Below are 57,207 nucleotides of genomic sequence, written 5' to 3' on the forward strand. Positions count from 1 at the left end.
GCAGATGATAAACGTGAGGGTAATCCCGACCAGCCAACCTTGCCGGGCCAGCGGAAAGATTACGTCGCGAAACACCGCCCAAGGACCTGCCCCGAGGCTGACGGAGGCTTCGATCAAGCGCCGGTCAATGGCTGTCAGCGCGCCGAACAGCGTGAGCGTCGTCAGCATGGTTCCAAAGAGCGACAGCCCGAAAACGGAGGCCGTCATGGTGTAGAGGATGCCAAGCGAAACCGGCGCCCCCCAGAGACCTGACAGCGCCCAGCTCAGCACACCGTTGTCAGACAGAACCAGTTGCCATGAAAATGCGCGGATCGTGAAGCTGGTCCAGAAAGGGGCCAGCAAGACGAGCAGTGCCAGGTAACGCCAGCGTGCGGCGACGCAGAACGCGACGAAGAAGGCAAGCGGCCAGGCCACAAGCGCCGATACTCCCGTTGCCATGACCGCCAGCTGGAGGCTCCGCCAGAGTGCGTCAGCCTGATGCGCCTGCTCGAAGAATGCGAGGTAGTTGCCAAGGCCGGCCCCCTCTGGCGTGATCAGACTGAGCCGAACCATATTGGCAAAGGGCAGCAGGAAGAATGCCGCTGTCAGAATTACGGCGGGCAGCACAGTTGGCCAAGGGTTTCGCAATGGCGCAAGGGCCATAGTCTACCACTCCAACGCGATAACGCGCATAGGCGCGCCGTCGATGCATGTCATTTTGAGCGGAATGGCAGCCAGAAATGGATCGCGCCGGGTGATCTCTCCCAGGTCCCGGAGATCTTCAATAAAGGGCACGCCTTGCCCGAGGATCGCATGGTGGGTCACGAATTCGTGGTTGTAGACATGTCGCCCGGGCATTTCACGGGCTACGTGGTCTTGCGGAAAGTCGAGGCAAATGGCGTCCGGCTTTCGGGAGACCAGCCATTCCGCCGCCGGTACCTCGATATTGGGAGCGTGCGTGTGCCACCTCGTTGACCCATAACCCAGCCGGTTGGTCAGATCGCTTCGCAGGATGATGCGGCTGCCCGGGGGCGGATCCCCGGCGCGTTCCTTGATCAATTCAAGCGTAATCGGGGTTGACAGTGGCAGATCCGACAGGTCCACAATCCAGGCAGGTCCCAGAAACAGACCTAGCCCCTGCTGCGGCAGATCCTGGATCGTCGGTCCGTCGCGTTCCATATGGCGGGGAGCGTCACAATGCGTGTAACCGTGACCGGTCTGGATGAACTCGGTTTGGTCCTCAAAGGGGTGTTGGGTGATGCTGCGCCAAATCTCCAGCCGCCAGCGCCAGTGGTTCTGGTAGGGAGTGGAAACATCGTGAATTTCCGGCTTGTCCGAAGGCCAGTCCAGCATTGCCACCGGGCGCGATGGTGCCGTGGTCAAACCTTCCCCGCGCAAAGGCAGGGCGAAGAGAAAGACTTCATCTGGCAGGGTTTCCAGCCCTGTCAGGTTCTCCGTCACAACCAAGCCCATGGCATGGGCGCGCTGACGAAAGGCCTCATTTGGATTGAGGATGCCGCCGGTTCTGTCAGTCCGGCGTGCCGGGATCGGATCGCAGGAGACATCCACGCAGACATGGCGCGCGCCGCGCTCATGTAGCATCTCAGCGATCGCCGGGATCAGGGCAGGCGTATCGGTCCAGTATTCGCGCCGCCGTAACGGCGTCTGATCCGCATGGCCCGTGCGTAGGATGACAAGTCCGCGCAGCTCGCGCTTCCCGATCGCGTCAGTCAGGGCGCCGGCGTTGACCTGTCCGGAAGTGGCGGCTTTTGACAGGTCGATTACCGTCGCCACTCCCGCAAAGAGGTCAATCGGAAGATCGTCGAGCGTGGGTTGGTTCGCGATGTGCCAACCCGGCGCCGAGGCATAGGTAAAGCCCCGTCCACTCCATCGCAGGCCAAACTCCTGAAACTCGTCACCCTCTGAATAAGTCTGCGAGACCAAGGGAAAACTGTCCCACGCCCAATGCGGCTCCATAGTCTGCGAAAGGTCGATCAGGTCATACTGTCCCATATGTTGCTGGTACTTTCGTTCAAGTATTCTTGAACGCCTCCCACGCGTTGAGCCAATCGCCCCGGTTGGCGGGATCCTTGCGCGGCGAAAGGTTGGCCATGAATACCTCGTCGAATTTGTCGATGTCGCTCAGGTTCAACAGCGCTCGTTTGTCATTTGGCAATTTCAACGCAGCGTTCTTGTTGGGAACCATGCTGTAATATGTCTTGGCAACAGCCAGTTTTGCCTGGAAATCCGGTCCAGTGACATGTTGCACGAACTTGGCTGCATTGTCCTTGTTGGGCGTTGTCGCGGATACACAGACCGCCTGATCCCAAGTCACGCCACCCTGTTCCGGCACCAGTGCCTTGAAAGGCAGACCGTCGTCGAACATGCCCGCCTGCACCCATTCGCCGGCAATGGCCAGATCGTAAGAGCCACCAGCCATTGCCTGGATGACTTGGCTTGTGTTGCCAACCAGCCCGACCTGCGGGCGCAGTCTTGTGAGCGTGTCTGTCAATGCACCAAATGCTGCCGTGTCTAGATCGTAGGGCAGTGGGTTGCCGTTGTACTTGGACATGCAGCCCATGTTGGGCAGGAACCAGTCAAACAGCGCCACGCGACCTTTGACGGCAGGATCGAATAATATGTCGTAGGACGATACATCGGCCTCGGAGAACTTGTCGTGGTTGTAGGTGATCCCATAATAGCCGAAACGGTTCACGATGGCGTAGAGTTTGCCATCCTTCCACACCGGGGGCCATTCCGCGATCAGCTTGAAATAGTCATCCAGCGGGAAGGAATCCGGATCGAGTTCTGCGAGAATTCCATCCTCGATTGCCTTGGGGATATAGGCGCTCGTTGGAGTGATCACATCAAAGGTGCCAGGCTCTGACGATTGCATGAGCGCGATCATTTCTTCATCCGACCCGTCATGAATCTTGAGGTTGACGGCAATGCCCGTGCTTTCGGTGAAGGCGTCAAGCATGCCGGGTTCTTCATAGCCTCCGAAAGCCAATACATTCACAGTGCCCGCAGCCCTGGCTGGGGTCGCAACAAAGGGCGCTGCTAGCGATACTGCGCCAAATGCTCCCGCGCGTGTAAGAATGGAGCGCCTGGTGATCGAGCCAGTCATGCGAAACGGCTTTTCCTTAGGTTTGGTCATTGAAGTTCTCCCATTGGATAGGCTGCTCATGCAGCAGTCATTTTTCTTTAGGAGAGAGCGCAAAGCCTTTTTTGTCAACTGTCAACAAATTTTCCTTCGAAAGCCATGCGACGCTCAACCTGGGTTCGTTCGCGGCACAGTTTTTCATCAATTTAGGTCTGGATTGCGCTGTAGCGAGCCAAGTTGGCGCCATAGGTAAATGACAAACGTCCATGAAGCTGATGGGAAAACGCGCAGTTCAGGCGGTGTGAGCTGGCTTGGTTTTTTTGAAAGTGTTGGGGTCGTTTTTGAATTGGATTTCCCACTTGATTACGGGTTCGCAACAGTTCGCGCACCTTGGCAACGCGGACAAAGACTGTGCTCGACTGGGCCAATTGCGCAACTTGAGCTTGCTTCAGGCATCGAAGATGCCCACCACAGTTCCAACAATCGACTTTGGCCTTAAATAGCTAAGCCAGTACGAAGGCGCATGAAGCTCCCTTTAAAACGTCCTTTCCAAGTGGCTTTCAGTTCTGCAAGGCTTGGCGGCCGGAATACTAAAAATGGAAAACCGATCACTCCATTTTCCATTCGCGATGCTTTGTTTGCGAAGCACAACAAACACTTGGTGGCGCAAGAAACACCGCAATGTCAGGCGCGCCTTAACGGATTACTCTGTGTTCGCAAGCGCCCAAATGCACCCGCATTCAAACAACCTTCAAAGGTGTTCAACTTGATCCCGAAGAAAGGCAATATTCGAAACTATTTTGGTTGTGTGCTTTTCGGACGCCAGACCGAAGAGCAAATCCTTTGCATGGGGCAACAAAGCAAAAGGAAAACTTAAGTTCCAGCAAACTCTATTTTCCCGGACGGACGACTACGTTGTCTTAGTGTCAGCAAGCCCGCCACTCTATTCGATGAGAACGGCCTTGATAATTGCTTTTGCGCTGTCGCTTGACCAATCGGCATCACCGCGCAGGCGCGCAATTTCACGGCCTTCTGGATCGATCAAAACTGTAATAGGTAGGCCAAAAATCCCCATTTGGCTTGCCAGCGTCTGTTTGGGATCCTGGTGGCGGGGCAAATTCGAAATACCAGTTTCTTCGAAAAACTTTTTGATGCCCGCTGGTGAGTTGCGACCAGTCGCGATGGTTACGACTTCGAAGTCATCTCCGCCCAATTCAGCCTGAAGTTCGGACAATTGCGGCATTTCTTTGCGGCACGGCGCGCACCATGTGGCCCAGAAATTCAAGAGTATGTATTTGCCCTCGTAGGCTTCGAGAGACTGTTTGCCGCCATCATCCGCGAGGTCGAAATTAGCCTTGGAAACCGCTTCGGGTACTTCGTGAACCACCAGCTTTTTCATGTCGCCTGTGCGCAAAAGCGCGGCTTCCGCCAAATCTGCCCGTGCGCCGTTCGGAGCCATGATTGCGCCTGCGCCAAGGGCCGTATAAACGAGCGCTGCAACTATTCTTTTCATTTCCCCTCCGAAGGGTTCAAGACGATGACTGATACGCTCGGCTCCAAATCCACCAATGCCTCCAACCAGATGTGGGGCGGTCGTTTTTCTGCCGGTCCGGATGCGATCATGGAGGCGATCAACGCCTCGAGTGGCTTCGACAAACGTATGGCAGCACAAGACATAGCTGGGTCGCGCGCGCACGCCGCGATGCTGGGAGCAACCGGCATTCTGAAACCTAGCGACGTTGATGCCATTCGGGAAGGCCTCCTCACAGTCTTGTCAGAAATTGATGCGGGGACGTTTCAATTCTCTGCGGCTCTTGAAGACATACACATGAATGTTGAAGCGCGGCTAAAAGAGATCATCGGCGCGCCTGCCGGTCGTCTGCACACGGGTCGCAGCCGGAACGACCAAGTTGCCACGGACTTCAAACTCTGGGTGCGCGATCAATTGGATGCCACTGAAAGTGGTTTGTTGGTGCTTATCCGCGCTTTGCTGGATCAGGCCGATGCAGGCGCGGATTGGGTCATGCCGGGCTTCACCCATTTACAGACGGCCCAGCCCGTCACTTGGGGGCATCATATGATGGCCTATGTCGAGATGTTTGGCCGTGATCTGAGCCGGGTCAGAGATGCGCGTGTGCGTATGAACACATCGCCTTTGGGTGCTGCGGCTCTGGCAGGTACATCCTTCCCGATCGACCGTCACATGACGGCGCAGGCCCTTGGATTTGATGCGCCTGCTGCCAATTCGCTCGATGCCGTCAGTGACCGGGACTTCGCGCTAGAGTTTTTGGGCGCTGCAAGTATTTGCGCAATGCACCTTAGCCGGTTTGCAGAGGAGCTAGTGATCTGGTCGTCCGCACAGTTTCGATTTGTCACGTTGAGTGACCGGTTTTCCACCGGCTCGTCAATCATGCCACAGAAAAAGAACCCCGATGCTGCTGAATTGGTCCGGGCCAAAGTGGGGCGGATCTTTGGCGCGAATACGGCGCTGATGATGGTGATGAAAGGGCTGCCGCTGGCCTATTCCAAAGACATGCAGGAAGACAAGGAGCAGGTCTTTGATGCAGCCGACAATCTGATGCTGGCTCTGGCGGCGATGTCTGGGATGGTGGCAGATATGACTGCAAACCGCGACAGTCTGGCTGCGGCTGCGGGGTCCGGGTTTTCCACCGCTACCGATCTCGCAGATTGGCTGGTGCGTGTCTTAGGGCTGCCATTCCGGGATGCACATCACATCACGGGCAGTCTGGTTGCTTTGGCCGAAAGCAAGAATTGTGATCTGCCGGACCTTTCTTTGGATGACATGCAGTCCGTGCACGCAGCGATTACATCAGAGGTTTTTGATTTTTTGGGGGTGGAAAATTCCGTGCATAGTCGTACCTCTTATGGAGGAACAGCGCCTTCTCAGGTGCGCGCCCAAATCCTGCGATGGAAGGAATTGATCGGATGAAGCGGCTGGCAGCGATACTCCTTTGTACCTCTTTGTGCGCTTGCGGCGTGGATGGAGAGCCGGTGAGGCCAACCCTAAACGGCGGTGTGACGATAAATCAAAACGGCATTTATCCAAGCGCGTCCGTTGGTGTGGGCAAGGGGCCCCTGTCCATATGGTTGGGTCTTTGATCCGGTTTGTTATGTTGCTTGTGAGCGGGTGCCTTCTGGCCGCCTGTACGGGGACATCGCCAAAATCCATGCAGGTTTCGTCGCCAGATCAGCGTCAGACGTCACAACCTGAACCCGCCAGCGGCGTAAGCGTATCTGGATACGCAACCTTCGGCTACGTGAAGGGGAACTGAGATGAAACATTTGTCGCTTGTTTGGTTGGCTCTTGCGGTTTGGGGGGCCATTCACCCGATGAGTTACTTTCTTGGGTGGTTCAACGAGAATGGCTATGACCTGATGGCAATGGTCGATGCATGGCATGTCAATGCTGCAACCAGCGGTCTGGTTTGGGATCTCACAATCGCTGCGGTGGCGTTAACGATTTGGGTGCTTGCCGAATCAATTGGTAACCGCAGGTGGTGGGGACTTGTAGCCATTCCAGCAACTTTTTGCATTGGCGTGAGCTGCGGGCTTCCGCTGTATTTGTACCTTAGGTCTTCAGCCGACCGATGATTACTCTTTAAAATGGAATTTTTCTCGTAATACGATTGCCGGGCGGATTATTTCGAGAAAAATCTTAAGGTTAACGCAGCAATCATATCGCTTTTTGCTGTGCGCGATCCAATTTCGTGTTAGTTTCCGACGGGGGTAAGACGGGCCACCGTCACATGTTTGCGCTGTTCTTTGTTCAAGTTGGAGCGGTGCGTTTAGTAAAGGGTACAACTAATGACTAAAATTCTCAAAGTGGCTGCGGTATCGATATTTGCGATGACGGCAGCACAGGCAGCAACGGCTGCAACTCTAACTTTTGATTTCGACGACTTGACTGCCAACGAAGCTCTCACAAGCATCACCGTTGGTTCATCTGTTTTCGACATCACTTCCTCTGTTAACGAAGCGATCCTGTTCGACACTCAGGACAGCTCAACCAGCGATCACAGGCGCGACCGTGACATCATTCCCGCCGCACAAGGCGAAAACGGTGTCGCGGGGAATGTTCTGATTATCCGCGAAAATGGCAATAACCCATTGGCCAACGATCGCGCGCGCGGGGGCACAATCACCTTCACGCTGGCGAGCGGACCTGAACTTGCGTTGGTTGGAGCATCAGGGATCGATGATGACACATGGAATTTCGCAAACTCCATCAGCGGTTCCATGGGCAGCTTGACCCTTACGGGCGAAAGCGAAACTGGCAAAGTGACATTCGATCCCACATTCCTGACCGTTGGAAGCTTCTTTACAATTAACTACGAAGGCTCCGGTGCGATTGACTCGTTGGTGTTCGAAGATGGCCTGACACCTGTACCAGTTCCGGCGGCTCTGCCTCTAATGCTGGTCGGTCTTGGTGGTTTCGGTCTGGTTGCACGCCGCCGTAAAGCGCGCACTGCCTGATCATCTGATTTAACGTTCGGGAAAGGGTGGCTTTGGCCGCCCTTTTTCTTGCCCGCTCGGCACAGCGACCGCGATTGCGTTAGCCTCTGCTTCTGCTATGACCCACCAGCGATTGTTCAAAGGCAGAGATATGGATCACTTTATTTACCGTGACGGTGCACTCCACGCAGAAGATGTGCCCGTTGCAGACATCGCCGAGGCCGTCGGAACGCCATTCTATGTCTACTCAACGGCCACGCTGCTGCGCCATTTTCACCTTTTTGATGAAGCCCTTGAAGGCTTGGATCACCTGGTTTGCTATGCGATGAAAGCTGCCAGCAATCAGGCCATCCTGAAAACACTGGCGAACGCCGGGGCTGGCATGGATGTGGTATCGGGTGGCGAGTATCTGCGCGCGAAGGCGGCAGGTGTTCCGGGTGACAAAATTGTCTTTTCCGGGGTCGGAAAAACGCAGGCCGAAATACAATTGGCGCTAGAGGGCGGAATTCGCCAATTCAACGTTGAATCTGAACCGGAAATGGAAGTTCTGAATGCCACGGCGATGGCGATGGGAAAAACGGCACCCATCACGATACGCGTAAACCCCGATGTGGATGCCAAAACCCACGCCAAGATCGCCACAGGAAAATCCGAAAACAAGTTTGGTATTCCGATTTCGCGCGCACGCGACGTCTATAGACTGGCGGCTTCGATGCAAGGGTTGGATGTGATCGGCATCGACGTCCATATTGGAAGCCAACTGACAGACCTTGCACCTTACGAATTGGCCTATCAAAAAGTCGCTGAACTTACGGCTCAGTTGCGTGAAGATGGTCACAATATCAGACGTCTCGACCTGGGTGGCGGTCTGGGCATTCCCTATGCGCGCGATAACCAAGCCCCACCCCTGCCTTCGGACTACGGTGCCTTGGTCAAACGCACATTGGGTCATCTGGGTTGCGAGATCGAGATCGAGCCGGGCCGATTGATTGCCGGGAACGCCGGTATCATGGTCTCAGAAGTGATCTATGTGAAATCCGGCGAAGATCGTGATTTTCTGATCATCGACGGGGCCATGAACGATCTCATTCGCCCAGCCATGTACGAAGCCTACCACGACATCATACCAGTTCGCGAACCCGCCGCCGGTGTTGCACAGGTAAAGTTCGACGTGGTTGGGCCAGTGTGCGAATCTGGCGATACGTTTGCCAAGCAACGTGAGATGCCGCCCGTAGGGGCAGGTGATCTTGTCGCCTTCCGGTCAGCGGGTGCATATGGCGCAGTTATGAGCAGCGAATACAACTCGCGCCCGCTTATTCCGGAGGTTTTGGTGAATAAGGATCAATTTGCGGTTATTCGCCGACGTCCGACCTTTGACGAAATGATAAATCGAGATACACTTCCAGTATGGCTGTGACCGTCTTTTGCGGTTGTCGTCGCGGAACGGAGAAAAACGATGGCCTCATTTTCCCGACATGACGTGAAACGCATCTTTTATGCAGTACGCTGGCCATTGCGACTCACCTATGTCGGGATGCTGGCGGAAGCGTTGGTCCAAAGCCTCTGGCCCTTGATGTCTGTGTGCCTGTTTGTCTTGGCGGCTTTGATGCTGGGACTGCAAGACATGGTCACCGTTGAGGTGGTTTGGGGGATTGCAGTTGTTGCGGCACTGAGCGGACTTGCCGCCTTAGGCTACGCTTTCATCACATTTCGTTTGCCGACGCGCGATCAGGCTGTAGCCCGCCTTGATGCCAGTTTACCGGGGCGGCCGCTGCAGGCATTGGCTGATACCCAAACAATTGGTGTGGACGACGAAGCCTCCGCGACAGTCTGGCGGGCGCATCAAGCCCGGATGGCGCAGCGAGCGGCTATGGCGGAACCTGTTCCAGCCGATTTGCGCGTTTCTGCCCAGGACCCTTACGCGCTGCGGTATCTGGCGGTGCTAGTTTTTGGTATCGCGCTCCTTTTCGGATCGATTTGGCGCGTGGGTTCCGTTGGGGATATGACACCCGGCGGCGGCGGGCTAGCGTCTGGTCCGGTCTGGGAAGGTTGGGCGGAAAGCCCGCGTTATACCGGCAAGCCCACGATTTATCTGAATGACATTCCAGAGGGCCTGCTCAAGGTTCCGACAGGCAGTCTCATCACTCTGCGTCTTTATGGCGAGGTGGGCGCGCTGACCCTCTCGGAAACTGTTTCGGGTCGTACGGACGTGCCCCCTGCTTCTGATCCGGCACAGGATTTCACAGTCGTCCAAGACGGGACGGTCGAAATCAATGGCCCTGGCGGTCGCATTTGGCAGATTGAGATAATCCCGGACACACCGCCGCATGTCGCCGTACTGGAAGACCCATCTGCATCCGCCATGGGTGAAATGACACTGCCGTTCGAGGCGCGAGATGATTACGGCGTCGAAGCAGGCGAGGCTCGGTTTACCCTTGATCTAGCGTCTGTCGAGCGGCGCTATGGCTTGACGATAGATCCGGAAAATCGACCCGATCTGATAGTGCCCTTGCCAACCCCTATTGCAGGGGATCGCCAAGCCTTTGAGGAAAACCTGATTGAGGATTTTTCAGAACACCCTTGGGCAAATCTACCCGTTTTGGTGCATCTTTCCGTGCTTGACGGCGCAGAACAGGAGTTTGAAACGGACCCGCGTGCAATGGTATTGCCCGGTCGGCGCTTTTTCGATCCGGTCGCGGCGGCTGTGATTGAGCAACGACGTGATCTCCTATGGTCTCGTGCCAACAACCGTCGGATCAGCCAGATTTTACGCGCCACAGCCCATTTGCCCGAGGACCTGTTTCGCAACCAGACTGACGCCTTGCGTTTGCGCAAAGTGATCCGCCAATTGGAAACCTTTGCTACTTACGGCTTGAGCGATGAGATGCAAGAAGACCTCAGCCAAGAGATGTGGGATCTAGCGATCATCCTCGAAGAGGGAGATCTCGCGGATGCGGCAGAACGGATGCAACGCGCGCAGGAACGTTTGAACGAAGCGATCAAAAACGGTGCGTCGGACGAAGAGATCGCCGAATTGATGCGCGAATTGCGTCGCGCCACGGAAGACTATCTGCAGCAATTGTCGCGTCAGGCACAGCGTCAGCAAAACGAAAACAACGAAAACCAATCCGGCAACAACGATAATGCAATGCAGATGACCCAGGACGATCTGCAACGCATGATGGATCGGATTCAGGAGTTGATGGAGCAAGGCCGCATGGCTGAAGCGCAACAGGCGCTTCAAGAACTTCAGGAAATGATGGAGAACATGCGCGTCACCCAAAGCCAGCAAGGCCAGGGTGGGCAAAGCCCAGGCGAGCAAGCGATGGAAGGGCTGTCAGAAACCTTGCGCGAGCAACAAGGCCTGTCGGATCAGGCGTTCCGTGACTTGCAAGAACAGTTCAATCCCGACGCGCAAGCCGGTGAGAACGAAGGCAACGAGGGACGCAACGGCGGGCAGGGACGCGGACAAAGCCATGAGGGCCAGCAAGGTCAGGGCCAGGGAAATGGCGATCAACAGGGCGCTCAGAGCGGCGACCCATCTCAGGGTGAAGAAGGCAGTGACCCGCGAGGCTCTATAGCGGATCGCCAACAGGCCCTGCGCGATGAGTTGCAACGCCAGCAAGGCAACCTGCCGGGTGCCGGAACGCCCGAAGGCGAGGCGGCGCGAGACGCGCTGGATCGCGCAGGGCGCGCGATGGACGGAGCCGAAGAGGCTCTGCGCGAAAACGATCTGGCGGAAGCCATCGACAACCAAGGTCAGGCCATGGAAGCCCTGCGAGAGGGAATGCGCGCCTTGGGTGAGATGATGGCAGAAGAGGAAGGCAATCAACAGCCGGGGCAAGGAAACCAGCCTTCGGATCGCCGAGCAGAAAACCGCGATCCTCTCGGCCGCGAGTCCGGGAATTCCGGTACGAACGGGGATAACAGTCCGCTGGCGCTGAACGACGACGCTTACGGTCGCGCACGTGAGTTACTGGATGAAATCAGACGCCGCTCGGGCGAAACAGCTCGTCCGGAGGAAGAGAGGGACTATCTAAGACGTCTGCTGGATCGCTTTTGAGTGCGTTAACTGCTGCCGGATGAGGCAGCTGGTTCTAACCACGTCAGCAGGCCCTCAAACTGCCCATCGAGCCAGGCGCGCCACCCATCTACCATCTCGACATAGGCTGTAATCCCGGGTTCGGCCTGAGGCAAGGCGTTCGCGATTTCCGGCGCCAGGATGTAAATCAAAGTCAGAAGCGCCGCTAGGATAACCATTACGAAAAAGCCACGCCCAAAACTCTGACGCTCGCGGGCTTCAAATTGGGCTGTTTGGCCCGGATCATCTTCAGGTGAACGGTCTTCATTTGAACGTAGGGTGGAATTTATTTCTTCGATGTCTGGCAAAGGCGTGCCGACTGTTTCGGACGTTGCCGTTGAAGCGGGCGCCGTCTTCTCAGGCGCAGATCGGGCGTCATCTTCCAACATACGCGTTATGCGTTGGCCCGCCTCACGTGCCCTGTTTCTTGTATCGACCGTCTCTTCTGTGTCGTTCAGCCCGAGATCCGGCTGCGTCTCAACCGGGCCGGTTTCTTGATTCTGGCGTGCACGTACTTCGAATTCCGCCTCTTCTTGCAAAACACTGACAATAGCTGGGTCCAGCGACTTTCTAGCCGGTACCGGAGGCACATCTTCGACTGTTGCCAGTGCGTCTTTCTCAGCTTCCTGATCTGCTGGTTCAGGCGGCGCGTCTTGGATAATGTTTCTCGGTGCTGTGACCTCTGTAGGCTCTTCTACTACTGGCGCCGTCGGCGAGCTTTGTTCGGCGTCGCCTTCAGGGTGCGCCTGAAACCAAGTCTCCGAGCAGTTCGAACACTGCACATCACGCCCTTCAGGCGGCATTACGTCATCGGGCACGTCATATTGCGCGCCGCAATTCGGACATATTAAGCGCATTTTGAATTCTGCTCCACGGATAGCCCACTTCAGATCTTTTTGAAGCATCATATTGGCATGAAAGTCCTGCGAAAAGTGTTATCTATCAACAAAGCTAACAAGTGATGCATTGAAACCAGACCAACAGTGGGGCAAAACAACCCAACCATAAACGCGGGGGCCTTTGTGATAGAGCTGGAAAATGTGGCTTACAGCTATGGCGATGGCGCGCTTTTATCTGAAATATCGATGAAACTGGCGCCGGGGTCATTTTACTTTTTGACCGGCCCTTCTGGCGCTGGAAAGACCACATTTCTCAAACTGTGCTACGGCGCTTTGCTGCCGACTTCTGGCCAGATCACGTTTTTTGGCGAAGATTTGAGCAATCTGCAACGGGATGATATTGCGATGTTGCGACGCCGGACTGGTGTAGTTCACCAGGACTGCCGTTTTCTTGATCATCTCACGGTATCTGAAAACATTGCGTTGCCGCTGAGTGTTTCCGGGCGTCAAGACGAGGCTGAAGGCGGCGATTTGACGGAATTAATGGCCTGGGTCGGATTGACAGATCGCGCGGATGCTTTGCCACCGGAATTGTCCGGCGGGGAGCGCCAACGCGCCGCCTTGGCCCGCGCCGTTATCATGTCGCCAGAAATAGTGCTCGCCGATGAACCAACTGGCAACGTCGATTGGGAAATGTCACAGCGGTTGCTCCGGTTGCTTGTTGAACTGAACAAAATGGGCAAAACCGTTTTGATCGCGACACATGATCTGAGCCTGATCCGAGCCGCGAAAAGCCAGATACAGGCGCGCGTTCTCAGGATTGCAAATCGCCGGGTTCAGCTCGCGGGCGCGGATTTATGACAACGTCATTGCTTGGCATGTTGAACTTTGTGTTTGGTGACAGCCAGAGCGATCAAGTGGTGCCACCGTCCGGATTTACAGCGCAGTTGACCCTCTTTTCCGCCGGCGCCATGGCCTTTCTGGCGATTTTTGCCATGGCCCTGTCACTGGCTTCCGGCCGGCTGGCCGCGCGCTGGGGAGATGAATTGGCACGCTCATCAACAATCCGGATCGTGGCCCCCCAGGAACAGCGCGCGGCACAAACAGAGGCAGCCCTGGGCATTCTGGAAACAACAGCGGGGGTCGCCTTCGCCCGTGCCCTTGACAGCTCGGAACAGCAGGCATTACTGGCCCCATGGTTTGGCCCGGAACTGGATTTGACTACGTTGCCGGTCCCACAATTGATTGAAGTCATAGAAGAAAACAGCGGTTTCGATGCTGCCGGGTTGCGATTGCGCCTAGCTGCGGAAGTTCCCGGCGCTGTATTCGATGATCACACGCAATGGCGCGCGCCTCTGGTTCAGGCGGCGTCGCGATTGCGCCTGCTGGGGTGGGGTTCTGCCATACTGCTGGGGGTGACTATGGCGGCTATGGTTACGCTGGCGGCCAACGTAGCACTAGCTGCCAATGCGCAGATCATTGCCGTCTTGCGGCTTGTGGGTGCGACGGATCATTTCATCGCCTGGGCCTTTGTGCGCCGCTTTACGTTGCGGACCTTGAGCGGCGCCGTGGTGGGCACTGCCGTCGGCATGGGTGCGATACTATTGTTGCCGGCGGCATCGGAAAAAGGCGGCTTTCTCACCGGGCTTGGCTTTCAGGGCTGGCACTGGGCTTTGCCTTTGCTGATACCCTTGCTGGCCGCCGTGGTTGCCTTTGCCGCAACGGGCGCTGCTGCAAACCGCGCTCTTAAAAGGCTCGCCTGATGCTCCAATATGTTCGCTCCGCCCTTTTCATCGTACAGATGTACGTCGCGATGCCGATCATCGGGCTCGGATTTGCGCCCTGGGCCATGTTCAGCCGCAAAGGGGCCTATGCTGCCTGCAAAACCTATTCCCGCTATGTCTTCTGGACGGCGGGCTGGATGGTCGGAATGCGATGCGAAGTGCGCGGCACGCCGCCCTCGGGCGAAGCCTTGATTGCGGCCAAGCACCAGTCCTTTCTCGATATCATGATGATTTTCACGGCACTGCCTGCTGCGAAATTTATCATGAAAAAAGAGATACTTATGACGCCCGTCATCGGGCAATACGCCAAGCGCCTCGGCTGCGTCGCGGTGGATCGCGGCAAACGGGGTGCTGCGATTGACAAGATGGTGTCGGACGTGAACGCGGGTCGTGCCGCGCCCGGGCAACTGATCATCTATTCGCAGGGAACGCGCGTCGCGCCGGGCGCCAAAATGCCCTATAAAGTCGGCACGGCGATCCTCTATGAGCAGCTGGGGCAGCCTTGCGTGCCGGTGGCCACCAACGTGGGTGTGCTGTGGCCCAAGCGGGGGATGCTGCGCAAACCGGGCGTGGCGGTTGTCGAATTTCTGCCAGTGATCGAACCGGGGCTGGACCGCGCGACTTTCATGGCGTCGCTGGAAACGACGGTGGAAAAAACCTCCAACGACCTGATGCGGGAGGCAGGCTTCACCGGAAATGAAAACGGATAATCGGATGAGTTCACTTGCTTGCCATCCGCGAAAAGCGGTGTGAGGCAGCGGCCGGTTTGTCGCCCTATTTCGAGTGCCACGGGGCGGGGATTTTCGGGGAAATCCGATGTATGATTCGCGTGCACACCCTGTGCACAGAGTGTGCACCGATTTTGCGCGGGCCAAATTTCAGTCCCGCCGGATGATCCCGGTGATCGCTGCTGCGCCCAAGGCCGTGACGAGCCAGCCTGCGAGAGTAAAGAGCCACTGCGACCACCAGAGGTGATAGCCCCAAAACCCGCGCGTGTTTGACGGTGCCCATGCGGTGGTCTGGCTGATGTCGACAATGGGAATGACCAGATCGGCGGCATAAGCAAAAGAGTTGAAGCTTTCCCAATCCTGCCCTTGCGCGCCTTTGGCCACCCAAAGTGCTGCAGGATTGGCGGGCGGATCAAGGGCAGCGAAGTCCTGCCATTCGGCGGACAGGAGAATCGGGTCGGAGTTGGGCGCAAATGATCCTTCCTCCCAGGCCATGAAACCGATGGCCGTGGCGGTGAGCCAGAGCACGGCAAGTGTGATCACGCTGCGCTGCGGGTAATACCCGTATCCGACAACCCACGCCAAGAGGTAGTACCAGAGGATGGTGAGATAGTTTTTTTGGGTGATGATGATCCCGTCTGCGGGGTCACCGTTGTTCAAAACCCAAGTGGTTTCGAAGCGGTCGCGGTAAAGCAACTTTTCGCGCTCGGCCAGCACCGCGCTCGCGTCACTGTTATGGCCCATCTCGCGCAGCACTTTGGCAAGCTGGGTGTAGGGCTGGGGGAAGAACTCTCCCGCCCATGTGTCGCCTTTGGCCAACCATTTCAGGCGCGGTGCCGCATCGGTTGGCGCAGCAGAAATGCGGTCGTAGGTGAAACCATCAAGGACGAGTCTGCCCGCGTCGGGCCAGGAGGCGAGATCATCGACCAGATCCCCCACATGGGCGCTGGAGAGATGGAGTATTCCTTTGGGCAGAGAGGCATTGCGCCAGATTAAACCCTCTCTGATCTCGGCCTTTTGCAGGCTCAACGCGAATCCATTCGTTGCTGAGAAAGTCGCCCCTGTGCAGTCAAGCTGCCCGCCAATCCGTGCGCTGGAGAGTCTGATTTCACCCGTGGCGGTGCTGTTGCGCAGGAAGACGCTTCCGGTGACATTGATGCCTTGAGCGTTGAGGGCGGGCAGGGCGCTGCCATCCAGCGATAGCGCGTCGAATTTGGTTTGCAGGGCTCTAATAGGTTTGGCGAACTGGCAGTGGGATAGGCCCGTGGCTTTGCGGGCGGTTTCAAAACTGAGGTCAAGCGCTCTGGAGATATAGGCGCCTATGAGGTTAACCCCCCAACCATTGGCGGGGAAGTCCTTGCAGCCGCCGAGGATGAGGTAGCGCAGGAGGTTGGCGCGGATGTGGCGCTCGGGAGTGTTGGCGTTTGGCAGATTGCCGTCTTCCAAGATGCAGCCGTCGCCGGATTTGCAGTGATCCAGTAGTTTTTGCTCGGCCGTGGTCAAGGAGCGCAGTTGGTCGATGTCGACGTAAGTGCGGATGAGGGGCAAGGCGCGGCTCCGGGGAGGGATCCGCCGACCCTTGCGCGCCGGGGCGCTGAAATCAACCACAGAGTGCTCAATCGCGGGGCGCCGGGTTTGGGATTTAACAGATTGTTAGGGATGTGCCCCTAGGCACGGCGCCATCAGGGTTTCCATTTCGCGCGAAAGCGTCTAGGGACCGTAAAATTCGGGTCTGGCCGTGGCCGATCCGACGTATGACCCGACATCAGGATAAGAGACATGGTGCGAACAACGTTCCGCAGCTTCACTAAAAACCTTGCAATGACTGATTTGCGCTGGATGCCCGATGAGGGGTTTTCCGTGGCGCGGGTGCGCATCGAACTTTTGTCCGGGCTGACCGTGGCGCTGGCACTGGTGCCCGAGGCGGTGGCTTTTGCCTTTGTGGCCGGGGTGAACCCGCTGGTGGGGCTTTATGCGGCGTTTATTGTCGGGTTGATCACCGCCCTGATCGGGGGCCGACCGGGCATGATTTCCGGGGCCACGGGGGCTTTGGCCGTGGTGATGGTGGCGCTGGTGGCGCAGCATGGGGTTGAGTATCTTTTTGCCACGGTGGTGTTGATGGGGCTGTTGCAGATGTTTGCGGGCATCATGCAGTGGGGCAAGTTTATCCGGCTGGTGCCGCATCCGGTGATGTTGGGCTTTGTGAACGGGTTGGCGATCGTGATTTTCCTGGCGCAGATGAGCCAGTTCAAAGTGCCGGGCACGATTGTGAACACCGGGCATGGCATGTCGGGCGGCGAATGGCTGTCGGGGCAGCCGTTGTTCTTGATGCTGGCGCTGGTGGCGGCGACCATGGCGATCATCTGGGTGATGCCGCGGATTACGCGCGCGGTGCCCGCGCCTTTGGCGGGGATCGGGATTGTGGCCGCGGTGGTGATCGGTTTCGGGCTGGATGTGCCGCGTGTGGGCGATCTGGCGTCGATCCAGGGCGGGTTTCCGACCCTGCATATTCCGATGGTGCCGTTGAATTGGGACACGTTTCAGATCATCCTGCCCTATGCGGTCATTCTGGCGGCCATCGGGTTGATCGAGAGCCTGCTGACGCTGAACCTTGTGGGCGATATGACCAACAAGCGGGGCGGGGCGTCGCAGGAGTGTATCGCGCAGGGCGTGGCCAATACGGTGACCGGATTTTTCGGCGGTATGGGCGGTTGTGCGATGATCGGCCAGTCGATGATCAACGTCAAATCCGGCGGTCGGACGCGGGTGGCCGGCATTGCGGCGGCGGTGTTCTTGTTGCTGTTCATTCTGGTGGGCTCGTCGATCATTGAGCTTATTCCGCTGGCGGCGCTGGTGGGTGTGATGTTCATGGTGGTGATCGGGACATTTGCCTGGAACAGTCTGACGATCTTGCGCAAGGTGCCGTTGACGGATGCTTTTGTGATCCTGCTGGTGACGGCTGTCACGGTCTACGAAGACCTTGCCGTTGCGGTGGTTGTCGGTGTGATTGTCAGTGCGCTGGCCTATGCCTGGAACAATGCACGCCGTATCTATTCCAAGACCTATACGACGCCGGAAGGGGCGCGGGTGTACCAGATCCAGGGGCCGTTGTTTTTTGGGTCTTCGGAGGGATTTTCCGAGCTCTTTGATGTGCGTGGCGACCCGTCGGAAGTGATTGTCGATTTTGCCGACAGTCGGGTGGTGGATCAGTCTGCGCTGCAGGCGATTGAAGCGGTTGCGGGCAAATACGAAGATGTAGGCAAGCGGTTGCAGCTGCGCCATTTGAGCCCGGATTGTCACCGTTTGCTGACCAAGGCAGGCCATTTGATGGTCGATAGTGACGATGACCCTGAATATGAATTGGCCGTCAATTATCAGGTGCGCACGGGTATTCTGGGCGGCCATTGACCGCGAGCGGCGCTGTTGGCCAGAGGCCAAGACGCCCCGCCCGCCGTCCCATTGCGAGGACAGATCCAGAGGTTCTTGGCGCGGCGGGGTTTCCGTTGTCAGGTCTTGCGCGGATCATGTTCTGTCGTCAGGGCGTTCCAACTCGAAAAGCTCTGTCACCTGGGCATAATCGCGGTAACCCAACCGGCTGAGTGGTTGGAACGTGCGCACGTCAAACCGCCCGTCGACCAGCGCGTCATCGCGCAGATGCACGCCGACGACTTCGCCAAAGACAACGTGATTGCTTTGGCCTTTGGCGGCGATAATCTGCGTCATTCGGCATTCCAGAGACGCCGGGGCGTCGGCCACACGGGCGCAGTCGATTTCATTGCAGGCCGCTGACGTGATGCCCGCAGCGGCAAATTCATCGCTATCCTTGGGCAGCCCTGCCGAAGAGGCGTTCATCGCATCGCGCATGGCATAGGCCACGATGTTGACGCAAAACACGCCGGTTTCGCGAATGTTGGCCACCGAATCTTTGGTGTTATCCTGATCGCCTTTGGCGCCGGTGGAGGCGAACATCACCTGCGGCGGCGTGTAGGCTATGGCGTTGAAAAACGAATAGGGTGCCAGATTGTTGCGACCTTGGGCATCACGCGTGGAAATCCAACCAATGGGTCTTGGCGTGACAACGGCGTTGAAGGGGTTATGGGGCAGGCCGTGGCCTTCCTGGGGGCGATAGAACATTTTGGAACTCCTGATCGTTTGCAGCTCCTGTAACGCATGTGCTAGGGGCGGGCCACCTGAAACCAAAGCCGGGGCCGCGCAGTCGCCGTGTACCATTTGAACCCAGAAACTCTGCGGGATGTGCATGAGGTCGAAGCGCTCTTTGATCTGTGTTTCGCGCCGGGACGTGTGGCCTTGTCGTCTTACCGGTTAAGGGATGATGTCCCGTCTGTTGCACCGCTCAACCATGTGGCGCGCGACGGTGACGGGATTCTGGCCGGCGCGGTGCGGTTCTGGCCTGTGCGGGTGGGATCGGAGCAGGCCCTGCTCCTGGGGCCGATTGCCGTTCATCCAACGCGCCAGGGCGAGGGGTTGGCGGGCGAGTTGATCCAGCACGCCCTTGGCCGGGCGGTTGAGCTGGATTGGGCCAGGGTCATGCTGGTCGGCGATGCCCCTTACTATGCGCGGTTCGGGTTCGAAAAGCTCGACGGTGTGATCATGCCACCTCCAACGAATCCAGACCGGATTCTGGGCCGTGCACTTAAACCAGATGCCTGGTCAGGGATCCGTGGCGATGTCACCCGCTGGCACATGTCGCAAGCTGCGCCCGATTGAAATGCGCGGCCTGCCTGCCCATTTTGAAGGGGAAGGGACAGAATAATGGATGATATTTCGCAGATTGTGGTGGTTGATGTGGACGCTGAGCTGGATGCGTTGGCGCAGCGGTACAAGCGGGCAGGGGGTGGCGCAGTTGAGCTTTTGAACCTTGTTGGCGGGCACGCGGAGGGCCTATTGGACCGGCTGCCGACTGCTGCGCAATCCGGTCTGCAGGAAGCAACGCGGCGCGCGTTGGAACAGGCCATGAAGGCCGCCGGGTCCAGTCGCGATTTCATCCCCGACCAGAAACGCTGGGTGAACACTGCCGTGGGCACCGCCATGGGGGCGGTGGGGGGTGCGGGTGGATTGCCCACTGCGCTGGCAGAATTACCGGTGACGACCACCTTGCTGCTGCGCCTGATCCAGGGGGTGGCGGTCGAGCATGGGTTTGATCCCAACGCCGAGAGTGTCCGGTTCGATTGCATCGAGGTTTTTGCCTCTGCGGGGCCTTTGGCAGAGGATGATGGCGCGGATCTGGGGTTTTTGTCCGCGCGCGTCACGCTGACAGGTGCAGCCTTGCAGGGGTTGATTGCGCGTGTGGCGCCGCGGCTGGCGACCGTTTTGGGACAAAAGCTGGCGGCCCAAACCGTGCCGATTCTGGGCACGGTTGCGGGCGCGGCCGCCAATTATGCCTATACAAATTATTATCAGGAAATGGCACATGTGCACTTTGGCTTGCGCAAGCTGGCCATCGACGCGGATGTTCCAATAGAAAGACTGGCATCCCAATTGCGCGTCAAAATGCAAGGGCGACCTGTGAGTTGACCGCGCCTGAGTTTGTAAACAACACGGGTCCTGCCACAATATCCTGTGGCAAGGGGCGTTTTGCGGGCCATAAATTGTTGGAAAACACGTCGAAATGAGCCATATTTTGTTCAAGGTTCAAAATGATCTTTCTGGTCTCTTCTACATTTGGTGCGGTCCATTCCATGATTAAACAGTTGCCGATATCACTTGCAGGTGCAGGAAAACGGGACGTGCGGACCCAATTCGCGGCGCTGTGTTACCGGATCAAAAAGAAGAAAGTTCAGATCTTGCTGATCACCTCGCGCGGGACGCGGCGGTGGATCGTGCCCAAGGGATGGCCGATGGATGCCCGCACGCCGGCGGCCTCCGCCATGCAGGAAGCTTGGGAAGAAGCCGGGGTCCGTGGCACAACGAATGGCCGATGTCTGGGGATCTATTCTTTCAGCAAGGATACCGAAGGCTTGGGTGCCTTGCCCTGTCTGGCGATGGTTTATGCGGTGCAGGTGGAGACCTTGGCGGACGAATATCCTGAAGCCGGGCAAAGAATGCGCCAATGGATGTCGCGCAAAAAAGCAGCGCGTTTGGTCGAAGAGCCTGAATTAGCACGTATTTTGCGTGATTTCGACCCGCGCGAAGATGCGGGAACGGCTTGACGATGGGAAAGATGCAGGCCATTTGATAAACAAATGGTAACGGCTTTAGGGTACTCTGCTTAACATGATTCAATTTTCGCTCAAATGTGACGAAGAGCATGTTTTTGACAGCTGGTTTCAGTCTGCTTCCGCTTTTGACGCACTGAAAGCAGCGGGACATCTGTTCTGTACGGTTTGCGGCAGCAATGATGTGAGCAAAGCGATCATGGCACCCCGCGTATCGACGCAGGCTGAAGCGGCCCCAGAAAAGCCCTTGCAAACGGCGCAGTCAGATCAGGAAAAGGCCTTGACCAAAATGCGTCGCGAAGTGGAGAAAAACGCGGATTACGTCGGCCCGCGTTTTGCTGAAGAGGCGCGTTCCATGTATCTTGGGACCACGCCGGAGCGTGCGATCTATGGGGAAGCCAATGGCGCGGAGGCAAAGGCGCTGATTGACGATGGTGTTCCTGTGATGCCTTTGCCCTTTTTACCCAACCGAAAAGCGAACTAGACCTCATGACAGTTGTAATTACCGGAACCAGTCGCGGGATTGGCGCTGGCCTTGTGGCCGCATACATGGCGCGCGGCGCGGATGTGATCGGCACAACGCGACAGGGGCCGCATCGGCTCGATGTGACCGACCCGGCAAGCCATGCGGCCTTTGCCCACGGTTTGGACGGGCGCGCGGTGGACTTGCTCGTGTGCAACGCCGGCGTATATCTCGACAAGGGTCAGGGGTTGGAAGAGGGCTTCCCGGTGGCGCAGTGGGCGGACAGTTTTGCCACCAATGTAACGGGCGTGTTTTTATCCGTGCAATCGCTGTTGCCGAACCTCAGGGCCGCAAAAGCTGCAAAAATTGCCATCATCTCCTCGCAAATGGCGTCGTCCGAACGGGCACCGGGGGGCAGTTACATCTACCGCGCATCAAAGGCGGCGGCGCTCAATCTGGGACGCAACCTGGCCTCTGACCTCAAGGTTCAGGGCATTGCCGTGGGTATTTATCATCCGGGCTGGGTGCAAACGGACATGGGCGGGTCTGCGGCAGACATTGGCGTCGATGAAGCCGTTGCCGGGCTGGTCGCGCGGTTTGACGCGTTGAATATGTCGACCACGGGTGTTTTTGAGACTTGGGATGCGCGCGCGCACAGCTTTTGAACGGCGCATGTTTTAGCCCAAAGGAGGCGGCAAGCCGCCACGCGAAGCTGTCAGCTGCGCAGCGCAGCTGAATGGGTGCGCGCCTCGCACGGCAGAGTTCCACCAGAAAAACCTGTGTTGGCTTGTGTGTTGAGCCAACTGCGCGTACACCCGCCGCGACTAATGCGAGGGGCACATCATGCCTGTTTTGGTGATGAAATTTGGGGGCACGTCGGTGGCCACCCTGGACCGCATTCGGCGGGCGGCGAAACGCGTCGGGGTGGAGGTGGCAAAAGGCTACGATGTCATTGTGATCGTATCGGCCATGTCGGGCAAGACCAACGAGCTGGTGGGTTGGGTTGGCGAGACCTCGCCGCTCTATGATGCGCGCGAATATGATGCGGTTGTGTCCTCGGGCGAGAATGTGACAGCCGGGCTGATGGCGTTGACCTTGCAGGAGATGGATGTGCCGGCGCGCAGCTGGCAGGGCTGGCAGGTGCCGGTTCAGACCACCTCGGCGCACTCTGCCGCACGTATCGAAGACATCCCCCCCGCGAACATTCTGACCAAGTTTGCGGAAGGCATGCGGGTGGCGGTGGTTGCCGGTTTTCAAGGGGTGAGTCCGGAAGGGCGTATCACGACCTTGGGGCGGGGCGGATCAGACACCACGGCGGTGGCTTTCGCAGCGGCCTTTGAGGCGGAGCGCTGTGATATCTACACCGATGTCGATGGGGTTTACACAACAGACCCACGGGTGTCGCCCAAGGCGCGCAAACTGGATAAGATCTCTTTTGAGGAGATGTTGGAATTGGCCTCTCTGGGGGCCAAGGTTTTGCAGACGCGATCTGTCGAGCTGGCGATGCGGTACAAGGTCAAGCTGCGGGTGTTGAGCAGTTTTGAAGAGCAATCAGATGATGCGGGCACATTGGTCTGCGCCGAGGAGGAAATCATGGAAAGAAATGTGGTGGCCGGTGTGGCTTTTTCGCGGGACGAGGCCAAGATGACCCTTGTGAGTGTTGCTGACCGTCCCGGCATCGCGGCCAGTATCTTCACCGCGCTCAGTGACGGTGGGGTGAATGTCGATATGATCGTGCAAAACATCTCGGAAGAAGGGCGCACGGATATGACCTGGTCCTGCCCGACCGATCAAGTAGTTCGGGCGCAAAAAGCCGTGGCTGAAGCCAAGGAACAGGGCGTTATAAACTACCACGACGTGATTGCAGATACGGATGTGGCCAAGGTTTCAGTGGTGGGTATCGGGATGCGCAGCCATACGGGTGTGGCTGCTAAGATGTTTCAGGTGTTGAGTGCGGAAGGCATCAACATCAAGGTGATTACAACATCCGAGATCAAGATTTCTGTCTTGATTGACCGGAAATACATGGAACTCGCCGTACAGGCGCTGCATGATGCATTCGAGCTTGAAAAAGTGGCCTGATTTGCGCGCAAAGCGCATCAGAGCAGTTGATGGAGGAGGAGCGCGCGCGTGGCTGAACGTCAGGAGACTGGTTCGCGCAAGCTGCTAGGGCGGCTGCGAGACGCGATGGCGGGCAATGTCGAAGGGCAGGCGCGTCTGAACAAGATCACCCATTTGATTGCGGACAGCATGACTTGTGAAGTCTGCTCGATCTATCTGTTTCGCGACCAGGACACGCTTGAGCTTTGTGCCACCGAAGGCCTCAACCAGGACGCGGTGCACCAGACCCGGATGAAACTGGGCGAAGGCCTTGTGGGCATGGTTGCGCGGCGCAGGCAGGTGGTGAACACGGCGGATGCCCCGCAAACCAAGGGCTTTCGCTACATGCCCGAGACCGGCGAAGAGGTCTTTCCCAGTTTCCTCGGAGTGCCGATCCAGAGGCTCGGCGACGCGCTGGGCGTTCTGGTGGTGCAGTCCAGAAACGCGCGGGAATTCCTGCTGGATGAGGTTTATGCGCTGGAAGTCGTGGCGATGGTTCTGGCAGAGATGACGGAACTGGGTGCGTTTGTGGGCGAGGGGGCTGCGATGTCTGCGCGGCATTTGCAGCCAGCGATGTACCGCGGCACGGTCGGGCAAGAAGGTGCGGCGGAAGGACATGTCTGGCTGCACGAGCCGCGCGTTGTGGTGACCAACCCGATAGCGGATGACCCTGTGCGCGAGCTGGAACGGCTGCGCGAAGCGGTGGAGCAGCTGCGCGTTGGCGTCGACAAGATGCTGGAGATTGCCGGTAATCACGACAAAGATCAGCAACAAGTGCTGGAAGCCTACCGTATGTTTGCCAATTCCAAAGGCTGGATGCGGCGGATGGAGGAGGATATTGCCAACGGGCTTTCTGCCGAGGCTTCGGTTGAAAAGGAACAATCGCTGGCGCGTGCGCGCATGGGGCAGGTCACGGATAACTACCTGCGTGACCGGCTGAGTGATCTGGATGATCTCAGCAATCGGCTGCTGCGTATTTTAACCGGGCAAGGGGCAGATACCGGGGCGGAAATGCCTGCTGACCCGATCCTGATTGCACGTAACATCGGCCCGGCGGAGCTTTTGGAATATGGTCGCAGCCTCAAAGGCATCGTGCTGGAGGAAGGCTCGGTGGGCAGTCATGCGGCCATCGTGGCACGCGCCCTGGCGATTCCGTTGGTGGTGCATGCAAGCGGGGTGACCACCGAAGCCCTGAACGGGGACCATATCATGGTCGACGGCGAGCAAGGCATTGCGCATCTGCGCCCCGACGACACTGTGGTGGCGGCCTTTCGCGACAAGATCGCCATGCTGGCTGCCGCTCAAGAGCGCTATGCCTCGATCCGGGACAAACCCGCCGAAACACCCGATGGCGCGGTGATTTCCATGCATATGAACGCAGGCCTGATGGCGGATTTGCCGTCGCTGCCGAATTCCGGCGCCGAGGGCGTTGGGCTGTTCAGAACCGAACTGCAGTTTTTGGTGCGCGATAAGATGCCACGCAGGTCCGACCTGGTGGCGCTATATGCGCGGGTTCTGGATTCGGCAAAGGGCAAGCGCGTGGTGTTCCGAACGCTGGACATCGGCTCCGACAAAGTGCTGCCCTATATGAAGCCAAATGATGAGCCGAACCCGGCGTTGGGCTGGCGCGCCATACGGGTAGGTCTGGACAAGCCGGGCATCATGCGGATGCAGTTGCAAGCCTTGATCCGCGCAGCAGACGGGCGGCCACTGACGATCATGTTCCCCTTTGTGGCGCAGTTCGAGGAATACCGCGCCGCGCGCCGCCTTTTGGACAAGACAATGGCGGCAGAAGAACGGCTGGGTCATATCTTGCCCGAGCACATTGAGGTTGGCGCCATGCTGGAGACGCCCAGTCTGGCTTTTGCACCGGTCAAGTTCTTTGAGGAGGTCGATTTCCTGTCCATCGGGGGCAATGACCTGAAGCAGTTCTTCTTTGCGGCGGACCGCGAAAATGAACGGGTGCGGCGGCGTTATGATACGCTCAACGTGTCGTTTCTGAGTTTTCTGGAAGGGATCGTGGAGCGTTGTGCAAAGACCAACACTCCCGTGTCGTTCTGTGGTGAGGATGCCGGGCGCCCGGTGGAAGCCATGTGTCTGGCGGCCATCGGTTTGCGCAGCCTGTCGATGCGGCCAGCCTCCATTGGCCCGGTCAAAAGCCTGCTGCGGCGATCCGATCTGGACGCGGTACGCAAGGTCATCGCGGATGCGCGCCATCGCGGCGAGATGTCTGTGCGCCCCTCGGTCATGGAATGGTTGCGCACGCAGGGGTGACGCCGGTTCGATCAGCGGAACGGGGTTTTGCTGTCATCGTTACACGGCGCTTTTCCAGTACAGTTGCAGGTCAATGGCTCAACTGACAGGCGCATGACGCTTGAGGCCCGGAGACGGATGGGTGCCGTAGAGTAAAAGGCCCAGCCTCTGGTCTGGGTCTCACGCGCCATGCGCATGCGGATTTGGCAGGTCTTGATGCGCTCTTTGGCAGCGGCGGGGTCAACAGGTCAAACCGGGTCCTGAATTTGCGCGGTTTTTCAGGAGCTACGGAAACCTGTTGATCCGCACCAGAGGTCAGAGAAGGTCAGGCCTAGGCCGCACCGCCCTCCACCACTTGTGCGGGATGCTGCTCCGCCCAGGCCAGCAAAAACTCGGAAATGTTGCTGTCGCCGGTCAATTCCATTGCGCGGCGCGGCAGCAATACGCCCGCCTGCAAGGCCAGCTCAAGGCACGAAATGTAGTCGCGGTCTTGCCTTTGTGGGCAGTTTTCCGACCCGTGCAGGATGGTGGACAGAAGCGTGCCGCCGTAGCTGTTGACGTGATCCAGATCCGGTTTGAGCGAGAGCAGATAGGCCAACATATCCGGAAGGCCTTTCCACCCGGCCACCTGTACCGGTGTCAGCCCTTCGGTGTCCGGCCGGTCATTCTCAATCCCCAGTGCCACAAGACGTCGCACGTGGCCCAGTTTGCCTGGCAAATGCAAGATCATGCGAATGATGTTGCAATAGGCGTCGGGTACGTCTGCAGGGGACAAGCGGTGTGTTGTCGGCCCCTCCGCAGCGGCGGCCAGTGCCGTTTCAACGCGGGTGAGCGTGGTGTCCGCACCGCGTTCTTCCAGCAACCGGGCCAGCGCGGCATTGCCGAAGACACGTGCATAAGCATAGGGCGTGGCCCCTTCAAAGCGCCGGTTCGCATTGGCACCATTGTCCATGAGCAATGTGATCATCTCCGTCCCGGCCATTCTGCGCGCGGCCTGATGCAGGGCCGGCACAACCCAGGGTGCTTCGCCGCCCACATGCGACCCGTCGAAATCATCCACCCGAGCCCCATGGTCGATTAACATTTGCACGGCTGTGTTGTCGTGGAAATCCATGGCCCGAAGCAGAGCATTTGTGCCTTTTGGGTTGGCGCCATGCGACAGCAGCATCCGCAGGCCGTGGTGATGGCCCAATTCCGTCGCGTGATAAAGACTCTCGTCATCATTCGGGTTGGCGCCCTTCTCAAGCAGCCATTTTCCAAGGATCATATTGTCGGCATGTCCGATCGCAAAATAGAGCGGCGAAAGCCGGTAGTCATTGCCGTCATATACGGGCGCGCCTGCGTCGAGATCTGCGCCCCTATCCCGGAGCGCATCTGCGATGGCGATCATGTCATCGGCCAGGTCAGGCGCGTGATGGATCCACTTTGAACGGGCCAATATCGTCAGCGGCGGTGCCAGGTTGCCGATCAGTTCCGTGGCCAGATGCGGCTGGGTGGTGAGAAACTGCATCGTTTCCGTTTTGCGGTAAAGGCCCAGACAAAGCGCAAAATCGCCTTGCGCAAGGTCGGGGGTATCGTTCAGCAACTGATCTGCAACGCTGAAATGCCCTCGGGTCACGGCCAGTTTCAGACGCTGCCGTTTGGTGGCTTTGTCCATCCCGAGCATGTCAGCCGCGAATTTGAGCGCGGGCCAGGACGGGAAGCTGTTTTCGCGGGCGATGACATGCAGGTAGTCTGCGTGTTTGAGGGTCGCGCCATCGCGGCGCGGGGGGTAATTCGTGATCCGTTGACGGGCGTGTGTGTCACCAGCCAGATGTTTTTTGCGAAGGTTTTTTGCGTCGCGGCGCAGTTGGGTCAGTGATTTGGTCATCGGTGTCCTCATTTTCGGCCCGACGGTCCGCTGGGATCGGGCATGAGACATACCGAAGAGAGGTTGTCGATCTGAGTTCAGGGTGCCGATGACGGCTTTCCGCGGACCTGGAGGCTTACCCGAAAGCCTTCCCATTTTAGACTGCTGAAGCGCCCCTCGCAAGGTTCTTTGGGATACCGGGGGCCTGCGTCTGATCGTGCCGGTCTTTGTGCCACAGGGGACCCCGTCACCGGTGGTGAGGTTGCGATCTCAAGACCATGTGGATGCGGTCAATGGTCCGGCGCACATCGGGCAGGAACCGGTCTTCGTGATGCGTGACCAGCCATTGATCATGCATCAGATCGTCAATGAGCGGCGAAACTTGCGTTAACTCGGCGCATTGCGTGCCGATAAATGTGGGCAGCACGGCGCGGGCGGCACCGGCGCGCGCCAAGTCCAGCGCGTTGCGGGAGCTGGTGACTTCGATGGTATCCGCGCCTGTTGCCGCCGATTGCGTCCATTTTGCCGAAGGGGTCGCGCCGATCACCTGCGCCCAGGTTTCGCATGCGGCATCGCGGGCATAAACGGCGAATTGCACGCGGGCGACCTTGCGCCCGGCGAGGCCTGGGCCTTCGGGGCGGTGGTTGCGGATACCGATGAGGGCTTCGCGTCGGCCGATGTCGGCCACGGCGTCATCCGCGATAAAGCGCAAACGCACCGGGTCCGACCCTACGATCTGGCGGGCCTGTGCGCAGAGCAGATGCGTCACCCACAGCCCGGCAGAGACTTTGACCGTGGGGACGGAGGCTGTGGACCCAGCGCCAAGGCTTGCGTGCAACTGTGCCTCCAGTTCGGTGGCCTTGGTCAGAAGCGCCTGTCCTTCGTCGGTCAGCGCGTATCCCCGGGGCAGCCGCCGAAACAGCTCCTGACCCAGCCGACGTTCCAGAGCCAACATGCGCCGTCCCAGTGTCGGGGCGCTTTTTTGTGTTGATGCGGTGGCTGCTGCAAGGCCGCCGCCACGGGCCACGGCCAGAAACAGACGCAGATCGTCCCAGTCAAAGCTCATTTCATTCATGAAACGATCATTACAATACGTTTCATTTCATTGGAATGACCAAGCGGGTACTTCAGCACCAATTGCAAGAATTGGAGACACCAGATGACATTTTCCGACACAGGCATTCAACCACTGGGCATGGGGTGCTGGCCCATCGGAGGGGCCATGTATGCTGGCGACGCCTCTTTGGGTTACTCGCATGCAGATGACGGCGAGGCTATCCGCACGATCCATGCGGCGCTGGATCACGGGATCAGCCTGTTTGACACCGCCGCCGCCTATGGCGCGGGCCATTCGGAACGGTTGCTGGCGCAGGCGCTCAAGCATCGGCCGGAGGCTGTTGTGGTGACCAAGATCGGCATCGCCGTGGACGAAGACACCCGGCAGCTGACATTTGGGGACACCGATCCCGCGCGCGTTCTTCCGGCGATTGACGACTGTCTGCGACGGTTGGAGCGTGGGTGCATCGATTTGGTTTTGCTGCATGACAACAAACTGCCGGTCGCGGCGGCTGAACCGATATTCGAAGAGATGGAAAAGGCGCGTCTGGCTGGGAAAATAAAGGGCTTTGGCTGGAGCACGGATTTTTCGGACAGCGTGGCTGCGGTGGCCACGCGCCCGGGTTTTGAGGCGGTGGAACATGCGATGAACGTGTTTGTGGATGCGCCGCGCGTCCAGCAGGTGGTTCAGGCGCACAAGCTCGCAGCGCTCATTCGCTCGCCGCTGGCGATGGGGATGCTGACCGGCAAGTATGAGGCTGGGACAACCCTGCAAAGTGGCGACATCCGGGCCGGTTCGAACCTTGTGATAGACTACTTCAAGGACGCGCAGCCGAACCCGTATTTCCTGGAGAAACTCGATGCGGTGCGCGCCTTGCTGACCACGGACGGGCGATCTTTGGTGCAGGGGGCCATTGGGTGGCTCTGGGCCAAAGACAGTGCGAATATTCCCATTCCCGGCGCCCGAACGGTGGCGCAGATCGAAGGGATCGCCGGGGCATTGGCATTCGGGGCCTTGCCCTCGGGTGTGATGACGGAGATCGACGGGTTGATCGGACATGACCTGACTGTGCCCGAGCAGGAGTTGTAGGCCGTTGGTCGGGTTGGGTGTGCGGTGTCAGCCGCCGATCAACTGGGGCAGCGTCAGCGAGATGGCAGGCACAAAGGTGATCAGCATGAGCGCAATCAAGATGGCGATGTAGAACGGCCAGATGGTGCGCACGGCCTTTTCCATCGGCAGTTTGCCCACGGCGCAACCAACGAAGAGACAGGAGCCAACCGGTGGCGTGCACAGGCCGAGCCCCAGGTTGACCAGCAGGATCATCCCGAATTGCAGCGGGTCGATCCCAAGGGTATTGGCCACCGGCAAGAAGATCGGGGTGCAGATCAGGATCAGCGCCGCCATGTCCATGATCATGCCGAGCACCAGCAAGACCAGGTTAATCATCAGCAGGATCAAAATGGGGTTGTCCGTCAGCCCGGTCAGCAGATCGACGGTTTTATTGGGCACCCGGTAGAAGGTTAGCATATAGGCAAAGGCGCCAGCGCAGGCGATCAGGATCATGACCATGGCGGTTGTTTTCACCGCTTGAGCCACGGCGAGGCGAAACTTTTCCCAAGTGATTGAGCGGTAGACCAGCAGGGTTACGACGAAGGCGTAGATGGCGCCGAACGCACCGGATTCGGTCACGGTAAAAACGCCGGAGAGGACGCCGCCCACGATGATCACGGCGGTCAGGAGACCGGGAATGGCCCCGAAGAAGGCAAGGGCGAGCGCGGTCCAACCGGGGAAGGGTTCGGCCTGATAGCCGCGTTTGACGGCCACCAGATAGGCGGCGAGCGCAAGGCAGAGGCACATCAGGATGCCCGGCACAACGCCAGCGAGGAAAAGCTTCGAGATCGAGATGCCGCCGCCGGCGGCGATGGCGAAGATGATCATGTTGTGGCTGGGCGGGATGATGATGCCCGCGATGGAGGAGGTGACAGTGACATTGACCGCGTAGTCTGCGTCATAGCCCTTTTCCTTCATCACCGGCACCAGGATCGATCCGAGTGCGGAGATGTCGGCAATGGCTGAGCCTGAGATGCCGCCGAAGAGCATGGAGGAGAACACATTGACGATGCCGAGCCCGCCCCGCACCGCGCCAACGGCAGCGGAGGCAAAGCGCACAAGGCGCATTGCAATGCCGCCATGAAACATCAGCTCACCTGCAAAGATGAAGAAGGGGATCGCCATCAGGGCAAAGACGTTGATGCCGCTGACAATGCGCTGAAAGCCGATCATTAGCGGCAGGCCCTCGTACCAGAAGGCCGCGATGGCGGATATGCCGAGCGCAAAGGCCACCGGCGTGCCGATCGCCACGCAGAGGGCGAAAAGTCCCAAAAGAACCAAGAGGCCCATGCGTAATACCTATTCTATGCTGTCTGTTCGGGCGTCAACGCCCAGGGCCAGGCGGATGAGGTGGCCCAGTGAAAAGAGCAGGATAAGTGCGCCACCAATGGTCAGGGGCAAAGAGCGCAGCCCTTCCGGTAACTGGATCAAAGGGATGAGAGAGCCCCATTTAAAGAGGGTCAGCTGAGCGCCGTACCACAGCATGAGCCCGCCAAAACCGGCCATGGTCAGATCGGTTATGATGACAAAAACCTTGCGTACATGGGGTGGAACTGCGGTGCGCAGAACCGACACGGACAGATGTGTGTTTTCATGCACACCGACAGCGGCCCCCAAGAAGGCGATGAGCATGACCAGCAGCAGCGCCACCTGCTCCACCCAGGTGGGTGTCGCGTTCAGCACGTAACGGCCAAACACCAGCCAGCCGAATATGACGGTCAAAATCACCAGCGCGACGCCTGTCAAAACACGACAGACAAAGGCAAGCCCATCGAGGGTTGCGTCCATACGACGTAGAGCAGGGGGAAGTGTGGGGGCATCGCGCATTGAAACTCTCCGTGAAAAAAGCGCCCGGCTCCAGGCAATTGGGGCCGGGCGCTCTCAAATCATACAGGAAGCTTGATTATTCAGTGGCCTGAATGAGCTCCACCAAAGCGCGCAGATCCGGGTTCGTTTCAAAGTAGGCTTCATAGACCGGCGCCATGGCGGCTTGGAATGGTGCCTTGTCGGCGACTTCGTTGACGACCACACCTGCGGCTTCGACCGCCTCGCGGCTTGACGCTTCACGCGCGTTCCACAGGTCACGCTGCATCAAAGCTGATTCTTGTGCAGCTTCCAGCACAGCCGCTTTCATGTCATCCGACAGCGCGTTGAATGTGCCTGCATTGATACAAATGCACTCCGGAATGATCAGGTGCTGGGATAGCGAATAGTAGCCTGCAACTTCAAAGTGACCGGTAGATTCGTAAGAGGGCCAGTTGTTTTCCGCACCATCGACAACGCCGGTTTTCAACGCCTGATAGACTTCCGCAAAAGCCATCGGCGAAGGGTTTCCGCCCAGTTCGGAAATCATGCCGGTGAAGAGGTCGTTGTTCATTACACGCACCTTCATGCCTTCGACATCGGCTGGCGTGTTGATGGCTTTTTCACCGTTGTAGAAGGACCGCGCGCCGGCGTCATACCATGCCAAAGGCTGCAAGCCTTTTTCGGCCATGCCTGCCGCGATGGCTTTGCCGCCCTCACCGTCGAGCACCCGGAACATGTGGGGCACGTCTTTAAAGACAAAAGGCAAGGATACAACGTTGGCGGCGGCCGCAATGGGACCGATTGGGCCAAGGTTGAAATTGCCGATTTCGAGACCGCCCAGGCGTACCTGCTCGATCGCATCAGGCTGGCTGCCCAGGGTGCCGCCGTGGAACATCTGAAGCGTGATTTCGCCATTGGTCTTTTCAGCAAGTAGCTCGGCGAATTTGTCCATGGCGACGGTATTTGGATAGCCGTCCACGTGGATGTTCCAGCCGCGCCAGTTCTCTGCACTGGCCGCACATCCCAATACGGAAATGGCGACAGCTCCGATGAGTGTCTTGGTTAGTTTGTTGAACATGATGTCCTCCCTTTGGTTTTGACCCGGTTAAACCCGCCATCTGGTCCCTTGCAGCATTCAAAACAATTGCTGTGAATCGTGCCTGATTTTGGTGTAGGTCTGTATGGTCATGCTTAAAGGAAGACTAGTATACCAGAATTGTCAACTGGGAATGCGCGTGTGTTCACGCCGTTTGTTGAGCACCCAGATCTTGGCACCGGTCGAATCCCGGAATAGACAAAAACTGAAGGCAAAGATGCACGGCTCTTCGGAGGTCAAGCAGTCCCTCGCACAGGGCGGTCATTGTCGATGTTGAAAATCATACCATCCAAGAGCTCTTCGAGATCAGGGCGCGCAGCTGGGCCGTTAGAGATGTCCACAAGCATCAATGTGCCGTCCGGCTTTATCCCAAAGGCGCCCGGTTCGGCAAATCTGGTGGTGGTTTCCGCATCCGACAGTGGGTCGGAGACGTAGAGCCCCAAAGACCGCATCTGCGGTTCGGTCAGCCCGTGGCAAAGCTCGAAGTCCCATCCGAACTCCTCCTTGTCCGCGCGCGCTTTTTCCAGAGAATCAGCGGAGACGATCACAACATCGATTTTGGAGGTCCAGGCGGGTAGCACGGCGTTGAGCTTGTTCAAAAACCGTTTGCAGCGCGGGCAATGGCGCCCTCTGTAAACAAACAGCATGGTCCAGCGGTCCTTGGGATCACCAATAGAGATCGTCTCGCCCTGCAAATTTGGAAAGCTCAACGCACCAATGGGTGCCGCGACGCGGGGTTTTGGGTGGGTCATGGGGATGCCTTACGTGCTCTAGAGGTCCTGAAGTGTTTCACGTTCAAAGTAATTCGCATTGGTGACGGAAATCTGCTCGATTGTGTCGTCCAGCCGAGACAGGTGCCGCATGCCGGTTTCAACCGCTTTCTCGACATCGTGGCTTTTGACCGCCTCTGCCATCTCGCGGTGATCGGCCACAAGTTCGGGCATGCGATCGCCCTTTGACAGGCTGAGAATGCACAGCCGGTCTACTTTGGATTTTTCGGTCATGATCACGTCAAAGGCGAAACTGGCCTTCGCAATGGCGCATAGTGTTTTGTGAAATTCATAGTCGAGCCTGCCAAAAGCGTCGACGTCGTTGTCCTGGATCGCCTGTTCCTGAGCGGCAATGGCACGGTCCAGTTCTGCCGCACCCAGGGCATCGCATTGGCGCGCCGCGCGGCGTAAGACCTCCTGCTCGACAGCCGCGCGAACAAACCGAGATTTGACAATGGCGCGCGAAGAGAACCTTTTTACTTCTGTTGCGCGCTGCGGGCGGATCAGCAAAAGATCGAGGGTGGCCAGCCGGCTGAAAGCATCCCGTACCGGTTGACGCGAAACGCCGAATTGCGCAGCTATATCCGCCTCGGAGATTTTGTCGCCCGGGCGCAAACGCAAGGACAGGATTTCGTCATGAAGATGGTCAAATATCTCGTCGACGCTGGTGCGCCGTTCGCCCAATTGTGTTGCTTGCGCCATTGCGCCCTCTCCAATTTGCTACGTCCATCCATTTTGACACGGCTTAGGCAGGACTTGTGCCCGTGTCGGTGCGCCTGCACTTGAGATATGTAAGTATCGCCACAGTCGATACGCACTGGCATACCAGTTCACTGACTAGTATACCAGTCTCAACGCAAATGAGAAAGCTCCGGATGTGAAACTTGCCGGGCAAAACGCGATTCTGACCAGTGGGCATGTGACATCGGGCAGGCCGCCGCGCTGAATTGACCCGTTGTAGGCGCGAAAACTGCCAACAGTTCGTTTTCCAGCAGCACCGGTGCAGATGCTGCGGCATCGACGTACAGGTCTATAACCCGGGTGGCCAGACTGTCCGCAAGACCTGCTCCGAGATGCCGCGGGCGCTATGGAACGTGGTGATGGATTTGAACCTGACGAGCGCATCTGGATAGCCAAAGCCCGTCTCGCGTAGATGAAAACCGGTGCCATTATGAATTGGGCCAGTCAGTCCGAGCGTGATGGCGGTGGCACCGGCCAAACGGCTCGCCAACTTTGATGATACGACCAACTTGATTCTTGTTTCTAGCCTGCAGTGGCCCCCTATTGTTACCAGGGTCAACATTGCCACTCAAGGCGGCATGATCTTTGATGAGCCAGATTAGAGGGTCTTTGAGGCCAGAGGATCCCCTCGATCGCACGACTGACCGGGTGACCCGGCAAGATTTGCCGGATCTTTCAGAACTTTTGGTGATCGCCCTTTATTTCGCTCGAAACAGCGCAGTCAGTGCGCAGCATTCTCACGCGGATGTGCAATCGACCATTGTTACAAGTGGGTGATTTGGGCTGAGGCTCGTGGTTCGTGTTACAAAGGTGGGACTTGTGACAGTTTTGTTGTCCTTCAAATTTGCGCTGTGGCTGCGGGTATCGTGAACCTGGCACGCCTGCGGATTGTAACATGACGCGCCGCGATGATTTCCTGCGAAACAGTTAAAGATCGATTTGGCGGCCATGACCTGAGATCAACGTCGTTGCAGGCCCATGTGCAGCATTTCCGATGCGCTTTGCGCTTGCCGGTCGCGCAGGGTAATCGGAGCACTGCGGAAATGACAGCCCGGGGTGCGCGCTGAAGTGTGGCAAAGCACTGGAATTTGATTGTAGGTTCAGGGCAGCAGCACTGCGAGGGGCGTTCATGAAAAAGAAGACTTACAGCCAACTCCGTTCCGCGCGGTGGTTTGAACCGGATGATCTGAGGTCTTTCGGGCATCGGTCCCGGGCCATGCAGATGGGATTGTCACGTGAAGACTGGGACGGAAAACCGGTTATCGCCATTTTGAACACATGGTCCGAACTGCAGCCCTGTCACATGCATTTCAAGGACCGGGTCGAATTCGTCAAAAAAGGCGTGCTGCAGGCGGGGGGCATGCCGGTCGAAATTCCGGTGCACGCGCTGGGCGAACAATTGCTGAAACCGACGGCGATGCTCTACCGGAACATGGTTGCGATGGAGGTTGAAGAAGTGCTGCGGTCTCACCCGGTCGATGGCGCTGTTCTGATGGGCGGGTGCGACAAGTCCACCCCGGCACTTGTGATGGGGGCCGTCTCCATGGGGTTGCCGTTCATCTACCTGCCCGCCGGTCCCATGCTGCGCGGCAACTATGCGGGCAAGGTTCTGGGCTCTGGCGCCGATGCCTGGAAGTACTGGGATGAAAGGCGCGCAGGCCATATTTCGAAAGAGGAATGGCAGGGTGTCGAGGGCGGTATTGCGCGATCTTATGGGCATTGCATGACCATGGGGACCGCCAGCACCATGACCGCCATTGCGGAGGGGTTCGGTCTTTGCCTGCCCGGTGCGTCGTCCATTCCCGCCCCGGATGTGAACCATCAACGCATGAGTGCCGATTGCGGGCGCCGTATTGTGGATATGGTGTGGGAGGATCTGACGCCGGATCAGATCATCACCGAGGCAAGTACCCAAAATGCGGTCACGGTGGCAATGGCCACCGGGTGTTCCACTAATGCGATCATCCATTTGATCGCCATGGCGCGTCGGGCCGGGGTGCCGCTCGGGCTGGACGATCTGGATGCGATTGGGCGCACAACACCGGTGCTCGCCAATATCCGACCGTCTGGCAAAGACTACCTGATGGAAGATTTCTTCTATGCCGGTGGTCTGCCCGCGTTGATGGCGGAACTGGGCGACAAGTTGGATCGGCGTGTCCTGACGGTGACGGGCCAATCGCTGGGCAAGAACATCGAAAACGCGCAGAACTACAACAGCGACGTCATCCGTCCACTGGAGAATCCGGTCTATCACGAGGGGTCACTGGCGGTTCTGAAGGGCAATCTGGCACCGGATGGCGCGGTGATCAAACCGGCCGCGATGGACGCAAAATTCAGGGTGCATCGGGGGCCGGCACTGGTGGCCAATTCCTATGCGGAGATGAAGGCCATCATTGACGATGCGGATGCAGATATTACAGCAGATCATGTGTTGATCCTGCGCAATGCCGGTCCGCAAGGCGGCCCCGGGATGCCGGAATGGGGTATGATCCCGATGCCTTTGAAGCTGCTGAATGAAGGACACCGGGATATGGTGCGGCTGTCTGATGCCCGGATGAGCGGGACCAGTTATGGCGCGTGCATCCTGCATGTGGCGCCGGAGGCCTATGTCGGGGGCCCACTCGCCTTGATCGAGACCGGGGATATTATTGTTCTGGATGTCCCGAACCGGCGATTGGACGTGGAGTTGTCAGACGCAGAACTGGCGCGCCGTCGGGCAAATTGGCAGCAGCCAGAACCCCGTTATGCACGGGGCTATGGCTGGGTGTTCCTGAAGCACATCGAACAGGCGGACAAAGGCTGCGACTTCGATTTTCTCAAAACCGAGTTTGGCGCGCCGGTCTCTGAGCCTGAAATAAACTAGCGGGCCTCACTGGGCTTTCAGCTCAGCAATACCCCTCGATACCGATCCATTGCGCATGGGTGTAGCGGTCACCATGCGCCCAGCCGACCGGCAGTATTTCCTCAATGGCCCGCATCGTCTCAGGGGTCATCGCGACGTCACTGGCCGCGACGCAGTCTTTCAAATGAGCGGCGGAGCGTGTGCCGGGAATGGGGATCAGGTGGTCGCCTTGATTGAGGCACCAGGCCAGCGCCAAAGTGATCGGTGAAAGGCCCAAATCACCGGCGAGGGCTTTGAAACCTGCTATCTGTTGCAGGTTCTGACTGAAATTGGGTTCGGAAAAGCGCGGTGTGTCTTTTCTGAAGTGGCCCGGTTCGAATGTCGACGGGTCCGGCGGAACGGGGGCAAAAATGCCGCGCCCAAGCGGGGAAAAGGGGACAAACGCCACACCTAGCGCCGCGCAGGTCTGGATCATTCCCAACTCTGGCTGACGGGTCCAGAGGGAGTATTCGCTTTGCACCGCATCCACAGGGCCAACTGCATGTGCCCGGCGCAGAGAGGCAGGGGAAATCTCAGAAAACCCGACGCCGCCGATTTTCCCTTCGGTTTTGAAACGCAAAAGCGTTTCCATCACCTCCTCGATGGGCACATCCTGATCCCGGCGGTGCATGTAAAAGAGGTCGACATGGTCGAGGCCCAGTTTCGACAATGAGCCTTCGAGTTGGTCGCGCAGATACGCGGGTTTGTTGTTGAAACCGCGGATACCGGTTTCCGGATCGCGCCAGATACCTGCCTTGGTTGCAATCGTAAAACGGCCTGCATTTCCTTTCAGAAACGTACCGATGATTGTCTCGGAAACGCCCATGCCATAAACATTCGCCGTGTCGAGAAAGGTCACCCCGAAATCCAGGGCCGCGGAAAGCGTGTTGTGGGCTTCGGCCTCGGTGGTCGGGCCGTAAGAGCCTCCGAAACTCCAGCACCCCAACCCCACTTCCGAAACTTTTTTCCCGTCCTGACGAATTTGGCGCTTTTTCATGGTGACCCTCATGTGGTGTTAATGGTATTTTTCATCGCCACACTAATCTTCAATCGTGCGGTGCGAACAGGCAAAAATGTCTGCGCCCTGAATGCGGGTGCGACGCGGGTCTATTGCTTGAAAGCGCGGGCGGTGATTTGAGTAGGGGAATTTCTGTGGTTTGAATGGGAGCAGATCGGATGGACAAGGACGACGCGAAAATGGAAGGCCGCATACATGGCGAGCAAATGGAACCGCCGCAACCTGATAATATGCTATTGCGGTTGCTCTTTATGCTGTTGATCGCCGTCATGATCTCGATGGCACAAACGATTTTGGGTGTCGCAACCGTGATCCAGTTTGTCATCATGCTGGTGAACAGCAACCAACCCAATGAACGGTTGGCCGAATTTGGAACGGATCTGGGGGTCTGGGTGGCCAAGGCCGCGCGGTATCAGACGGCTGCCAGCAATGTTAAACCCTGGCCCTGGAGCGAATTGGACTAGAGCCATCCGGCCGCGCGTCGCCCGGTATCAGCGTTCGACCAGAGCCGTCTAATCAGACTGAAACACGTTTGAGACTGGTTCACGCAAACAAGAAAAAGAGCCATTGCCAGACCGTGCGCTCAAAAAGACCAGTCGCAGGTGTCTTTGGCATAGAATTCCACGCTCTGAAGAGCTTCAATCGGTGCGATTTCACTTGCGACGGCCACCAGATCCGCAACTGAACCGCCGTCACCATCGCAGATTTCGGCGTTGGTATCGTACAATTTCTCGTCCAGCATATCCAACCAAAAGTCCCAGGTTTGCAGGTCGTCCGGGGCGTTTGTGGCCAGGCGTTTCGCCTGGTTCAAAGCCTTGTCGAGGCTGTGGTCCGTGGCATGGTAGTGCACGAGGTACATATCATAGGGCGCTAGGTTGCGGGCGGTTTCAAAGTTGATTTCGGCGTCTTCCGATCTGTCCATATCAAGCTGTGCACGGCCCAAATCGCTCCAGGCGTAGGGATCGAGTATATCGACATCCACAGCCTGCTTGAAATAATCAATCGCCTCATCGTATTGACCCAGGCTCTGCAGGGTCTGCGCCTGAACCGTGCGGATAAAACCCTCGTCGGGCGCAAGTCGTGCAGCTTGCTCCAGAACATCCATTGCTTCCAGCAGGATTTCGCCATCGTCCAGTTCGTAGCCCAGTTCCGACAGCGCTTCGCCTTGCAACAGGAGGGACTGCGCTCTGACTGAGTCGTGGTGCGCGGCGTTACGAGACCAAAAACTTTCACGCCTACGCAGGTCATCGCCAACCTCGATCGCGTTGACACTGCGCTCATAGGCCAGATCATAGTCCTGATCATCCAGCGCGATCACACCGAGGAGCGCAGCGGCCTCTTCGGCGCCTGGCCCACGCTGCAACAGCAGTTCCGTAGAGATACGGACCGCATTGGCTTTCCAGCCTTCATAGCCATCAAAATAGTCATATCTGGCGGCGACCAGGGGATCGATCTCCTCCTCCAGCAAGTGAAGTGCGGTCTCGTGGAAATAGTCTTCCATGCTGAGGTCTTCGATCGGGCCCGCTGAAATGACGCGCGTGCCCTCGCCGGAAAAGACGCGGATCCGGAGCGACAGTTCACTGTGCGTACACCCACTGGTCAGACAGACAAATTCACCCGCGATGCGCGTCTGTGGCAAATTGAAAAGGGACCGCAGAACCTGGGTGATCCTCTGCAACGACAGGCCCGATCCCGGTTCGACGATGTCGAGCTGGCGCGATGCAGTCTGAATGCGCACGTTCTTTTTGTTGTCACCCGTGAAATGACGGATGTCTTCAATCGCGTCCCAAAGCATGTTGGAGGCGACAAGACCGTTATACCCTTCCTTGTTCAGCGTTTCGGGGACGCCAATTTCTTCCAGCACAATCGGGGTCCGTGCCAGATCCCGAGCGGCAATGACGAGGATGGCAATGACCGCCAGAACGGTGAAAACGCTCAAAACGGCGGAGCGCAGGAACACCAGATTGGCCAGGATGCGGTCTTTGAGGGATGGTCCGTTGGCCGCTGTGGAACGTTTTCCTCCCCGTGTGGCAATTCTATCGTTTGGGTCTAGCATATCAGTTTCCGCAAAAATTTAGTCTGCGCTATTTCTTGCACGGTTTATCGTTTTCCGCGTAGTTATTTTTGCCCATTGCGACGGGCTTGGGGTGGCAAAAGCCGATAGTGCCGCATCTCGTACCAGACCACCTGACCCGGTTACATCGGGGCCAAGAATTGCACTGGTCGACCTATCCGGTCCGAAGCGGAGGGCAGCTGCCACGAATGTCTCCTTTTTTCAGCGTCCCAAGCATGGCATAAAAGAGCAGGGGTGCGCGCGCCGACGTAGTATGTCGAAGCGCAAAAAAAATGAAGCTGCTCCGGCCGGACCTGTGAGCTGCGTCGAGTGGCTGATTTGCTTGGGCGCGGATCCAGATCAGGCCTTCTTTGCACGGTGGGCCGTCAGCACGAATGGGGGATACCAATGGCATGTTTGATATCGATTGAAGGTACGGTTGCGTACCGTGCAGTCAATAATTCAAATGTAAACCGCATCGTGGTCTGGGGCACTGCACTGGACTGCACAGGTTTGACGGCAAATATCACATTCGGGGGCGATGAATTCCAGGCGTCTGCCAACTTTGTGGTGCCAGGCGGTTGGGTGGCATCCGTAGATGTATCCAACAGCGGGCTAAGCTGCGGGGAAATCGCCGATATAGACCTTGATGTCGTCTGCACGCAGGGCGGCGCCTGTAGCGCGCATACCAAGGTGGATGTTCTGCAGTGTCAGGCCGAAGGTGGCTGCCCGACCTGGGATAAGTTCAACGCCGCATTGGTGGACGCCAGCGATGCGGGTTGTATTGACGGTGCGCGACAAGTGCGGATAGAGGCGCGGTTGCCACCGGATGTCCCGCCCGGATTGGGCCCAATCTTCGCGCAGTTTTATACTCGCCCCATCGACGGGGAAGCGGAAATACCGTTGGCAGCGGTGGTGCCTGCGGCCGGTGAAACCATTTTTGCCGAAACCATGCTGTCCGGTGGTACCTACGCCTACGGGTTGCGCGTTTTTTCGCCAGAACCCTGCGAAGGGCCAACAGGGGTGATCGAAGTACCTGCGTGTCCTGGTGCAGAGTCGGATGATCCCGCGCTTTGCCCGCAAGTGACGCTGGGCAGTTTTTCCGTTGCAGAGCATTGTACGCCATCGCAGCAAAGGATGGTCACGGCATCGGCGGTGGTGACGCCGGAACCAGGGCATCCGGCCTCGGCACAGCTCGTTGTCAAGGACGTCGACACGGTTGTGTTGATCCTCGACAGTGCGGACGGCATGTCGGACGAGACGGTATTGAACGGAACTGGCCCGGTATCGCCCGGCGTTTATACCGTGGGTGTTGATGTCACTGATCCGCAAGCCTGCAATTACTCGGGCCAGCAAATGCGCGTGGCACTGTGCGGTGGCGGTGCGGACCCGGACAAGCCCGGTGGAGAAGTAGACCAGAACTGTCCTGAGATCACTTTGGATGCCGTCCAGGTATCCGATAGCTGCGCCGACGGGCAGCGGACGGTCACAGCCAGCGCTGCGGTGATGACGCAATCAGACTTTCCGGCTACAGCTGCGCTTGTGGTGAAGGACGGTGATGCAGTCATTGCCACGCTGGACAGTGTCGATGGAGCGACCGGGCCGGCGGATCTGGCTGGGAGCGCCGATCTTCCCCCCGGAGATTATTCGGTTGCGGTCGACGTGGCCGCGCCGTCGGGATGCAACGGCCAATCCGAACAGATCACAGTGGCACCATGCCCGGGTGAGGACACGGGCGGCGGGGACGGATTCCAGATCCCCTGGTGTCTGATCGCCTTGATTGTGGCTCTGGTGATCCTGATCCTGGGCGCGGTTGTCTTTGGCATCGCGTTCTGCGTGATCGGGTTTCTGACTAATCCCTATGCGATTGCCGTCGGCATAGCGGCCATCGTGATCGGTCTGATATTGCTTGTGCTGGGGAACATCTTGTTCCTGATCTGGTTGTTCACCTGCGGCAGTTGCCGTCTGAATTGCGGACATCTCAATTGGTTGCAAATCCTGTTCAGCACGTTGGCGGCAGGGTCGGCGGTTTTGGCCTTTATCGGTTGGCTGCTGGCGCAAGCCGGGCTGAGTGCGCTATGCTTTGTCGGTTGGGGGATTGATACGATTAACTTTGCTTTGCTGGCGCTGCTGGTCACCTATTGGCGCAAAGTCGCGGGATGCGATCCCTGGCCCCCCGGCTGGCCGCGCTGGTTGAGGATCACGCTCCCGCCCGCCTTGACCAATCTTTGCCGCCGCTAGTAATTGCATGACGTTAGAGGCCAATTGTACGCCGATGTCATGGACTGCGGCACTTGGTTTCAATGCGTTTAGAAACAAGCGTACCCATGAGAAAGGGCAGCCTTGCAGCGACTGCCCCTTCTCTTTACAGCGGCCCCTTGCATGGCCGGTGCGCCTATTTCACCGAGGCCATGAATGCATCTACGTCCTCAAGGGAAATATACCGCTGTTCCTCGGTGCCGCTGTCGGTAAAGCGCCACATCACAGCCGGGGCTGAGACATCGCCGTTGCCATCAAACCGGACGTTGCCAGTCGCCCCTTGGTACATCACCGTGCCGCCGCCAGAAAGGATTTCCTTTGCCTTGGCAAATCCTGCAGCATCGGCGCTGATGGGCATGCCTGCAGGGTCCGTCACAGTCTCGACCTTTGCGGCAATATCAGCGCCCGTCGCATCCTTGCCGGCCGCTTCCATCGCCAAAAGCGCGATCATTGTCGCGTCATAGCTGTTGGAAAGGCCCGGTCCATTGGGTTCTGTGCCGAACTTTGCAGAATACTGATCCACAAAAGCGGATGCGCTGTCGCTGCGGGGTGACGCCGTGTCCGTGCCGATTGTGTTGCCCAGATATTGCAGACCAACGTTATCGCGGAACTCATCTGACTTCAGAGCATTGGCGACGATCATGTTCTGCGTACCACCCAGCGACAGCCATTCCCGCACAACAGCCGTACCTTCCGTGGGATAAATCGCCAAATAGATGGCTTCCGGATCGCCTTTCAGAGCTTCCGTGACTTCAGCACGGTAGGACGGTTGCGCATCGTTGATGGCAATCGAGCCGGTGACAGAAATGCCCAAAGCTTCCAGATCCTTGGCCACCAGTTTGCCGATGTCCTGACCCCAGTCGTCGTTCTTGTAGAGAATGGCAACGGATTTGTATCCTTGATCCCGTGCCGCCATGGCCCCGACGGCGGCCTGTACGCCACTGGTTGCGAAGGTGCGGTAGAAAAGCCCCTCGGTCTTGCCTTCTTCCGACAGACCGGTGAAGGCTGTGGAAGATGAGCAGCACGACATCTGCATGACACCGGCGGGTACCGTGACAGAGGTCAGGATTGGCATCGACACGCCGCTGCTGACCGCCCCCAGCAGCAATTGGACACCATCCAGATCAACCAGCGCTTTGGCGGCATCTACGCCGACCTTTGGATCAACCTGGCTGTCGCGCAGCACCATCTCGATCTGGCAGCCCGCCACGCCACCGGCCTCATTGGCCAGATCGACCGCATATTGCGCCGTTGCCGCAATGGGCTTGCCCCAATCCACAGATGTGGGCAAGACCGCGCCGATTTTCGTGGTGCAGTCCTGCGCCAATGCGCCACCGCCCAGGGCCATCGTTGCCGTTGCGAGGCCAAGTGCGACCCCGATTTTTGTCAATTTCTTCGTCACGATCATTCTCCCGTTTTATGTTTGTGTCTTGGGGCGTCCCGATTGCGAGACAACCAGTTTTTCTGCGAACAGCCCTTGGGGTCGCCACAGCAGCATGCCGACAATGACGCAACCGATGAGGATGAATTGCAGCGATCCGGTGTAAAGCTGCACCTCCAGCGGCGCGAAACGTGACAGCGCCCAACCGCTCGCTGTCCAGGCTCCCCAGATCAGAAACGCCCCCATGATGGCCCCCTTGTTGTTGCCCGCGCCGCCGACGATCAGCATCGCCCAGATCTGAAACGTCAAAATGGGCAGCACGTCCTGAGGGCTAATGAAGGCATAGAAAGTTGCATAGAGTCCACCCGCCAGCCCCAGGATGACTGATCCGGTAATGAAGGCGGTAAGACGCACCCGCGTCGGGTTCTTGCCGAGCGATCTGGCGGCGGTTTCATCTTCGCGTATGGCGCGCAGCAACCGCCCGAAGGGGGAGCGGATCAGGCGTTCCAGAAAGAGGTAGGTTGCGATCATGAAGAGAAGAACAAAGATCAAGAACAGTATGTTATAAGTGAAACCATCCCCCAGAGCTTGTCGCAAAGGGCGCTCAAAACCGCGCAGACCCTTGGCTCCACCCGCAAGGCTTTCGGCGTTGCGCATCAGGTTTTCAAAGGCGACGGCAACACCAAAGGTCGCGATGGCCAGATAGTCATGGCGCAGGCGCAAGGTGAGGATGCCAACGATCCAGGCCAGGAGCCCTGCAATCACCATTCCGCCGAGGAGTGCCACTAAATAGGGCAGTTCAAACCCGCCCAGGTGATCAGATTGTGCCGTGCCGCCGAGGATCAGGGTGCCGTAGCCGCCTGCGCCAAAGAAGGCCACGACGCCGCCGTTGAAGAGCCCCGCGTTGCCCCATTGCAGGTTGAGGCCCAGCACAGCGATGGACAGGATCGCGGCAACCGTGGCAAAAAACACCAAATAGGACAGCAGCCCAATCATGTGCGTTCCTCGCCGAAAAGGCCGGAGGGGCGGATCATCAAAACGATCAGGATGATCAAGAAAGGGACCGAGGGGCTGTAACCTGAAGGCAGCACGACCAGCGCCATATTGGACGCGATGCCCACAAGAAAACCACCCAGTACCGCGCCGTAGATGCTGCCAATGCCGCCGACGATGGTGGCGGCAAAAATCGGCAATACCAGATCACGACCCAGCACGGGGTTGATTTGATTGTTGAGGCCGTAGAACACGCCCGCCGCCGCCGCGAGGCCGCCGCCGATGATCCAGATCAGCATGATCATTCGGCTGAGGTTGATACCCGAAACCTGTGCCAGTGCGGGGTTTTCGGCCACTGCGCGCAGGGCATAACCAAAAGTCGTGCGCGACAGCACCAGATGCAGGATCGCCATGATGACCAGCGCTGCGATCAGCGAAAAGACCTGATCGGGTTTGATCAGCAAAAGCGGATCGCGGCTGAGCACCGTGGCAAAGACGATGTCCTGAGAATATAGCTTGGAGTTCAATCCGAAAGACAGACCCAAGGCATTGCGGATGATCATGGCGACGCCAAAGGAGGCAAAGACCATAGACAACTCGCCACCCTTGCTGCGCACACGGCGAAAAACCAGCCGGTCGATCAAAACGGCTGACGCGCCAGTGAGCGCCATGGACAGGATCATCGCCAGCGACAACGCCCAGGTCAGACTCAACGGACCAACGGCATTGGCCAACGCGGGGTAGAGCCCTTTGAACAGCCCGTCGAACACCAGCGCTGAATAGGCACCGATCGACAATAGTTCTGCATGGCTGAAATTCGCGAACCGCAACATGTGCATGGCCATTGTCAAACCGATGGCCCCCAAGGACAGGATCGAGCCCACCAGTATGCCGTCGACAAGATGTTGTATCATGCCGGCGCCATGCGTTTGCCGCCCAGATAGATTTGTCCGACCACAGGATCGTTCATCAGATCTGCAGCGGTGCCGTCGACCTGGTTTCGCCCGTCCGCCAGAATATAGCAGTGATCCGCCAGCCGCAGCGCTTGTTTGACGTTCTGTTCCACAAGCAGAATTGTGACGCCCCTTTCGGTGAGCGCGCGGGCGTGTTCCAGCACTTCCTGTGCGGCCTTGGGCGAAAGACCGGCGGAAGGCTCGTCCATCAAGATCACCTTGGGTTTGATCGCCAACGCCATGGCCACCGCCAGAAACTGCCGTTGCCCTCCGGACAGTGACCCGGCTTTGTCGCGCTGCTTTTGCGCGAGGATCGGGAATTGCGCGAAGAGGGCGTCGCGCCGGGCTGGACCCTCCGGCCCGGTCTTGCGCAGGACCAGATCCAGATTTTGCCGGATGGTCAGACTGCGAAAAATATTGTCCGATTGCGGCATATAGGCGATGCCGTGCGCACCCATTTTATCCGGGCGCAGGTGTGTGATGACCGCGCCGTTGAGAAACACATCGCCGCCGGAGACGGGCACCAGACCGGCGATGGCTTTGATCAAGGTGGATTTTCCAGCGCCATTTGGTCCGATGATCACCGTGACCTTGCCCTCTTCGGCGGTCAGTGACACCGCGTTCAGGATCGGCAAATCCGGGATGTAACCGGCGACAACGCCGGATATTTGCAATGCGTCAGACATCCGTTTGCGCGCCTAAATAAGCATCCAGCAAGATCGGATTGTTTTGCGCCTCCTGCGCTGTACCCTCGAAAACGACCCGTCCTTCGGCCATGGCAATGATGGGATCGCAATGCTGCATCACGAAATCCATGTCGTGTTCGATGATCAGGAAGGTTTTGCCGCGCGCGTTCAACGCTTCGATCTTTTCGATCAGTACTTTCGTGAGGGAAGGGTTCACGCCCGCTGCCGGTTCATCCAGCAGGATCAGGTCCGGGTCACCCATCAGCACCCGCGCCAATTCCAGCAGTTTCTTTTGACCACCGGATAATTGCGCTGCCGCCTGATCGGCAAGACCCGCCAGCGTGACAAAGTCGAGCACCCCCAGGGCGCGCTCCCGGATGGCGGTTTCCTGTGCGCGCATCGGAGCGGATCGAAAGAAAGGGCCCAACAAATGCTCGCCGATTTGCGCCATCGGGGCGAGCATGACGTTTTCCAGCACGCTCATGCGGGCAAAGGGGCGGGGGATCTGGAAAGTGCGGCCCATACCCAAAGCAAAAAGTTTGTCCGGCGCAACGCGTGTAACATCCGCGCCGTTCAGGGCCACCTGTCCGGCATCCGGCGGCAGCATCCCCGTCAAAAGATTAAAAAGCGTCGTCTTCCCCGCGCCGTTCGGGCCGATCAGACCAGTGATGCTGCCGGTTTTGATATCCAGCGACACGTTGTCCACAGCCCGAAACGCGTCGAAGTCGCGGGCCACGCCACGCAAGGACAGGATCGGTTCAGCCATCCGTGCCCAGTACCTTGTCGTCTGGTTTGGTGTTGAGGTTGTATTTCATGATCCGCCCATGACGGCTGGTCCGATCCCGTTCCAACCCGTAAACATCGCCATTCGGCCCCTCAGCCTGCGAGAGCACAGCGCTCAATGTCGCATGATCCGCGTCATCCAGCGCCAGATCAAACACCTGCAGGGTTTGCGGCAAATGGCGCGCATAGCGCGCGCCGACAATGCAGGCGGCAACCTGGTTTTGGTCCAGCACCCACCGCGTGGCAACGGCGCTGAGTGAAACATTGTGGCGGTCGCCCACAAACTTCAACGCGCGCAACAAGGTCTGAAACCGGTCCCAGGGCCCGAATTCATCGATAATCAGTCGGTATTTGATCAGTGATCTGTTTTCGAAATCAAAGCCCGGATCCGGTTGACCAAGCCAGTTTTCTGTCAGGAAACCGCCCGCCAGAGTGCCGTAGCATAACAATTGAATGTCATGCGATGCAGACCACTCTGACATGCCGTTTTCAGGGCGGCGGTCCAGAACTGAATACTGCACTTGCGCCGAGGCGATATCATAGCCTGCGTCCAGAAACGGCTGAATTTGCTGACGGTCCCAGTTGGTGATTCCAAGGGTGCGTATTTTGCCCTTGGCTTGAAGGCTCTTGAGGATGTCCAACCCGGCGACGGCGTTGCCGAGGCTCAGATCCCACCAGAAAAACTGTACCAAATCCAGACTTTCGACCTGCAGCCGCCGCAAAGATCGATCAATGATCGCCTCGACTTCATGGGCGCGCAAATCGGACAGCCGCGTGAGGTCCGGGACCAGTTTTGTCTGTACGCAAATCCGGTTGGCCACCGTCGTACCGCGCCGCTGTCGCAGATCCGCGATAAAGGTCCCAATCATCTCTTCGACGCCGACATAGATGTCAGCGCAATCGAATGTGGTGATGCCTGCATCGACGAAGGCCTCCATGTCCCGGATCGCCGCGGCAGGGTCAACGGGCCCATGATCGCCGGCGAGTTGCCAGCCGCCTTTAATCACGCGGGATATGCGATGGCCCGGGCGCAAATCGCTTGTTTCAACGCTCATTGCGCGTCGGCTTTCCGCCAATAGGGAGTGGTGCGCTGATCTGGCAGGCCCGTTGTCTCTGCATGGTGGAAAAGCCGTTTCTCCCCGCGTGTGACCCTGAAACGCCCGCCACAATTGGGATCGGGACAGGCGATTTCCGCGTCTGTGGTCATCCAGTCCTGCGGGTCAGTGGCGCGTTGTTTGGCGGGCAGAAGCGGCAGCAAGGCGGCCAAAGCATACATCGACACTTTGCTGGGTTGGTCAAAAACCAGTAGCTCGCCCTCGACGCGGAAGCCTTCCCCCTCGATATGACGGCACACGGATGTACGGTCGCCGACAACGGTCTCGACCTTCAGATCATATAGCCAGAACGCATCTTTATCCGAGATCTCGTTCATCCCGCGCCTTTTGAAAATCTCCATGTCGGTAAGTCGACAAAATCCAGTATTTCCGAATTGTTGCGGGGTTCTTAGGGTGGTGTCAATCCGCTTGTGGTGCAAGGTGTCTCAGGTTCCATGTGCGGCCTGTTGAATGGACAATTGCGCCTGTCTGAACTTCGGCATAGCGTTTGCGAAGTGCATTCAAAACGGAGCTTCCAACATGTCCCACCCTGACCGCGTTGCGCTGAGCGACCGCTTGACGATCAGCCGGGCGCTTGTTGGGCTCTGGCAAGTGGCCGATATCGAAAAATCCGGTGAGGTCATGAACGCCGAAGCGGGTGCTGATCACCTCGCGGATTACCTGCAAGCTGGCTTCAACACTTTTGACATGGCGGATCACTACGGAAGCGCAGAATTGATCACGGGCGCTTTGCTGCGACGTGAGATCCCAGGCACAGACCGCCCGGTTGTATGTACCAAATGGTGTCCCAAACCTGGACCTATGACAAAAGAGGTGGTGCGTGCAGGGGTGATGGAACGGTTGCAACGTCTCGGGACGGATCGCGTTGATCTGCTGCAGTTTCACTGGTGGAGTTTTGAACACCCTGCGTGGCTCGATGCGCTGCATGAGATGACCAAGCTGCGCGAAGAAGGGTTGATCGGCGAAATCGGTGTGACCAACTTCGATGCAGCACATCTGCATGTGGCGCTCGCGGATTGCATCCCTGTGATCACCAACCAAGTCCCGTTTTCGTTGCTGGACCGTCGGGCGGCGGGACCGCTGGCGACGCTCTGTTCGCAAACCGGTGTGCGCTTGCTGGCCTATGGCACATTGGCAGGCGGCTTTCTATCTGAAAGGTGGCTGAATCAACCAGCGCCGGATGACATCGCCGATTGGAGCAAGATGAAATACAGTCGCTTTATCGATGTTGCGGGAGGATGGGATGCATTCCAGGCGGTGCTGAAGGTTGCGGCCGATGTCGCCCGGAAACACAAGGTTTCAGTTTCCAATGTGGCAACCCGATGGGTGTTGGAAAACACCGCGGTGGCTGGTGTGATCATTGGCGCCCGCCTTGGCGAAGATCAGCACCGCGCCGACAATCTCCGGATTTTTCAGTTTAAACTGGATGACGAAGACCGCGCCAGATTTGAAACTGTATTTGCCCGTACCCATCCACTGCCTGGCGATTGCGGAGATGAGTATCGCAAACCGCCGTTTTTGACAGCATCGGGCGATCTCAGCCACCATCTTGATGCAATGCCTAGCGCGGTTGCGGTGCAATCGGTACCCGGCCGACCGGACGAAACGCGTGTGCTGACGGGTAGCGAGTGGGAAGACATTGCCGGTTACTGTCGCGCTCATCGCATCGGCGATCGCATTTTAGTGTCGGGGACAACGGCCACGCAGGGCATCAGTGGCGTTGTGGCGCAGGGAAACGCTGAGGCACAAACGACTTTCATTCTCGACAAAATTGCATCTGCGCTTTCGGCGCTGGGCGCTTCAATGGAGGACGTGGTGCGGACGCGTGTGTATCTGACCGATGCCAACGACGTCGCATCGGTCTCGCGCGCGCATGGTCGGGTGTTCGGCGACATCAAACCTGCAAATACGCTTTTGGAGGTCGCCAATCTGATCGGAGACTACAAGGTTGAAATCGAAGCAGAAGCCATTCTGCAACCGGCTGAGCGATGATGAACTAGGCGTGTCGGACGTGCGCCTCACTTGGGTGTCATCGTTCGCTTGTAATGTGTGGAAGTAAGTCGCCAACAGATGCCAATGAGATCAATTAATTGGACTGTCCTTGCAGGCCAGCGTTGATCGAACTTTGAGTATTTGCCAAGCGATTGACGTCACAAGTTGGAAGCAGCGTCCGGAAACAACACGTCTTCGAGCTTGCGAATGGCCTCTTCCATGACAGCGGATGCTTCTTTGTTTTCCGCTTCTTGAAAGCACAATTTGATGTCTTCCAAAACGAATAAGGGCCAAAGCGGTTTTGGCAAAGATGCTTTGCGACGAAGTGGAACAACGTTCGATTGTGTCATGACCTAGTCAACTCCGTATTGCTCGTTCGAGCTTTGCCGCATCTCGGCCAGCATCTCTGCGATTTGCCCGTGGTTGGGAAAGGTTGTGAAATGCGCAACGACACCCAGTTGCTCCATAAGGTTATAAATCCATTTTGGATTGAAAACGGCAACGCTGAACAGGGGTGTGCCTTGCTCGCGTGCCAAAACGCTGACTTCTTCAAGTTCCTTGATGCTGTCTTTGTGACTGGGATCAGCCAGTACAATTACGCAATCAAATTGATTTTCGAGCAGCTGAGCGCAACCGGCATTCGCGTCTTCGCAAAACGGGTGGCATTCTGCCCGGCTCTTGAGTGTTTCAGGTATATTCTGCATACAACCGACAACGAGAACGCGATCGGTTGCCTCAGATCTTTCGTCAAAGGTCACGGGGCTTTTCCTACAATGTGATTTCAGTTTAATGTTTCAGTCATAGTTGCTGCCATCCAGGTCGCAGGCCAAGTGTCGAAGGCGTTCTGCCAAAAGCCCAAGTTGTACGACCCGCACGCCAGGATTGTTGACCGCTGCAATATCAGCAGCGGCATCAATCAATTCACCCGCTGCGCCGAGGTAAGCGCGATGCTTAAGTTCAGGAGACAGTGTCGCGGTCTTGACCGACACAAACGTCCGTACCGCTTCCATCAACGATGTTTCATAACCGGTGAATAAGTTGTCCAGGTCGTCTTGTGGACATGGCTTATTTTCGGATGCCATCCGGCACGTCTCCTCGCATTTAGCTGTGAAAGACCCGCTTTTATGGTTTTGAATCGAAAAGAATAGGTTATCTGGGGTTTGTAACGTGTTACAAATTCAAAAAATTACGACAAATCAATTGCCTGAATGATTTTCCAGCGCGCGCATCAAGCTGCTGTAGTAACCGATAATCCGGTCCGGTTCTTCTGTTTCGAGACATAACCGCGGTATTGTAATCGTAGCAAAGTGTGCTGGATCGAACCCGCCCCAATTTTGATCCTGCCGCGCAATAACGTCGGCCGCTTCTTTTGTGCGATCAAGCTGATTCAAGATCATGGCACGGCGCATGAAGGTGTAGGGTATTTGAAAAATACGCGCGGCGGCCTCTTCGGCAGCCAGAGCTTGCGTCCATTCTTCTCGGTAAGCGTGTAGCCAGCCGATCCACGTCAACGTCAACCACCGAATTGGATGATCTGCGGACAAGGCTTCGTCGAATGCAATTGCCGCTTTCAAGACGTCATCAGGTGCCACTGCGCAGGAGTACGGGATCACCAGATGCAAAAAGCGTGCCAGATCATGGGCTGGGTCCAATTCGATTACGCGTGCCATGGTGGCGCGGCTCTCTGCAATGCGGCCTGCGTGCCAGTGGGATTGCGCCACGTTAAAAACCACGTCTGGGTCCAGAGGCGACAGATCCATCGCGCGGCGGGCGTGATAAATTGCGCCTTCTTGGTTTTCGGCGGTATCTGCCGGGCCATGCACATTTGCCAAATAGGCAAGTTTGTCTGCCAGAACGGAATGCGCCGCGCCAAAATTGGGATCGCCTTCGAGCGCTTGCCTTGCAAAGGCTACGCGGGTTTCTTCCCAGACAACAGCGGATTGCGCGGTACCGGGGACCCAGGTGGCCAAAACGAAAAGAGCTTCAGGCGAGAGCGTGTCGGGATCAAGCTCTTCGAGCAGTTCCTTGGATGCGCCAAAGAGGCGAACGCGCAATTCCCGGGCAATGGAGTTCTCAATCGCCGCCATCAGCCCAGCAACGGAGCTTTCTTGCAGGGATTTGCTCCAGATCAATCGCTTGTTCGCAGTTTCAAAAAGCTCCGTCGTCGCGAGGAAGGATTTTTCATCCTCGATGATCGACAATCTGACCTCAAAACGAGGCGCCTGTCCGGCTGCGTTGGATCCGGACGCGTCAAGGATGGTAATGGTTTTGGATTTGGAAAGCGCATTGGAGAGGCTGGATTGAACTTGTGTTGCCACGTCTACCTCGGAACCCAGTGACCTCACAGCAACACTAATGGCGGCAGCGCTTTGTCCCGAATGGCGGCGCAGGTCATCCTGGAAAAAGATCAAACCAAAGCCGAAAAGGGCAACCAGAGCGGCAAGTCCGACTATGAGAGTTGATCTTCGCCGTGTCCGAGACGTGGAAACAGGTTCTGGAACAGTCTCAACTATGTTTGACCTGCGCAGCATTATGGTCGGGCGATAAGTACCTTTTGGGATATCAACAAAAATGCGCGTGGTTGCAAATTCACTGGCTTCGAAAAGCGCAAGTGCCGTGCGCAAACGTCCCATTTCCACCCTGACGACACTATCGGAGGCGGGATCGAAGTCCATTGGCTTGCCAAAGATGTCCAGGCCTATTGAATAGGCCTTCAACATGTCTCCCTGACCAAGAAACTCTGATCTTATCAGATGATTAAGCAACCGAATGCGACGCTTGCTGCGCCCCAATACCCCTGAGGCTTCCACTTGTGCGATGAATTCATCAAAGTCTGCTTCGTAAAAGTCACTTGAGAGCGTCAAAACAAGCCACCTCTAATGTGTCTTCGCGCACATGACAAAATCCAAAAAGGCGCGAGCTAAGTAATTCAACTCAGCATGACATATCACGCGTACAGAACAACCTTGAATGGTAGATCAGTGGGGATTCTTGGCTGGCTGAGCCTTGGATTCCGGCACCATTTTCTGTGTCCGTGATTGTAAAGCCAAGAACGCGAGATTTGCGGAGCTGGAAAACTCAGGATGACCCGACTTTGCTCTTTTGCAAGCAAAGTCATGCAACGCGTCCTGTATGGCCCAATGCAAGACCATATGTCAGCCATCGGTTTTTTTTCTTGTCAGGACTTCGACCGTAAGCCAATCGCTTTAGAAATCGCGGCCAATGTGTCTCGCCGCACACCGTCATCTTCAATTTCTGCTGCAATGACGTTAGCGAGAAAAATGTCGTGGCTGCGGACCAATCGATCATGGAAGGCATTTACGTTTGATGAAATGGTTGCCTGCAGGCGCAGCACGATTGCGGCGACAACATTGATCATGATTGCATTGGCCGCGCCAACGGCGGCAATAACCAGCTTGGAATTTTGCTCGGTTGCTGAACTGGCCACGACAGCGTTGATGGTCCAAATCGTGATGCATATACCCGCGATGATGCAGAGCACGGCGACACCAATGCTCACCCGGCTATTGAATTTATTCACGGCATAGTAGCTGCCCAGATTCCTTTGGTTGATCAACAGGAGTTTTCGCGCGCGAGATGCGTCGGGCTTGTCTTCCACAGGCATGATTTCATGCTCGATTTCCAACCGCTCAAGTTCGCGACGCGCACTTCGGGCAGACCTGAACCGGGTCAGAGCCCAGCCGAACAGAACCAGCCCGATCAACCCAATGGAAATAACCTCCAACTCATATTCATAGAGCTCGGCCTCAGTGTATCTGGTACCACCATGGTATTCCCGCAGGAAATCTTCGATGGAAAAACCAAACCATACCAGAAACGTCAGCGCCACTGAGCCCAATATGATGCCGGATGCCTCTGCGTATCGGGCGCGGTTACGTACAATGCGCATACGTTTGCGAGATACGATTTCACGGCCAAGAAAGCTAAGTCTGGTTTTTTGCGCTTCGACGTCGTTTTCCGCGTCGCTCAGGTCCAGACCGTAGAGTTCAGGACGTTCGAATTCGAGCCTTTCTGCTTCAAGGTCACGGGCCTCATCGCCTTTTCTCATAAACAGAAAAAGCAATATGACACTGCCAATCTGGGCAAAACTGATGACCTCAAAGCTCAGCCCCAAAGCCGCGCCCGGCACGGATAGCAACAGCAGCAGGATCGCGCAAACCAGATAGGCTTTCCACCAACGATCCACTTCGCGTTTTTGTACTACGAGATCATCGGCATGGGATTGAATGAGTTCTGAGGCTTTGGACATATTGAAAAGTGATCGAAGAAAAATGCGATAAAAGAACGCCGCGAAAAGCGCATTTTTCAATTAACCTACGCATTCGGCGCAAAATCAAGCATTATCTATAGTTGTAGGTCAGCGCTCCACATCGATCATACGATGTAGCTCGGTGTCGGTCCGGTGTCTTCTTCCTGCGCGCGCACATTGTCGTCGAATGACCCGGTTATGGCCATTTCATAGACAGTTTCGTCGCTCCAGTCGTAGATACCTGCGACGCGTTTTCCGTAGGCAATCTGTTTGGCGTATTTGATCTCGTTCTCATCGCGGGTTGCGGCTGGGGCCTGTGCCGGTGGTGGGTTGTTTGCTGGTGCGGGCGCAAGATCGGGCTGAGGCGGCGGATTGTTCGCAGGTGCGGGCGCCAGATCAGGCAGGGGCGGCGGATTGTTTGCCGGCGCTGGCGCAAGATCGGGCCGGGGCGGCGGGTTGTTTGCCGGTGCGGGCGCAAGATCGGGCAGGGGCGGCGGGTTGTTCGCTGGCGCGGGCGCAAGATCGGGACCATTTGCCGGTGCCGCACCGGCAGCATTAGGGTTTTGCTCTGGAGGTTTCTTGCCTAGGGTCTCAAACTGGTCCGCTGTCCGGACCGCCTTGGCACCAGCTATCCCGACGCCGCCCGCGCTGGCCACTGCCTTGGCTGTGCCGGCGGCAACTTCGGTTCCCGCCGAGATCGCAGAGAGGCCATCGACGAGCCCCGCCCCTGCAGAGAAACCGGCAGCGGCCACTTCGATCGCATGCGCAACCGCTGACAAACCACGCAGGCCCTTCACGAATACTGAAGGCTTTTTCCCGGTTTTTGCGTCAACCGCATCGGCGAGGGCCGTCGCCAATGCGCGCACCGATTTGGCAATGGCAAAAATCATCGAGGGGATTTTATAGAAAGACGTTGGGTCCGCCATCAAGGCACCCACGAGAGCCACACCCGCCTCAATCGTTCGAATGGTGTCTATGGCGGCAAGACGTTTACCCTCGGGTGCGTCTTCTTGATACATCAAGTACCCACGCCCGAATTTCAAAGCGCCCACAACCAGCGCCAGGATGGAGGGTACGACGAGGGGTACCGCACCGAATCCAACACCGGCGACCAAACCAGCCACGCCCGCAATAATGGTCAGGCTGGCTTCGGCCATCACCAGACCCGCCTTCATTTTTTGGGTAAGCGGGAGTTTAGGGAGCTTCAGTCGCTGTGCAACCGGTGCTGCGTTTTGCCACCGCGCTACAGTACTTCGGTTGCCTTGATGCATGACGCCATGCGGGGCCGCCTTGGCTTGCAGTGATCCCTGCCACCTTTGGTAATCCTTGCGCGACATCTGCGTCACGGAAGCGCCCATCTGTTGCGAATATGGAGTGTCGATGGGCGTGTTTTTTGCGCCTATCAAGGCGGGATATTGCACGGCCCCATGGTTTGGCACTTGGCGTTGCAATGGTGTCGAACCGCGCAAGCCGGCATATTTGCGCGGGTTTTGCCGGCTGTCCGCTGCCGTGCCATTGAGTTGGTGCATATGCGTGCGTGTTTCGGCGCGGGGCAAGGTTTCTATGTCGCGCTCGGAACCGGCGGCATCGGCGGCTGCTTGCAAACGAGCAATGCGTTGCACGGCGGGTTGTGTTTGGGCTTGTGCTTGCAATGAAAAGAGGCGGGTCGTGGTCGGAGCGCTGTGCCGCTGTTGGAATTGATCACCCGCGGTCGTGCTCGGGCCTCGTTGAGCGAGATCTTGCTTTTGCGACCGATGCTCCGCGTTCCTGCGTTCTTCCTGGGAGGCTGCCGCGTTTGACTTTGCCTGATATGTCACCGAGTTTTCCTTGTTTTGACACGAGGTAGCTGACTGTAAAATGATCAATAAAGTGAAAATTTTCGTAAATAATCTACTAATGCGCGAAAAAATTCAGACCTGGCCTGTTTCGGATACATTGAGCCGTTCAGCTGTCGTCAAGTACTGGCGTTCAGATTGACCCTGAAGTTTTTGAACGGCGGAAACCCATGTCAGTATTCGAGTATTGGAAGCGAAGCATGCAGTGCTTGAATTGCCATCTGCGTGCGGCATACTTAGGGGGAGTTGACATAACGCAAACAATCCGGATCAAAACCATCGCGATCCTTACATCGGACAATGGACGAATATGACATTCGATCAGTTCAAATCCGAAATGATCGCGCTGCTGCCGAGACTGCGCCGCTTTGCGCTCAGTCTGACGCAGTCTGGTCCAGATGCCGATGATTTGTTGCAGGATGCTTGCGCCACCGCCCTACAGAAATGGGAACAATATGATCCGGCGCAGCCGTTGGACCGTTGGATGTTTCGGGTCCTGCGCAATTTGTGGATTTCTGAGATTCGCAAACGCAGGGTCAGGTTAGGAGCAGGGCAGGTGGCCGCGGAGGAGGCAACTGAA

At 57.4% G+C, this 57,207-nt stretch carries 52 protein-coding genes (1 of these 52 only partly in view); 23 read left to right on the forward strand and 29 right to left on the reverse strand.

Going from position 1 to position 57,207, the window contains the following annotated elements; genetic code table 11:
- The 3 genes from AB8B75_RS06390 to AB8B75_RS06400 all read right to left on the reverse strand — a co-directional run.
- The coding region (locus AB8B75_RS06390; protein WP_405360753.1) for an ABC transporter permease at positions 1–642 on the reverse strand (642 nt) is incomplete at its 3' end.
- A 3-nt stretch (positions 643–645) separates the two neighbouring features.
- Positions 646–1,992, reverse strand: a complete 1,347-nt coding sequence (locus tag AB8B75_RS06395; RefSeq protein ID WP_405360755.1) for a cyclase family protein — start codon at positions 1,990–1,992, stop codon at positions 646–648.
- Between the two features lie 19 nt (positions 1,993–2,011).
- Positions 2,012–3,136, reverse strand: coding sequence for a PotD/PotF family extracellular solute-binding protein (locus AB8B75_RS06400; protein ID WP_405360757.1), 1,125 nt, complete (start codon positions 3,134–3,136; stop codon positions 2,012–2,014).
- Positions 3,137–3,605: 469 nt separating this feature from the next.
- Between AB8B75_RS06400 and AB8B75_RS06405 the strand changes: the two genes are divergently transcribed.
- Positions 3,606–3,959 (forward strand): hypothetical protein, encoded by a 354-nt coding sequence (locus AB8B75_RS06405; protein ID WP_405360759.1) that lies wholly within the window; start codon positions 3,606–3,608, stop codon positions 3,957–3,959.
- A gap of 66 nt (positions 3,960–4,025) precedes the next feature.
- Here AB8B75_RS06405 and AB8B75_RS06410 read toward each other — a convergent pair whose 3' ends face one another.
- The gene (locus AB8B75_RS06410; protein ID WP_405360761.1) at positions 4,026–4,595 is read right to left on the reverse strand and encodes a TlpA disulfide reductase family protein; all 570 of its coding nucleotides are present in this window, start codon (positions 4,593–4,595) and stop codon (positions 4,026–4,028) included.
- A 24-nt stretch (positions 4,596–4,619) separates the two neighbouring features.
- Here AB8B75_RS06410 and argH point away from each other — a divergent pair, with 24 nt between their 5' ends.
- From argH to AB8B75_RS06435, 5 genes are all read left to right on the forward strand, one after another.
- The gene (argH, locus tag AB8B75_RS06415) at positions 4,620–6,032 is read left to right on the forward strand and encodes an argininosuccinate lyase (RefSeq protein ID WP_405360763.1); all 1,413 of its coding nucleotides are present in this window, start codon (positions 4,620–4,622) and stop codon (positions 6,030–6,032) included.
- Between the two features lie 344 nt (positions 6,033–6,376).
- Positions 6,377–6,694 (forward strand): DUF2834 domain-containing protein, encoded by a 318-nt coding sequence (locus AB8B75_RS06420; RefSeq protein WP_405360765.1) that lies wholly within the window; start codon positions 6,377–6,379, stop codon positions 6,692–6,694.
- A 213-nt stretch (positions 6,695–6,907) separates the two neighbouring features.
- Positions 6,908–7,576, forward strand: a complete 669-nt coding sequence (locus AB8B75_RS06425; protein ID WP_405360767.1) for a VPLPA-CTERM sorting domain-containing protein — start codon at positions 6,908–6,910, stop codon at positions 7,574–7,576.
- Between the two features lie 130 nt (positions 7,577–7,706).
- Positions 7,707–8,972 carry a diaminopimelate decarboxylase gene (gene lysA / locus AB8B75_RS06430; protein WP_405360769.1) on the forward strand — a complete coding sequence of 422 codons (1,266 nt, stop codon included), beginning with the start codon at positions 7,707–7,709 and terminating at the stop codon, positions 8,970–8,972.
- A 39-nt stretch (positions 8,973–9,011) separates the two neighbouring features.
- Positions 9,012–11,618 (forward strand): TIGR02302 family protein, encoded by a 2,607-nt coding sequence (locus AB8B75_RS06435; RefSeq protein ID WP_405360771.1) that lies wholly within the window; start codon positions 9,012–9,014, stop codon positions 11,616–11,618.
- 5 nt (positions 11,619–11,623) lie between these two features.
- Here the strand turns inward: AB8B75_RS06435 and AB8B75_RS06440 are convergent, their stop codons facing one another.
- Positions 11,624–12,493, reverse strand: a complete 870-nt coding sequence (locus AB8B75_RS06440; RefSeq protein ID WP_405360773.1) for a zinc-ribbon domain-containing protein — start codon at positions 12,491–12,493, stop codon at positions 11,624–11,626.
- Between the two features lie 165 nt (positions 12,494–12,658).
- Between AB8B75_RS06440 and AB8B75_RS06445 the strand changes: the two genes are divergently transcribed.
- The 3 genes from AB8B75_RS06445 to AB8B75_RS06455 are packed head-to-tail and all read left to right on the forward strand — an operon-like array spanning position 12,659 to position 14,969.
- Positions 12,659–13,336, forward strand: a complete 678-nt coding sequence (locus AB8B75_RS06445; RefSeq protein WP_405360775.1) for a cell division ATP-binding protein FtsE — start codon at positions 12,659–12,661, stop codon at positions 13,334–13,336.
- Positions 13,333–14,238, forward strand: a complete 906-nt coding sequence (locus AB8B75_RS06450) for a cell division protein FtsX (protein ID WP_405360777.1) — start codon at positions 13,333–13,335, stop codon at positions 14,236–14,238. Before AB8B75_RS06445 ends, AB8B75_RS06450 begins: the two co-directional genes overlap by 4 nt.
- Positions 14,238–14,969: a lysophospholipid acyltransferase family protein gene (locus tag AB8B75_RS06455; protein WP_405360779.1), complete on the forward strand. Its 732-nt coding sequence runs from the start codon at positions 14,238–14,240 to the stop codon at positions 14,967–14,969. The genes AB8B75_RS06450 and AB8B75_RS06455 overlap by 1 nt, the downstream gene beginning before the upstream one ends.
- A 168-nt stretch (positions 14,970–15,137) precedes the next feature.
- Here AB8B75_RS06455 and AB8B75_RS06460 read toward each other — a convergent pair whose 3' ends face one another.
- Positions 15,138–16,535 (reverse strand): hypothetical protein, encoded by a 1,398-nt coding sequence (locus tag AB8B75_RS06460; RefSeq protein WP_405360781.1) that lies wholly within the window; start codon positions 16,533–16,535, stop codon positions 15,138–15,140.
- A 231-nt stretch (positions 16,536–16,766) separates the two neighbouring features.
- On the opposite strand from AB8B75_RS06460, the gene AB8B75_RS06465 reads away from it, so the two are divergent.
- Entirely contained in the window at positions 16,767–18,395 is a 1,629-nt protein-coding gene (locus AB8B75_RS06465; protein ID WP_405360783.1) for a SulP family inorganic anion transporter, read from the forward strand.
- A 114-nt stretch (positions 18,396–18,509) separates the two neighbouring features.
- Here AB8B75_RS06465 and AB8B75_RS06470 read toward each other — a convergent pair whose 3' ends face one another.
- Entirely contained in the window at positions 18,510–19,121 is a 612-nt protein-coding gene (locus AB8B75_RS06470; protein ID WP_405360785.1) for a flavin reductase family protein, read from the reverse strand.
- Positions 19,122–19,208: 87 nt separating this feature from the next.
- Between AB8B75_RS06470 and AB8B75_RS06475 the strand changes: the two genes are divergently transcribed.
- The 7 genes from AB8B75_RS06475 (at position 19,209) to ptsP (ending at position 26,000) form a co-directional block, all read left to right on the forward strand.
- Entirely contained in the window at positions 19,209–19,715 is a 507-nt protein-coding gene (locus AB8B75_RS06475; protein ID WP_405360787.1) for a GNAT family N-acetyltransferase, read from the forward strand.
- 45 nt (positions 19,716–19,760) lie between these two features.
- Positions 19,761–20,522, forward strand: a complete 762-nt coding sequence (locus AB8B75_RS06480) for an EcsC family protein (RefSeq protein WP_405360789.1) — start codon at positions 19,761–19,763, stop codon at positions 20,520–20,522.
- A gap of 164 nt (positions 20,523–20,686) precedes the next feature.
- On the forward strand, positions 20,687–21,157 hold the full coding sequence (locus AB8B75_RS06485) for an NUDIX hydrolase (RefSeq protein WP_405360791.1): 471 nt from the start codon (positions 20,687–20,689) through the stop codon (positions 21,155–21,157).
- 64 nt (positions 21,158–21,221) lie between these two features.
- Positions 21,222–21,647 carry a DUF1178 family protein gene (locus AB8B75_RS06490; RefSeq protein ID WP_405360793.1) on the forward strand — a complete coding sequence of 142 codons (426 nt, stop codon included), beginning with the start codon at positions 21,222–21,224 and terminating at the stop codon, positions 21,645–21,647.
- 5 nt (positions 21,648–21,652) lie between these two features.
- A complete protein-coding gene (locus AB8B75_RS06495; protein WP_405360795.1) occupies positions 21,653–22,291 on the forward strand; it encodes an SDR family NAD(P)-dependent oxidoreductase in 639 nt (212 codons plus the stop codon).
- Between the two features lie 178 nt (positions 22,292–22,469).
- On the forward strand, positions 22,470–23,708 hold the full coding sequence (locus AB8B75_RS06500) for an aspartate kinase (RefSeq protein ID WP_405360797.1): 1,239 nt from the start codon (positions 22,470–22,472) through the stop codon (positions 23,706–23,708).
- Between the two features lie 105 nt (positions 23,709–23,813).
- Entirely contained in the window at positions 23,814–26,000 is a 2,187-nt protein-coding gene (gene ptsP, locus AB8B75_RS06505; RefSeq protein ID WP_405360906.1) for a phosphoenolpyruvate--protein phosphotransferase, read from the forward strand.
- Positions 26,001–26,310: 310 nt separating this feature from the next.
- On the opposite strand, the gene AB8B75_RS06510 is transcribed toward ptsP, so the two are convergent.
- Together AB8B75_RS06510 and AB8B75_RS06515 are read right to left on the reverse strand one after the other, a co-directional pair.
- Positions 26,311–27,849, reverse strand: coding sequence for an ankyrin repeat domain-containing protein (locus AB8B75_RS06510; RefSeq protein WP_405360799.1), 1,539 nt, complete (start codon positions 27,847–27,849; stop codon positions 26,311–26,313).
- 226 nt (positions 27,850–28,075) lie between these two features.
- Entirely contained in the window at positions 28,076–28,903 is an 828-nt protein-coding gene (locus AB8B75_RS06515; RefSeq protein ID WP_405360801.1) for a LysR family transcriptional regulator, read from the reverse strand.
- 84 nt (positions 28,904–28,987) lie between these two features.
- Here AB8B75_RS06515 and AB8B75_RS06520 point away from each other — a divergent pair, with 84 nt between their 5' ends.
- On the forward strand, positions 28,988–29,974 hold the full coding sequence (locus tag AB8B75_RS06520) for an aldo/keto reductase (RefSeq protein WP_405360803.1): 987 nt from the start codon (positions 28,988–28,990) through the stop codon (positions 29,972–29,974).
- A gap of 27 nt (positions 29,975–30,001) precedes the next feature.
- On the opposite strand, the gene AB8B75_RS06525 is transcribed toward AB8B75_RS06520, so the two are convergent.
- From AB8B75_RS06525 to AB8B75_RS06545, 5 genes are all read right to left on the reverse strand, one after another.
- Positions 30,002–31,285 (reverse strand): TRAP transporter large permease, encoded by a 1,284-nt coding sequence (locus AB8B75_RS06525; protein ID WP_405360805.1) that lies wholly within the window; start codon positions 31,283–31,285, stop codon positions 30,002–30,004.
- A 9-nt stretch (positions 31,286–31,294) separates the two neighbouring features.
- Complete coding sequence (locus tag AB8B75_RS06530; RefSeq protein WP_405360806.1) at positions 31,295–31,822, reverse strand: TRAP transporter small permease; 528 nt, start codon at positions 31,820–31,822, stop codon at positions 31,295–31,297.
- A gap of 76 nt (positions 31,823–31,898) precedes the next feature.
- Positions 31,899–32,879: a TRAP transporter substrate-binding protein gene (locus AB8B75_RS06535; protein WP_405360808.1), complete on the reverse strand. Its 981-nt coding sequence runs from the start codon at positions 32,877–32,879 to the stop codon at positions 31,899–31,901.
- A gap of 254 nt (positions 32,880–33,133) precedes the next feature.
- Positions 33,134–33,649, reverse strand: a complete 516-nt coding sequence (locus tag AB8B75_RS06540; RefSeq protein WP_405360810.1) for a peroxiredoxin family protein — start codon at positions 33,647–33,649, stop codon at positions 33,134–33,136.
- Positions 33,650–33,667: 18 nt separating this feature from the next.
- Positions 33,668–34,369 carry a GntR family transcriptional regulator gene (locus AB8B75_RS06545; protein ID WP_405360812.1) on the reverse strand — a complete coding sequence of 234 codons (702 nt, stop codon included), beginning with the start codon at positions 34,367–34,369 and terminating at the stop codon, positions 33,668–33,670.
- Between the two features lie 1,168 nt (positions 34,370–35,537).
- Between AB8B75_RS06545 and araD the strand changes: the two genes are divergently transcribed.
- Positions 35,538–37,271: an L-arabinonate dehydratase gene (gene araD / locus AB8B75_RS06550; protein WP_405360814.1), complete on the forward strand. Its 1,734-nt coding sequence runs from the start codon at positions 35,538–35,540 to the stop codon at positions 37,269–37,271.
- A gap of 22 nt (positions 37,272–37,293) precedes the next feature.
- Here the strand turns inward: araD and AB8B75_RS06555 are convergent, their stop codons facing one another.
- Positions 37,294–38,286 (reverse strand): aldo/keto reductase, encoded by a 993-nt coding sequence (locus AB8B75_RS06555; RefSeq protein ID WP_405360816.1) that lies wholly within the window; start codon positions 38,284–38,286, stop codon positions 37,294–37,296.
- Between the two features lie 179 nt (positions 38,287–38,465).
- On the opposite strand from AB8B75_RS06555, the gene AB8B75_RS06560 reads away from it, so the two are divergent.
- Positions 38,466–38,771: a DUF4389 domain-containing protein gene (locus AB8B75_RS06560; protein ID WP_405360818.1), complete on the forward strand. Its 306-nt coding sequence runs from the start codon at positions 38,466–38,468 to the stop codon at positions 38,769–38,771.
- Positions 38,772–38,890: 119 nt separating this feature from the next.
- On the opposite strand, the gene AB8B75_RS06565 is transcribed toward AB8B75_RS06560, so the two are convergent.
- A complete protein-coding gene (locus AB8B75_RS06565; protein ID WP_405360820.1) occupies positions 38,891–40,363 on the reverse strand; it encodes a hypothetical protein in 1,473 nt (490 codons plus the stop codon).
- Between the two features lie 405 nt (positions 40,364–40,768).
- Between AB8B75_RS06565 and AB8B75_RS06570 the strand changes: the two genes are divergently transcribed.
- Positions 40,769–42,601, forward strand: a complete 1,833-nt coding sequence (locus tag AB8B75_RS06570; protein WP_405360822.1) for a hypothetical protein — start codon at positions 40,769–40,771, stop codon at positions 42,599–42,601.
- Between the two features lie 154 nt (positions 42,602–42,755).
- Here the strand turns inward: AB8B75_RS06570 and AB8B75_RS06575 are convergent, their stop codons facing one another.
- The 7 genes from AB8B75_RS06575 to AB8B75_RS06605 are packed head-to-tail and all read right to left on the reverse strand — an operon-like array spanning position 42,756 to position 48,847.
- Entirely contained in the window at positions 42,756–44,021 is a 1,266-nt protein-coding gene (locus tag AB8B75_RS06575) for an ABC transporter substrate-binding protein (protein ID WP_405360824.1), read from the reverse strand.
- 15 nt (positions 44,022–44,036) lie between these two features.
- Positions 44,037–44,996, reverse strand: coding sequence for a branched-chain amino acid ABC transporter permease (locus AB8B75_RS06580; protein WP_405360826.1), 960 nt, complete (start codon positions 44,994–44,996; stop codon positions 44,037–44,039).
- Complete coding sequence (locus AB8B75_RS06585; RefSeq protein ID WP_405360828.1) at positions 44,993–45,907, reverse strand: branched-chain amino acid ABC transporter permease; 915 nt, start codon at positions 45,905–45,907, stop codon at positions 44,993–44,995. The genes AB8B75_RS06580 and AB8B75_RS06585 overlap by 4 nt, the downstream gene beginning before the upstream one ends.
- Positions 45,904–46,632: an ABC transporter ATP-binding protein gene (locus AB8B75_RS06590; protein ID WP_405360830.1), complete on the reverse strand. Its 729-nt coding sequence runs from the start codon at positions 46,630–46,632 to the stop codon at positions 45,904–45,906. Before AB8B75_RS06590 ends, AB8B75_RS06585 begins: the two co-directional genes overlap by 4 nt.
- Positions 46,625–47,398 carry an ABC transporter ATP-binding protein gene (locus tag AB8B75_RS06595; RefSeq protein ID WP_405360832.1) on the reverse strand — a complete coding sequence of 258 codons (774 nt, stop codon included), beginning with the start codon at positions 47,396–47,398 and terminating at the stop codon, positions 46,625–46,627. The genes AB8B75_RS06590 and AB8B75_RS06595 overlap by 8 nt, the downstream gene beginning before the upstream one ends.
- A complete protein-coding gene (locus tag AB8B75_RS06600; protein WP_405360834.1) occupies positions 47,391–48,470 on the reverse strand; it encodes an aldo/keto reductase in 1,080 nt (359 codons plus the stop codon). Before AB8B75_RS06600 ends, AB8B75_RS06595 begins: the two co-directional genes overlap by 8 nt.
- On the reverse strand, positions 48,467–48,847 hold the full coding sequence (locus tag AB8B75_RS06605; RefSeq protein ID WP_405360836.1) for a TIGR04076 family protein: 381 nt from the start codon (positions 48,845–48,847) through the stop codon (positions 48,467–48,469). The genes AB8B75_RS06600 and AB8B75_RS06605 overlap by 4 nt, the downstream gene beginning before the upstream one ends.
- A 202-nt stretch (positions 48,848–49,049) precedes the next feature.
- On the opposite strand from AB8B75_RS06605, the gene AB8B75_RS06610 reads away from it, so the two are divergent.
- The gene (locus tag AB8B75_RS06610; protein WP_405360838.1) at positions 49,050–50,522 is read left to right on the forward strand and encodes an aldo/keto reductase; all 1,473 of its coding nucleotides are present in this window, start codon (positions 49,050–49,052) and stop codon (positions 50,520–50,522) included.
- A 158-nt stretch (positions 50,523–50,680) separates the two neighbouring features.
- Here the strand turns inward: AB8B75_RS06610 and AB8B75_RS06615 are convergent, their stop codons facing one another.
- From AB8B75_RS06615 to AB8B75_RS06640, 6 genes are all read right to left on the reverse strand, one after another.
- Positions 50,681–50,872, reverse strand: coding sequence for a hypothetical protein (locus AB8B75_RS06615; RefSeq protein WP_405360840.1), 192 nt, complete (start codon positions 50,870–50,872; stop codon positions 50,681–50,683).
- A gap of 3 nt (positions 50,873–50,875) precedes the next feature.
- Positions 50,876–51,280, reverse strand: coding sequence for a hypothetical protein (locus tag AB8B75_RS06620; RefSeq protein ID WP_405360842.1), 405 nt, complete (start codon positions 51,278–51,280; stop codon positions 50,876–50,878).
- A gap of 36 nt (positions 51,281–51,316) precedes the next feature.
- Positions 51,317–51,604: a hypothetical protein gene (locus tag AB8B75_RS06625; protein ID WP_405360844.1), complete on the reverse strand. Its 288-nt coding sequence runs from the start codon at positions 51,602–51,604 to the stop codon at positions 51,317–51,319.
- A gap of 114 nt (positions 51,605–51,718) precedes the next feature.
- Positions 51,719–53,386 (reverse strand): tetratricopeptide repeat protein, encoded by a 1,668-nt coding sequence (locus tag AB8B75_RS06630; RefSeq protein ID WP_405360846.1) that lies wholly within the window; start codon positions 53,384–53,386, stop codon positions 51,719–51,721.
- A 314-nt stretch (positions 53,387–53,700) separates the two neighbouring features.
- Positions 53,701–54,792: a hypothetical protein gene (locus AB8B75_RS06635; RefSeq protein WP_405360848.1), complete on the reverse strand. Its 1,092-nt coding sequence runs from the start codon at positions 54,790–54,792 to the stop codon at positions 53,701–53,703.
- Positions 54,793–54,917: 125 nt separating this feature from the next.
- Positions 54,918–56,609 (reverse strand): hypothetical protein, encoded by a 1,692-nt coding sequence (locus tag AB8B75_RS06640; protein ID WP_405360849.1) that lies wholly within the window; start codon positions 56,607–56,609, stop codon positions 54,918–54,920.
- A 328-nt stretch (positions 56,610–56,937) separates the two neighbouring features.
- Here AB8B75_RS06640 and AB8B75_RS06645 point away from each other — a divergent pair, with 328 nt between their 5' ends.
- On the forward strand, positions 56,938–57,207 hold the 5' portion of the coding sequence (locus AB8B75_RS06645) for an RNA polymerase sigma factor (RefSeq protein WP_405360851.1). It continues 237 nt past the right edge of the window; the window shows 270 of its 507 coding nt (coding positions 1–270); its start codon is at positions 56,938–56,940; its stop codon lies beyond the right edge, outside the window.

This window comes from Roseobacter sp. (assembly GCF_045106495.1).
Classification (GTDB): Bacteria; Pseudomonadota; Alphaproteobacteria; order Rhodobacterales; family Rhodobacteraceae; genus Roseobacter.

Bases quoted from the DNA above. Each gene is read 5' to 3' on its own strand.
- AB8B75_RS06395 (WP_405360755.1), bottom strand. From the start codon at position 1,992: ATGGGACAGTATGACCTGATCGACCTTTCGCAGACTATGGAGCCGCAT.
- AB8B75_RS06400 (WP_405360757.1), bottom strand. From the start codon at position 3,136: ATGACCAAACCTAAGGAAAAGCCGTTTCGCATGACTGGCTCGATCACC.
- AB8B75_RS06405 (WP_405360759.1), top strand. From the start codon at position 3,606: ATGAAGCTCCCTTTAAAACGTCCTTTCCAAGTGGCTTTCAGTTCTGCA.
- AB8B75_RS06410 (WP_405360761.1), bottom strand. From the start codon at position 4,595: ATGAAAAGAATAGTTGCAGCGCTCGTTTATACGGCCCTTGGCGCAGGC.
- argH (WP_405360763.1), top strand. From the start codon at position 4,620: ATGACTGATACGCTCGGCTCCAAATCCACCAATGCCTCCAACCAGATG.
- AB8B75_RS06420 (WP_405360765.1), top strand. From the start codon at position 6,377: ATGAAACATTTGTCGCTTGTTTGGTTGGCTCTTGCGGTTTGGGGGGCC.
- AB8B75_RS06425 (WP_405360767.1), top strand. From the start codon at position 6,908: ATGACTAAAATTCTCAAAGTGGCTGCGGTATCGATATTTGCGATGACG.
- lysA (WP_405360769.1), top strand. From the start codon at position 7,707: ATGGATCACTTTATTTACCGTGACGGTGCACTCCACGCAGAAGATGTG.
- AB8B75_RS06435 (WP_405360771.1), top strand. From the start codon at position 9,012: ATGGCCTCATTTTCCCGACATGACGTGAAACGCATCTTTTATGCAGTA.
- AB8B75_RS06440 (WP_405360773.1), bottom strand. From the start codon at position 12,493: ATGCGCTTAATATGTCCGAATTGCGGCGCGCAATATGACGTGCCCGAT.
- AB8B75_RS06450 (WP_405360777.1), top strand. From the start codon at position 13,333: ATGACAACGTCATTGCTTGGCATGTTGAACTTTGTGTTTGGTGACAGC.
- AB8B75_RS06455 (WP_405360779.1), top strand. From the start codon at position 14,238: ATGCTCCAATATGTTCGCTCCGCCCTTTTCATCGTACAGATGTACGTC.
- AB8B75_RS06465 (WP_405360783.1), top strand. From the start codon at position 16,767: ATGGTGCGAACAACGTTCCGCAGCTTCACTAAAAACCTTGCAATGACT.
- AB8B75_RS06470 (WP_405360785.1), bottom strand. From the start codon at position 19,121: ATGTTCTATCGCCCCCAGGAAGGCCACGGCCTGCCCCATAACCCCTTC.
- AB8B75_RS06480 (WP_405360789.1), top strand. From the start codon at position 19,761: ATGGATGATATTTCGCAGATTGTGGTGGTTGATGTGGACGCTGAGCTG.
- AB8B75_RS06485 (WP_405360791.1), top strand. From the start codon at position 20,687: ATGATTAAACAGTTGCCGATATCACTTGCAGGTGCAGGAAAACGGGAC.
- AB8B75_RS06490 (WP_405360793.1), top strand. From the start codon at position 21,222: ATGATTCAATTTTCGCTCAAATGTGACGAAGAGCATGTTTTTGACAGC.
- AB8B75_RS06495 (WP_405360795.1), top strand. From the start codon at position 21,653: ATGACAGTTGTAATTACCGGAACCAGTCGCGGGATTGGCGCTGGCCTT.
- AB8B75_RS06500 (WP_405360797.1), top strand. From the start codon at position 22,470: ATGCCTGTTTTGGTGATGAAATTTGGGGGCACGTCGGTGGCCACCCTG.
- ptsP (WP_405360906.1), top strand. From the start codon at position 23,814: ATGGCGGGCAATGTCGAAGGGCAGGCGCGTCTGAACAAGATCACCCAT.
- AB8B75_RS06510 (WP_405360799.1), bottom strand. From the start codon at position 27,849: ATGACCAAATCACTGACCCAACTGCGCCGCGACGCAAAAAACCTTCGC.
- AB8B75_RS06515 (WP_405360801.1), bottom strand. From the start codon at position 28,903: ATGAATGAAATGAGCTTTGACTGGGACGATCTGCGTCTGTTTCTGGCC.
- AB8B75_RS06520 (WP_405360803.1), top strand. From the start codon at position 28,988: ATGACATTTTCCGACACAGGCATTCAACCACTGGGCATGGGGTGCTGG.
- AB8B75_RS06525 (WP_405360805.1), bottom strand. From the start codon at position 31,285: ATGGGCCTCTTGGTTCTTTTGGGACTTTTCGCCCTCTGCGTGGCGATC.
- AB8B75_RS06530 (WP_405360806.1), bottom strand. From the start codon at position 31,822: ATGCGCGATGCCCCCACACTTCCCCCTGCTCTACGTCGTATGGACGCA.
- AB8B75_RS06535 (WP_405360808.1), bottom strand. From the start codon at position 32,879: ATGTTCAACAAACTAACCAAGACACTCATCGGAGCTGTCGCCATTTCC.
- AB8B75_RS06540 (WP_405360810.1), bottom strand. From the start codon at position 33,649: ATGACCCACCCAAAACCCCGCGTCGCGGCACCCATTGGTGCGTTGAGC.
- AB8B75_RS06545 (WP_405360812.1), bottom strand. From the start codon at position 34,369: ATGGCGCAAGCAACACAATTGGGCGAACGGCGCACCAGCGTCGACGAG.
- araD (WP_405360814.1), top strand. From the start codon at position 35,538: ATGAAAAAGAAGACTTACAGCCAACTCCGTTCCGCGCGGTGGTTTGAA.
- AB8B75_RS06555 (WP_405360816.1), bottom strand. From the start codon at position 38,286: ATGAAAAAGCGCCAAATTCGTCAGGACGGGAAAAAAGTTTCGGAAGTG.
- AB8B75_RS06560 (WP_405360818.1), top strand. From the start codon at position 38,466: ATGGACAAGGACGACGCGAAAATGGAAGGCCGCATACATGGCGAGCAA.
- AB8B75_RS06565 (WP_405360820.1), bottom strand. From the start codon at position 40,363: ATGCTAGACCCAAACGATAGAATTGCCACACGGGGAGGAAAACGTTCC.
- AB8B75_RS06570 (WP_405360822.1), top strand. From the start codon at position 40,769: ATGGCATGTTTGATATCGATTGAAGGTACGGTTGCGTACCGTGCAGTC.
- AB8B75_RS06580 (WP_405360826.1), bottom strand. From the start codon at position 44,996: ATGATTGGGCTGCTGTCCTATTTGGTGTTTTTTGCCACGGTTGCCGCG.
- AB8B75_RS06585 (WP_405360828.1), bottom strand. From the start codon at position 45,907: ATGATACAACATCTTGTCGACGGCATACTGGTGGGCTCGATCCTGTCC.
- AB8B75_RS06590 (WP_405360830.1), bottom strand. From the start codon at position 46,632: ATGTCTGACGCATTGCAAATATCCGGCGTTGTCGCCGGTTACATCCCG.
- AB8B75_RS06595 (WP_405360832.1), bottom strand. From the start codon at position 47,398: ATGGCTGAACCGATCCTGTCCTTGCGTGGCGTGGCCCGCGACTTCGAC.
- AB8B75_RS06600 (WP_405360834.1), bottom strand. From the start codon at position 48,470: ATGAGCGTTGAAACAAGCGATTTGCGCCCGGGCCATCGCATATCCCGC.
- AB8B75_RS06605 (WP_405360836.1), bottom strand. From the start codon at position 48,847: ATGAACGAGATCTCGGATAAAGATGCGTTCTGGCTATATGATCTGAAG.
- AB8B75_RS06610 (WP_405360838.1), top strand. From the start codon at position 49,050: ATGTCCCACCCTGACCGCGTTGCGCTGAGCGACCGCTTGACGATCAGC.
- AB8B75_RS06615 (WP_405360840.1), bottom strand. From the start codon at position 50,872: ATGACACAATCGAACGTTGTTCCACTTCGTCGCAAAGCATCTTTGCCA.
- AB8B75_RS06625 (WP_405360844.1), bottom strand. From the start codon at position 51,604: ATGGCATCCGAAAATAAGCCATGTCCACAAGACGACCTGGACAACTTA.
- AB8B75_RS06635 (WP_405360848.1), bottom strand. From the start codon at position 54,792: ATGTCCAAAGCCTCAGAACTCATTCAATCCCATGCCGATGATCTCGTA.